Genomic DNA, 57,671 nt, shown 5'->3' with positions numbered 1-57,671 from the left:
ATAATACCGAAAGTTATAAATTGGAGAATTCAATCATATGAGTTTGGCAAAAGAGCTAAAAGAATAATGACACTAGAAATTAGGGAACCAGGTGTTTATTTTATTGAATTTAAGAATCCTAAAGATTTAAAAGTAAGACGCTCAAATTTATTTCTAATGAAATTGTTTGAAAACGAAATACCTAATGATGAATTGAATATTTGGATTGATAGAAAGTAAAAAACATTGTACAACAAGGTGTATAATTAATAAGATTGAATTTCCTCAGTGGAAATTCAATCTTATTAATTATCTTTCCACATCAACGGAAAACCACTCGCGTCCTTTTCCGCAAAAAATCATACACAAATACGTTGCCAACAAGCTGACAAAAACGCTCTGAATTGAAAGCAAAACAACCATACCTGAAAGGAAAATCTGTTTTTATTGTTTCATTACTTGTAATCGGAATCACAATTCTGACTGTTTATATTACAGGAATAAATTATAATAGGAGTTTGACTTCTAATCTCTATTTGTCACTTGGAATTATAGCTACAGCTCTATTCCTGTTTATGACTTACGGTCTTTACACAGGAATTGGACTAATTGACAACTTTCCAAAATTTCGGAATTTTCAAACAGGTGATTTGACTGGAAGCACATCACCTACAATTGATATGCCTTCGATTGATGTTGGGGATGGAATTGGCGGACTGATTTTGTCGATTTTGTTATGGATTGCGATGTCGATATTGTTTGTTGTTTTGCTAATTGTTTTGGAAGCCGTTTTTTGGTTTTCTCTTTTTATAATTTTAGGAATGCTTTACTGGATTTTCTTTAGAGCATTGAAGTTTGTTTTTAATAAATCAAAAGACACAAAAGGAGATATTGGAATTTCAGCAGTTTACTCGCTAACCTATACTCTACTATATATCGGTTGGATATTCGGAATTTTATATTTGACCGAAATAATAAAATAAAGCCAGTTGGCAGCAACGTGTATAATTAATAAGATTGAATTTTCTAAGCGGAAATTCAGTGTTTTTTAATTTCGCGAACCTATTTAATTATGATGGGGGATAGTGTGAATAGAAAAATGTTAGCATAAATAAGTAAAAGTAGTTGTATTTGTAGAAAAAAGTTAACAAAAAACTTTCAGCGCCACCGCTCAAGAGAATAAAGTTAGTTCATTGCGTTGAGCGGCACCGCTGTAGAGCATAAAGTTAGTTCATTACGTTGAACGGCACCGCTGAAGAACCTAGTATAATTAGCTAACCCTTGGTAGCGCAGTTGTGGTCTTGTTTTTAAAACAAGAAAAACTTAAAATAATGTTAATTAGTGGGTTAGGTGTTGTGAACTTGACTTTTAAAAAATATATTTGAAAAGAAAGAAGAGGTGTACTACAAATTTTCTTACGCGTCATTAATAAGGAGAGACAATGATTGAAGTAATCTCTCGATGTAAAAAGATTGCTACAGTAAAAATGTTTACTTCGCAGTGACGGTGTTATTTTAAAAAACGGAAAATCGTCAGGCACCCGAAAAAAGTTTAATTAAAATCAAAAATTGTTATGTTTATTTCAGCATTACTACGAAATTATCGTATTGAAGAGTACATCCAATTTATGCATGATGTACAACAGTTATGTATTAATAACGACGCTACCGCCTTACAATTAGGAGCTCGATTAGAAACCTTTACCACACAGTTTACCTTGTTGGAAGCCGCTTATGCCAAGCCTTTACGCCATGAATTAACCGAGGTTATTAAAGATTTAGATGCACAACGTGATCGTTTATTTTCGCAAATTAACATGTATTTAAGCGGAAATCAGTTAGAGGCCAATACTGAAATTGCCACCGCAGCGGGTGCCGTGCTTCAAAAGATTAATGATTACGGTGGAGTAGGGCAAATAAACAAGCTTAATTATCAGGCACAAACAGCTGCTTTACGTAATTTAATTGATGATGTGTTAGTCATGCCTCAATTAGATACGTTGGCAACTATGGTAAACTATCGTTCTATGCTTCAAACTTTACAAACCATTAATGAGGAGTTCAGAGTTAAGTTTTTAGAGCGTACCCAAAACCAAGGTACCTTAAGCAATGAAGAGGCTTTTTTAGCATTAAGAGAGCCTATGAATGAGGCTTACTATAAGTTGTTATTCAGAATAGAAGCAGGGGCGGAGTTTAACGAAGAGCAAGAAACGCCGTTACCTAATTTTAAACAGGTATCTGATGGTATTAATGATGCCATAAGGAGAGTGAATAAATTGGTAGAAGCACGAAAAAGCAGTTCTGATGACAGCCCAACCAATGAGTCTCCTGCAAATGATGGTGTATAAATTACCTGAGTTTGATTAAATAAGTATATAAACTATATAACAAACCGCAAAAATATTGCGGTTTGTTGTGTTTTTACCTTTATAGTTAACGTGAGTTCGACGTAAGAATTGTAGCAAGCAAAGCAAAGCTTTGCTCTCCTTTTACGCAGAATAATCTGAAAAATCACTGAAAATCAGGAGTAAAACGACGCAGTGTTTTTCAGATGGTTTTAAACGGAGTTTAAAAATTCCTCGTAAAAGTGTCTTTTCTTTTGGTTCGTTTTCTTTGGACAAGCAAAGAAAATGAACAATAAAGATTTATTAAAGCTATAAATAAATCATAATCAGCATATTACACAGGTGTAAAAACAAAAGTTATATCGAACTCACGTTAGTTAAGGTATAAAGAGTTAATACCCTTTAGCATTATTTATTTTAATGCGGAATAATAAAGGTATTTATAAAATTTTTACAATTTTTAGTTTTCCTTTATGGTATAATTCAGACAAAGAGGTGGGTACATTGTTGTAATAAGGAAGCGTATCTTGAAATGAAAGATGTTCATCTGCAATAAAAATATAATTATCTCTGTCTTGTAATACGCTAAGGTTATCTTGGTTTAATTCAACAAATTCAATATAGCTAAGACATTTTAATTCAGAAGCTTCTTCAATTGTAATTGCATCATTATTGTAAATAAACATATGCTTGGTTCCGCCACCTTCCTTTCCAAACCAAGGAATTACTCTTGTTGATTTAATTTCAATATATTCGGGTAGTTTTCTAAGTAAAAAATATTTTTGTTCAAGTGCTAAAAATTCATCGGGTAGCGATTTTTTGTTGAACTCTTCATCACCTGACCAAAAGAAAACTCCTTGATTTTGCCATGCCGGATCTTGTTTGTTTTTTGTTGCTTTAGGGTCGAAATAATGCATTAAAACATTTCCTCCAAGCATAAAAGTTAAAATAGATTCATTGATTAACCAGTCAAATTTGGTTAAATCTTTTGTGTTCGTGTTTTGAGGACTTTGCGGTTGCTTATTGTTTTCGTTTCTTTTTCTATTAAAAAAATTAAATAATTTCATACTTACCGTGCTTTAATTTTATTGCATAAAAATAATATAGTTGATAACTTAAAGCTGTTTCAATAAAAACTAAGGATGCTTGGTGGTTTAGTTTTTAACAAAGCAATTTTTGTAAAGTTACTTTTTATGTATTTTTTGACACAGCCAAAATACAATAAAACTCTTAAATAAAGGTGTATAACAGGCTACTAAGCTAAGTAAGGATAGTAAAGAATTTTTAACCCCTAAAAGCACAGAATACTTCACAACGCATAGTTTCGTTCGTAATATCGGTAAGAAAAGGTTTTATTACCCAAAACTAGTAAGTTAAAAAACATCTAACTTCTACTATTTCACTTCTAACTTTAGTAGATACAGATTACTTCACTACGTGGAGTTTCGTTCGTAATATCGGTAAGAAAAGGTTTTATTACCCAATACTAGTAAGTTAAAAAACATCTAACTTCTACTATTTCACTTCTAACTTTAGTAGATACAGATTACTTCACTACGCAGAGCTTCGTTCGTAATATCGGTAAGAATAGGTTTTATTAAGGAATACTAATAACTCAAAAAATTTCCGACTTTCACTATTTTATTTTTAACTTCCTAATTCCTAATTCCTAATTCCTAATTCCTAATTCCTAGTTCAAAATCTAAAGCCTCAAACTCATGTCCGTTAATAATAATGGCTACTTGGTGAAGCCCGGGATAAAACTTTCGGGTAGTAATCAATTTAAAAGATTGTCTTCGTACTATGAAAGAGTCTGAGTTTTCCGGATACATCTTTTCACTTATTTTAAAAACCTTTCTAGCTAAATTACCATTGGCTTTTAAATAATAGAGTCCGTATTCCAATCTAATTTTAGCCGGAGTTTTCCCTTGGTTTTGTAGGATAAAAGAAAACTCTAAGAAATCTCCTATGGTTACGGTTGGGGTGTGTACTTTAAAAGAAGCTATTTGTATAGATTGTATGTTGCTGTATCCAAAAAGCTTCATCACCTCCTTATTTCCTTGTTTTAATAAGGTTCTGCAGGCGTGTTTTACCACCCAATCTGTTTCTTTTGACTGCCCAAGCCATTGTTGTGCAAGCTGAATCACCATTTCAGGATGGTCTTTTGAAATATCATTTAAGTTATTAGCAACACTTCTGCGTACATACTCAGATGAATCATTTTTTAGAGTGGTAAGTATAGGAATGATTGATGAGGGATCGGTTTTAAACGAGGGTAGTGCCATTGCCCAAGGTAATCTGGGGCGACATCCTTCAGAAGCCAACCGCCTAACGCTAACATGCTTGTGGGCAGACCAACTATGCAACTGCTTTATCATTTCTTTTTCATACTGAATAATAAAAGGGCGCACTGCAAACTCACAACTGGTAAATTGAGTGATGGTTTCAAAAGCATTTACAGAAACGGTAAAATTATCTAAACCATACAACTCTATAAAATCCGGAAAAAACATATACTCAATAGATTTCTCTCGAATTCCTTTGCTGTTGAGTAGTTGAATAATTTCCAGAATATGTGTAACATGCTGGTTAAAATTGCCCGGTAAATGTTGTTTTAAAGACACCGCTACATGGCGCATACGCTGCTTATATTCTTTCAACTCCCAGTCATCATCATAAATAGTTTGAAGAAACGCCTCCGTATTAAAATCAGTAACTATTTCTTTAACTGCGGAAGTAAATGTTGTAAAAAAAACAGGATTGTAAATGTTTTTAAAAAGTTCTGCCATAATAAAATTAGACTAAAAAAATACGCCTTGTAAAGCATCAATTATAAGTTGATGATCTTCTGTGTCTTTCAATCCGGAAACTGTAATAACACCAATCATTCCGGCATTTTTAACAAATAAAGGAATAGCACCGCCTTTAGCAAGATAATGGGTAGTATCTAAAGCAAAAGTAGTTTCTAAAGTCATGCTGCCTTGCGCTAAATCATTTTTAACACTTAACGAACTTTCTTCAAAATGCTTAGCTACATTGGCTTTTCTTCTAAGCCAATTATGTTTATCAGCAGGTAAGGTATCATCAACAAATAAAAAAACAGTATGATTTACTCTGCAAACTTCTACAGCTATTTTTTGATTTCTTTGTGAAGCCAGTTCAACGATTTTCATGCCCATTTCTAAAGCAATTCTATTATTAAACTTTTCAAGCTCTATTTTTCTTAAAGTATCCATATGTGTTTTTTAGTTTTTAAAAATAAAAACTTTATCTTATATAAAAATATAAGAAGTACTTTAAAGTACTTCTTATTCTTTAAAACAAACTAAACATTGAAAAATAAAGGTTAAGGTTATTAATCTGTATAAAAGTAATTTTTCAATTAAGTAATTCATAGAAAGTTAGTTAAAAAGCATGAAATTATAGATGAAAAGCAAAAAAGGGGATAAGGTATGGTGTAAAAATATAAAACCTCCCGGTTGTTCACCGAGAGGCCTGAATCAAACAATTACGCATTTATATTTTTAGAAACCCTTCATTTTATCTTTGATATAGAATGCTATTGCAAATTTAAAGTTGATAAAATCAAATTGTATTAAATAAAACTTAAAAAAAGGCTAAACTTTATGCTAAAAGCAGCTCTAATAGTTAAAACAATCTTAAATAAAATACAAAAGGGGGCAAAAAAAAAGAAGTATCCCCCTACTGAATACTTCTTATAAATGTCTATACTAGGTATGTACTAAAAATGAAAAATCAAATTCTAAATCTATTATAAAGATATTTGAATACTTTTTTATGTAGGTAAAAGATAGGTACAATGCGGTTATATATAGATGAATGGCAGTTTAATGATTATCAATAGAAATAACCGGGTAAAAATTAATACAAAAGAACTTTTTAACTGATTATATAAAAAAACAAGGAGTATTTCTCTGAAAAAATACTCCTTATCAAACTAACTAAACAACTATTTAAATTTATAATGAAAATCAAACTTATTGTAAAGATACTTCAACTATACGGTTGATTTTTATATAGATAGATAAAGTGAATGTATATGTAGTTAAACGGTAAGTATAGTTTAGACGAAAAGATTTACCTGCTGAAATATAGAGACTTATATAATGCCTATAAAAAAACCTCTCTAGTAATAGAGAGGTTATACCAAACAAATTAAGCATTAAATATTTTCTGAGTTCTTTTTCAGATGATATCTAGCATTACTTTATAACAAGTGAAAAGCTAAAAACCCTAAAAAATTATCCTCCAAATTCTTCTCCGCCACCACCGCCTTCGTTAGATTCACGTTGAGGACGCTCACGTTTTTTACTTTGGTTAAATCTATAAGTAAAACTCAATGATATTTGTCGTTCACGCCATTGAAATTCCTGATAAGATAATACTTCAGGAGTATTAGTGTAGCTTTTTCTTTTACGCTGATTAAATAAGTCGTTTACATTAAGTACTAAAGAAGCTTTTTCTTTAAATAAATCTTTACTAAAAGCTAAGTTAGTAACAAATATACCTTCTCGTCTTCCTTGAGAGTCATCTTGAGGACCACGATACATAATACGTGTTTGCCAATCAATTTTTGCAGGTAATGTGATTTTAGAATTGAAACGGGCAAACCAACTATTACTATTAACTTCTGGTAAAGTTCTTGTTTCTGTAATAGTATTATTATTTACAGGATCTAAATAAGAATATGAATAGCTAAAAGCATCTGTTTTAAATTTAAAATAGTTGAAAGTTGCTGATAAACGCGCCCATTTTATGATAGTATAGTTTGTTGTAAGCTCAAAACCATAACGATTTTCGTTATTCAAATTTAAGAATTGACGAACAAAAACATTACCATTTTCTCTTGTTTCAATTTTTGATATTGGGCTAATTATATCTGTAGAATACTGGTAATATAAAGATGAATTAAGCATTACTTTATAGATTTTTGTAGTATAACCTAAATCAAATGAACTAGTATAAGTTGGATTTAAATCAGGGTTACCTTTAAATACAGAAGTGTTAGAGCTACGAGTTTCAAATGGATTTAAAAACCAGTGGCGAGGTCTGCGTAATCTACGAGCATAACCTAAGGTTAAATTATCACTTTCATTAAATTCATATCCTAAATTAATGGTAGGGAACCATTGTGTATAATTTTTATCAGAAAATTCTCCAGTATTTATGACTTTTAGATCTACATCTGTATATTCTGCACGAAGCCCTAGAAGGTAAGAGAATTTATCAATTTTACTACCAAATTGTGCATAATAAGCATAAATATATTGTTTAAAATCGATAGCATTAGAGGGATCGAAATTAAATGGTTGACCATCTGAATTTCGTACTTTAAAATCAGAAGTTAAATCTTGTAAATCGGCTTTATGTCCAAGTTCCAATTGACTTTGCTCTCCTATCGGAAGTATATAATCAATCTGCAAGAGTCTATTTATAGAATTTGTATTTTGACTATTTTTTTCAGCAAGTACATTATTATTGGTTATATTAGAAAAATTATCGTCATTACTCTTACCATATTGTAAATCAATTGTTAACTTTTGTCCTTTATCATCAATTTTATTAGTATAGTTTAATGAAAATTGAGTATCAATACCATTTTCTAATTCATCTTCTATTCTGTTTATATTTTGTCTCGGAGTCGTATCTGGATTAAATATGTTTGTATTGTTTGTGGCAATATCATTACCGTTGTTTTTTCTGTAAAAAAATGTACCTGTAATAGAACTTTTAGCGGTTAAATAATATTCTAAACCTAAAGAACCATTAAAATTTTTATTTTTTCGATCATACTTTCTTTTTTCAATGCTCAAACTATCAATAATTCCATTTGTTAAGTAAGTAAAGTTACTGAAAGCATTTCCAGGACCTTTTCGGTAGGCATATCCTAAATTAGAAAAAAGATTGAATTTTTTGGTGCGGTAATTTAGGTTACTACTTACCTGATATAATTCAGGACTCCCTAAAGATAAGTTCACAGAACCGTTAAACCCGGTAATTTTTCCTTTTCTTAAAATAATATTTAAAATACCGGCAGTACCTTCAGCATCATAACGGGCAGATGGAGAGGTAATAACCTCTACTTTTTCAATAGCTTCAGCCGGTAGGTTTCTTAAAGCATCGGTTCCGTTTAAACCTACTAAAGCAGAGGGCTTTCCGTCAATTAAAATACGAACGTTTTCATTACCACGTAAGCTAACAGATCCTTCAGCATCAACGTTTACAGAAGGTACGTTGTCTAATACATCACTTGCATTTCCTCCTTTAACCGTCATGTCTTTTCCTACGTTGTATATTTTTTTGTCAAGACGAATTTCAACAGTAGATTTTTCGGCAATAATTTCTACTTCATCAAGCGTTTCTGCATCTTCACTTAAAGAAATAGTACCTAAATTGGTGTTTTCAACTAAATCTTTATTAGGTAAGTTTTTAGTTTTAAAGCCTATAAATTCTACTTTTAAAGCATAACCACCTTTAGGAATTTCTATTTCAAAATTCCCATTCATGTCAGTAACACCCCCTGTAACTTTTTTATTTTTCAGATGCGTTAAAACAACCGTAGCATATTCTAAAGGTTGGCTAGTGCTGGTTTCGATAATTTTACCGGTTAATTTAACTTTTGATACATTTTCATTTCCTCCCTGCCTTTGCGCAAAAAGAGTTGCATTTAAAAATAATAAGAGTAGTGTGATTTTTTTCATTGAACTAGTTTATAAAAACTTTTGGACTGTAAAATTCCGTAATGGTTTAATGACGTTCTGTTAAAGCTATGTTAAATAAAATTTATTTTAAGTCATTTAACGTTTTTACCAGTAAACCCTCAAGTTTTTCAGCTTTTGTAGTTAAGAAAATAACTTTTTCTTCATTGGGTAAGAGATCAAAAAAATTATCACTAAAATGCCCCGTTACTTTTGAGGTTAAAAAAACATCTTTGAGCAAGGTGTTTGACTTTAAATGAATAAAAAAACCACCGTTACCCGGTGTAATATTCGTTCTAAGATTGCCTTTTTTTAATGCTAAACTTTTAGGTGAGGTTAGATAAATAATTGAAGTTTCGTTGTTGAATTTAGCAACGAATACAACTGAGTTTTTTTGAACGGAGTTAAGCGGCAGTTTATAGAACGCCTGACTGCTATTTGGCGTAACCGTAATTTCTTTAGTATCTGTCCAACTTATTTTTCCGTCAAAATCAATTAATTGTAAAGCTAATTTACCGGAAACAGGTGACAGGCTATCATTAACAACAAAAATAGTAGCAGAATCGTTTTTAATTTCCGCGGAAATTAAAAGGTTTTTAAAGGCTTTTTTAGCTTTGTATTGCAGTGCTTTCCAATTTCCGAAATAGTCAATTCCCGACCATGAAATTGCCGGCCAACAATCATTTAATTGCCAATACAAAGTACCCATATTATATGGTTTGGCTCTTCGGTGTGCTTCAATTCCCATGATCATTCCTTTAGCTTGTAGTAACTGACTTACATACACATAATCATCATCTTTTACAGGAACCGGATAATCGCGTTTCATGTATTCATGAATTAACTGAAATCCTCTGGAATGTTTTTGGTGAGCTTGGATGGCAGAAGTATGAATGTCAACAGTATCTTTTTGGTTGATATAATTAATAACCTCATAACCAGGAAATGATTGAAAGCCAAATTCACTCATAAACCTTGGTACTTTTTGTTCAAAATGTTCAAAAGGAGTGGCATCATGCCATACCCACCAATCGTGTGCATCACCTTCAAATTCATATTTCGGGTTTCCACGACCGTATTTGGGAGAGCTTTCCCAATAAGAAGTAGAATCGCTATATTGATGTACTGTTTTAGGAAGTATGCTATCAAAAACCGCTAAGTAATCTTTCCAAATTTGTTTTTTTTCCTCGTCACTTCTTCCTGTTTGCCAACCCCAACGATGCCAGCCTTCAGAATTTTCATTATTACCGCACCATAGTGCTATAGAAGCATGATTTCGTAATCTTTTTACTTGTTGCTCCGCTTCAATTTGAACAGTGTTTAAAAACTCGGTATTTCCCGGATACATGGCACAGGCAAACATAAAATCTTGCCAAACTAATATTCCTTTTTCATCACATAACGAGTAAAAAATATCATGCTCATAAATGCCGCCTCCCCAAACTCGTAACATATTCATGTTTGTTAAAACTACATCGGTCAGTAATTTTTGATAATGTTGAGAACTTACTTTATTTTGAAAACTATGTTGAGGTATGTAATTAGCACCTTTAGCATATAATGGTTGACCATTTAGTTCAAAGTAAAAGGTTTCTCCAATCGAATCTTTTTGAGTAATTAATCGAACAGTTCTGAGTCCTTTTTTTATAGATTTTGTATCGTATTGAATTCCGTTTGAAGTCAGGTTAAAGTTGAATTGATATAGATAAGGAGTGCCTAAATTATGAACCCACCATAGTTGAGGATTTTGAATAGTAAAAGGAATTTCATAGGTGTGTTTTCCTTTTTTTAGATGAAGTTCAGTAACTAATTTTTTATGATTCACCTCAGTACTGAGTTGTCCTTCAGTTTCATGGTCACTTTCAATAGTTGCCTGTATGGTTAGGCTTGCTTTTTCTTTAGTAATCGTATTTTGTTGAATAAAAATAGCATCAAACGTTAAGTGGTTCCAAGCCTTAATATGAACGTTTTTCCAAATTCCGGAAGTGTTTAATTTAGGACCCCAATCCCAACCATATTGAAATTGAGCTTTTCGTGTAAAAATTCTATTTCCTTCAGGTAAGGTATAAGCTATTTGCTTTTTTGCTTTTTCTTCTTCTATAGTAGTCGGAGAAAAAACAATTGTTAGTTCATTATTGGCTGTAACTAAATTTTTGACAGCAAACGTATAAGCTCTAAAGGCATTTGTCGTTTTACCGAGTAATGAATCATTTATGTATATAGAAGAATAGGTATCAAGTCCGTCAAAAGTAAGGGTAATGAACTGTTTTTTTAGTAGTTCAGGAGATAGGGTAAAGTTGGTTTTATAAATCCATTCTTTTTCAGAAACCCACTGTGTTTTTTCTTCATTGTTTTTAATAAAAGGATCTTCTATTATGTGGTGCTGTTGTAAATCAGTATAAACATTTCCGGGTACTTTGGCTGTGAGCCATATACTGTCATTCGTTTTTTTAAATAACCAATTCGCATGTAAGTTTTGTTTAATAGGAAAATCAGGCTTAGAGGTACAACTTACCACTATAAGGAGTACTAAAAATACAATATTACGCATGCTGTATAGAGGTTACTAATTGTTGAATAATAGCTGTATCTGAAACGGTTTGATGTGAAGTGCCAAACCCTAAAGGAGAAGAAGTTTGAGTTACTTTTGTTGAAGCCGAAGTATGAATTTCTGAAAATCCGGCTTGTTTAAAAAGTTGAATATTGTGAATGTTTACACCGCTTCCGGGCATGATTACGAAATCATTAATTTGCTGGTTTAGTAAGTCTTTTAATATACTGAAGCCTTCTTCTGCAGTTGCTTTAGTACCAGAGGTTAAAATGCGTTTAACGCCAATGCTAGCCAGGTTATGTAGTTCTTCAATTGGATTCGTAACACAATCAAAAGCCCTGTGAAAAGTAAAATCTAAAGGTTTTGAAATTTCAATTAATTCCTGTGTTCTTTTTAAATCAATACAATTATCTGAGTGTAAAATACCGGAAACAATACCTGCACAGCCTATTTCTTTACAAAATTCGATATCAGATTTCATAATTTCAAACTCATCTTCTGAATAGTAAAAATCACCGCTTCTGGGTCTGATTAAAACAAAAACCGGAATAGTTATAGCACGAATAACTTGTTTAATTAAGCCGTGTGAAGGAGTAATACCACCAACGGCCAATTCACTACACAGTTCTATTCTATGAGCACCGCCTTGTTGTGCATTTAATGCTGATTGATATGAATTGGCACAGATTTCTAAAAGCATAACTTATTCAATTATAATTTCATCAATAAATAGCCAAGCTCTGTAGCCTGCACCGGGTTTGCCGTCAGGAATATTTCCGTACGTAGGCACCGTTATTTTTAATTGTTTAACTATTTGAGTGGGTACAGTGGTTTTGCTTGGCACAATTAAATCTTTGGAAGTATTAAGTGTTGTTTTTGTTTTAAAACCACTATCAAAAGAAATTTCCAATTCTTTAGGAGCATAAATCCAGGCTCCGTAGCCATTGTGAAATCGTGTAGAAATAGTGGAAACCTCGGTAGGAACGTTAAAATCAATCGTAATAGTTATAGAATCTGTATTAAAACCCAACCATTCATTGTCATTATAACGTTTAGAGCTTCCTTGTAATCCGTTAATAAGTGCTTCTTTTCCTCCTTTATCAAAGGATTTATGAGGAGGAGTACTTAACGAAACCTGAGCATTGTTAGCTTTATGTTTAAATACTTCTTTTGTAAAAACAGCACTAATAGGTGTGTCTTCATCAAAGCTAATTGCTTTGACAATGGTATTTTGATTAATTTTTAGTGGTGAAGCATAAAGTAGGGAAGAAGTTGTAGGAGTGCTTCCGTCTGTAGTATAACGAATGACTTTTCCTTTGGTTTGGCTATTCAAACTTAAAAGTAGTGTGTCGTTAGTGGTTGTTATGGTTTCGGAGATCACATATAAATGATTTGCATACTTAATGTGCATGGCATCCAAACGTTTGAAAAATGATAGAACACGATTTTTGAAATCGTCATAATTCTTATTGGAAGGAGCAGACCATAGAACCTCACTTAAAGCTAATATTCTAGGAAAAATCATATACTCTACTTTTTCAGGTGAATCAATATACTCGGTCCAAACATTACCTTGAGCACCTAAAACATACTTGGCTTCTTCTTTGGTTAATTCTTCCGGAATAGGATTAAAACTATAAACTTTTTCTAAAGGTAAATATCCTCCTATAGCCAGAGGTTCATTTTCATTGGTGGCTTGGTAATGATCAAAATAACAATGAGAACCCGGAGTTAAAATAACATTATGATGTTCTTTAGCGGCTTCAACGGCACCCTTAATTCCGCGCCATGACATAACCGTAGCGTTAGGTGCTAAACCTCCTTCGAGTATTTCATCCCAGCCAATAATTTGTTTGCCTTTTGTATTAATGTATTTTTCCATTCGGGTAATAAAGTAGCTTTGCAATTCATATTCATCTTTTAAGCCTTTTTCTTTGATGAGTTTTTGGCAATGCTTACAGTTTTTCCAACGTTCTTTTGGAGCTTCATCACCTCCTATATGAATATATTTACCGGGAAATAACTCAACTACTTCATCAATAACATCTTCTAAAAATTTAAAAGTAGCTTCTTTAGGGCAATAAATATCTTCAAAAACGCCCCATTTAGTGGCAACTTCAATAGTATCACCGGTACATCCTAATTCCGGATAAGCAGCTATTGCTGCTTGAGAGTGCCCCGGCATTTCAATTTCCGGAATAATGGTAATTTGTCTTTCAGAGGCATATTTTACAACCTCTTTTATTTCTTCTTGTGTATAGTAGCCGCCATATTTTTTACCGTCAAATTGATGAGGTTCATCACTATAATGTCCTATGAGTGTTTCTTTTCTAAAAGCGGCAATTTCTTGTAATTTCGGATACTTTTTAATTTCAATTCTCCAACCTTGATCTTCTGTTAAATGCCAATGAAAAGTATTCATTTTTAACATGGCTAACATATCAATGTATTTCTTAATAAAGTCAACAGAAAAGAAATGTCGGGCAACATCTAGGTGCATACCTCTGTATGCAAATTGAGGAGCATCTTTTATGGCTAAGCATTGAATGGCTATCGTTTCTGAATTTGAAGTAGCCGGTAGGAGTTGTAATAAACTTTGTACGCCGTAAAAAGCACCTTTAGCAGAAGAAGCTTCTATTGAAATTAGTGTAGGGGTAATTGTTAAATAATAGGCTTCTTCATTATGAATGGACTTGTTTTTAACCAATTGAATTTTAGTACTGCTTTTTGCCGATTTAAGCGTTACATTATATGCTTTTTGAACATATTTAGTAAAGTAGTCAGCTACTACAATAAACTCTTTTTCACATTCTAAAGCAACAGAGTTATTAAGGTTAAATATACCGTTATTTATAGTTTGAGACAAAGGTGCAGGAATAATTTTCGGAGTAATTGGAGTAGGGATTTTTTTACTACAATTCATGAATATTAGCATAAAAAGTACCCCTGTATAATGACTGATTTTCATTTTCTGTTATATTTGGTACTAATTTAATAATCTAGTGATATGAAATTAAAATTTTTCTTCTTTTTTGCTGTAATACTATTCATAATTGGATGTAATCAATCAGAAAAAATACCTAAAGCAAAAAAAGATAAAGAGCTAATTTCATATGTAAATCCGTTTATAGGTACCGGTGGTCACGGGCATACATACCCTGGCGCAACCTTGCCTTTTGGGATGATGCAATTATCTCCTGACACACGATTAGATGGTTGGGATGGCTGTTCGGGATATCATTATTCAGATAATGAAATTTATGGTTTTTCACATACGCATTTGAGCGGAACAGGGGTTTCAGATTACGGAGATATTTTATTAATGCCTACTAATAAAGTTATTTTTAATAATGGTGCAGACGGAAAGGAAGGGTATAAATCTAAGTTTTCACATCAAAAAGAAATTGCACAACCGGGGTATTACCAAGTACATTTAGAAGATACCAATATAGATGTTGAATTAACGGTTGCTGAAAGAAGCGGGATTCATAAATACACATTTCCAAAAGGCCAAAAACAAATTGTAATACTAGATTTAGAGCATAGAGATGAAGTATTAGATGCTAAGTTAACGGTGATATCTCCTACCGAAATTTCAGGACATCGTCATTCAAAAGCCTGGGCTACTCAACAATATTTATTTTATGCTATTCAGTTTTCAAAGCCTTTTTCAAAAGTTACTTTTTTAGAGGATAAAAAAGAAGGAAAAAAAGTGAAAGCAGCTTTTGAATTTGAAGTAGATAACAACCCTGTTTTAGAGGTGTCTGTAGGAATCTCTCCGGTTGATGAAGAAGGTGCTGAAAAAAATAGAACTGAGGAAATAGGTAATAAAGCCTTTGAACAGGTAAAAAGAGAAGGGCAACAAAAATGGGAAAAGCAGTTAGAGAAAATTGTAGTAGAAGATTCAGATGATAATAATAAAGTAAACTTTTATACATCAATGTATCATACCATGATTGCTCCTAACTTATACCAAGATGTAGATGGAAGGTATAGAGGAATGGATTTAAAAGTTCATGAAACTAATACGTTTAAGTATTACACCGTATTTTCTCTTTGGGATACATATAGAGCTGCACACCCCTTATACACACTTATAGAACAAGAAAGAACCAATGATTTTGTTAATACATTTTTAGCGAAGTACGATGAAGGTGGTATTATGCCTATTTGGGATTTGTCCGGATGTTATACGGGATGTATGATTGGATATCATGCAGTGCCGGTAATAGCTGATGCTTATGAAAAAGGTATTCAGAAATATGATGTAAATAAGGCTTTTGAAGCCATGAAACACTCTTCAATACAAGATAAATTAGGGTTAGAATCGTATAAGAAATTTGGTTTTATTCCTGTTGAAAAAGAATCAGAATCGGTGTCTAAAACCCTAGAATATGCTTATGATGATTGGACGATTGCACAAATGGCAAAATCGTTAGGTAAAACAGATGATTATAAAACGTATATAGAAAGAGCTCAGTACTATAAAAATGTTTTTGACCCGCAAAGTCAATTTATGAGAGGTCGTTTTAGAAATACATGGTTTACTCCGTTTGATCCTTACGAAGTGAATTTTAATTATACAGAGGCTAACTCTTGGCAGTATAGTTTTTATGTGCCTCAAGATGTTTCCGGCTTTATTAAATTAGTGGGAGGTAAAAAGCAATTGGAAACAAATTTAGATAAATTATTCACGGCTGATGATGCTACCTCAGGACGTCATCAGGTAGATATTACAGGGTTAATAGGGCAGTATGCGCACGGAAATGAACCAAGCCATCACATGGCATATTTGTACAATTTTGTAAATAAACCCTATAAAACACAAGAAAGAATTCGTCAAATTTTAACAGAACAGTACACCAATGCACCTGATGGAATTTCAGGGAATGAAGATTGCGGACAAATGAGTGCTTGGTATGTATTTAGCAGTTTAGGGTTTTATCCGGTTACTCCGGCTTCCAATCAGTATATCATAGGAAGTCCGCTGTTTCAAAAAGCAACTATGTATTTTGAAAATGGAAAAGATTTTACGGTGGCAACACATAATTTATCAAAAGAACATAAGTATATCGAAAAGGTATTGTTGAATGGAAATTTACTAGACAGAACGTATTTAACACACCAAGAAATTATAAACGGAGGTACTCTGGAATTTTTTATGACCGATAAACCTTCTGAATGGGGAACAAAAGAAGGACAAGAACCCATTACAAGTATTAACGAGTACGTAATTGTACCCGCACCTTTTATAGCAAAAGGAGATATTGCCTTTAAAGGAAACACAGAGTTAACATTAGAGTGTGTAGATAAAGAAGCAACTATTTATTATTCGTTGAATGAAGGGGACTATGTAACATATACAGCGCCTGTTGTAATTACAGAGAAAGGTACTTTAAAAGTGTATGCAGAAAAAAATGGAACTAAGAGTGCAGTAATAACTACAGACTTGTATAAAATAGACCCTAACATTACCATAGATTTAAAAACGCAATACGCAAATCAATACAATGCCGGAGGAAAAAATGCGCTAATTGATGGTATTTTAGGAGCTAATGATTTTAGAACCGGAACATGGCAAGGGTATTTTAATACCGATTTGGTGGCGATTGTAGATTTAGGTAAGGAAAAATGGATAGACTATATTCAAACTAACTTTTTAGAAGATCAACGCTCATGGATTTTCCTACCTTCTGAAGTTGAATACCTTATTTCTTCTGATGGGGTTACGTATACAACACTTACAAAAACAACATTGAATGCTACAGAAGCTCATGAAAATGTATCCATAGAAAAAGTAGGCTATGCTTTTAAAGGAAAGAATGCCAGATATGTAAAGGTGATAGCTAAAAAACTGGGAAATTTACCGGAATGGCATTTAGGATATAAGCATGATGGAAAATCATGGTTGTTTGTTGATGAAATTCAAATAAAATAACAATATTTTTTACCAAAAAATAGAGAAACCAAACAATTAATACGTGGATTGCCACTACTAATATTTTTATATATGAAACGAAAATATTTTATGCAGAAAGCTACAGCAGTCGGATTAGGTTTGCTAATCGTTTTTTCTGTGATAGCTTGTAAAACTGAACATACAACTGAAGAAAAAAAAGAAGCAATAAAAACAAATGAACCGTCGGTTAAACCTCTGGTAATTGCTACTTGGAATACACCTCTGGCTGTTGAAACAGCTGCTAAAGTCTTAGAAAAAGGAGGCTCTGCACTAGATGCTGTTGAAGCAGGATGTAGAATTGAAGAAGCTAATGAAGAAGGACAATCTGTTGGAAAAGGAGGGTTACCGGACAGAGATGGAAATGTAACATTAGATGCGTGTATAATGGATGATAAAGGAAATTACGGAGCTGTTTTATGTGTTAAAAACATAAAACATGTAATTTCTGTGGCTAGAAAAGTAATGGAAGTAACACCACACGTTATGTTAGTAGGAGAAGGAGCCGAACAATTTGCTGTATCGCAAGGGTTTGAACGTGAAAACTTACTAACAGAAGCTTCTAAAAAAGCTTGGGAAGAATGGAAAAAGAAGTCGGAGTACAAACCTATTATCAATATTGAAAACCATGATACTATTGGTATGTTAGCTATTGACAATGACGGAAATATATCAGGAGCCTGTACTACCAGTGGATTAGCTTATAAAATGGCTGGTAGAGTGGGAGATTCACCTATTATTGGTGGAGGATTGTTTGTAGATAATGAAGTAGGAGGAGCGGCAGCAACCGGTTTAGGCGAAGAAGTATTAAAAACGGTAGGAAGCTTTTTAATTGTTGAGTTAATGCGCCAAGGAAAAAGCCCGCAAGAAGCTTGTGAAGAAGCTATTGCCAGAATTGTTAATAAACCTAATAGTGATTTTAAAAATTTTCAAGTAGGGTATATCGCAGTTAATAAGAAAGGTGAAACCGGAGCATATTCAATTCATGAATGGTTTAGCTATAATCTTTATAAAAACGGAGAAAATAAGAACATAAAATCAGATTTTATATTAAACAGAAAAAAGTAACGCTATACATTTATGACAACATCAACTAACACATCTTATAAAAAAGCATTTTATTTTTTAACCTCTCTATTTTTTCTTTGGGGATTTATCACTGTATTGGTAGATTCTTTAATTCCTAGAATTAGAGAATTATTTACGTTAACTTATTTTCAGGCAGGATTGGTGCAATTTGCCTTTTTCGGAGCTTATTTTTTATTATCAATACCGGCAGGTTATATTTTAGCCAGAATAGGGTATAAAAAAGGAATTATTTTAGGACTGTCTACCATGGCAGTTGGTTGTTTGTTATTTTATCCGGCGGCATCGTACAGAGTTTTTGGAATATTCATGTTGGCCTATTTTGTATTAGCAGGAGGAATGACTATTTTACAGGTAGCAGCGAATCCTTATGTAGCTGTATTAGGACCTGAAGAAGGGGCCAGTAGCCGATTGAATTTATCACAAGCCTTTAACTCTTTAGGCACGGCAATTGCGCCGGCTATTGGAGCAATGTTAATTTTAAGTGATAAAGTAAAAACCTCAGGAGAAATAGCTGCATTGTCTGAAACTGCAAAACAAGAGTATTTAGTGGCTGAAGCAAAAGCAGTACAAATGCCTTTTGTAGGTATTGCCGGATTTATAGTGGTATTAGCTGTGGTATTTGTTTTTGTTAAACTACCAAAGTTGTTAGAAAAAGTACCTGACGGTGGTTATCGTACCTTGTTAAAAAGCAGACCGTTATTAATGGGAGCTTTAGGAATATTTGTATATGTGGGAGCAGAGGTAGCCATAGGAAGTTATTTAGTAAACTATTTTTTAGATATGAATTTGTTTGAAGCAATTAAAAACAATTCATTTATGAAATCTATTTCAGAAACCTTATTAGGTTCAAATCTTTCAGAAGTTGATAACAAAGCTATTGTAGGTGCTTTTGTAACGTTTTATTGGTCCGGAGCTATGATTGGAAGGTTTATAGGATCTTATTTAACCAATGTAATAGCACCTGCAAAAGTACTAACAAGTTTTGCTGTAGGCGCTTTGGTGTTGATTGTAATTTCAATGAGTACAACAGGGTTTGTAGCTATGTGGTCAATTTTAGCTGTGGGACTATTTAACTCTATTATGTTCCCTACTATTTTTACACTAGCTATTGACGGATTAGAGGATTTAAAACCTCAGGCTTCCGGAATTTTATGTACTATGATTGTTGGAGGAGCTATTATACCGCCTTTATACGGTTTATTAACAGATCATATAGGATTTAAATTAGCATTTATATTAATTCTTCTATGCTATGGTTATATTATGTTTTATGGAAGAAGTAAGGAAAAAATGAAACTATAAAATTATTTAACAAATCACAATATAAGAGAGCATCCGACAAGTTGTCGGATGCTTTTTTTGTGAATTTTTAGATAAAAAATGTATTAACCTGAGTTAGATTAATATCTAATTAGAAATCAAATAATTGGTTTTTATTGATGTCACATCGAGTGGTTTTTCTGACTTAAAGAAAGAAAAATTGTATCGAGATGCTGTTCATTAGCTCTTGATATATCTCCCTTTTAGGTTGATACAGTTTGACAGTCAAAGGGATAACAAGATTTCACATCCATAATAATAATCGAATTCAGGTTATTAAGGTTTTATTCTACTAAAAAATGTTAGCTCATAGTCTGGTAACACTTCAGGATTCGTAATTTTTATTAAATCCTTTAAAACTAAATCAGGGCGAATAGGAGATTGCTCAAAGTAGATAAGTCCTCCGGTTTCTCCCTTTTTATGAGCAATTGTATAAATAGTGTTATGGGTGAAAGCATCAAATTCTTTGTAATGTATGTTGGCAGAAGTTAACTGTTCTTTCGTTTCGTATAAACCGCAGTTTAACCAAAAACCTGCATGCTTTCCTTTTTCTAAAACATTTTCAAAATTAAGTTGTAAGCTACCGGTACCTTTGGTGTCTTTCCATAAATATGTAAGATTAGCATCTTTAAAAAAAGAAGCAATAAAACTATCACCGGCAGGAACATTCCATACATCTTTAAACATACTTCCTGATAATATTGAAGGACTATTTGTACTTTTTTGAGCTATGTTTTTAGCATTTAAATACTCAGTTTCTATAGCGGTAAAAATACTGTCTGCTTCTTTTTCTTTCTCAAACAATACGCCAAAAAACTTTATCCATTCGGCTCTTCCAAGCGGAGTTTCTTCTAGCCAATCACCGTTAAATATTACAGGAATGCCTGTTTTTTTTATATTTTCATATAACTTATTATTAGCATGTAAAGCAAAACCAACTATTAATTCAGGTTGTAAGTCTATTAACTTTTCTGTATTCATATCTTGCTCTAAACCTAATTCAACAACTTTGCCTTGTTTAATTCTATTTCTGGTTTTTACAGATGAAATATATTTTGAATGAGGAAAACCTACTAATGTATTTTCAGATTGAAGTAATTCAAGCATTGGAATATGCGTAGTACTGGTAACCACTATTTTTTCAACAGGAACTTTAATTTCATTTGCTGCAAAGTTTGTGGCATTAGTGAGGGTATAGGAAAATTGCTTGTTTGAATTTTGAAACACTTTTTTAATAATGAGTTTTTTTTGTCCGTTTTCAGTAATAATATCAAATCCCTTAGCATATTTTACCGTACTTTTTACGGATTTTTCTGTAGAAGTATCTTTGTGATTTTGTTTACATTGCAGAAAAATAAGGGCTATAAAGAAAATAAATATAAGACGTTTCATGAGTTTGTGTTTATAAATTGAGTTTAATAACGGCACCATAATCAAGCTTTAATTCAAATGAATTTTTTAGCGGAATTTTGTTTGCATAGGCCCAAATACTTCTTATGACTCCAGCATGTGTAATAATGATTGCCTTTTGGGTTACATTCTTTTGTAGGTCAGTTAAAAAAGCTGTCGTTCTTTTATGTAAATCAAGGTAAGATTCACCGTTTTTAGCAGGAATGGTAACAAAATCATCCATCCAAACCGTTAGTTCTTCTTTAGAGATTGTATTCCAGTTTTGTAGTTCCCAATCGCCAAAATCAAGTTCTTTAAGCCGATTGTCAAAATTAATATGTTCAGATAGTTCGTTGGCTAAAACAGCGCAACGCTTTAAAGGGCTACTGTAATAAGAAATGTTAGTATCGTTTAAAGGAACTTCTTTTAAAATAGGTTGTATTTCTTTTTCAAAGGTAGAAGCTACTTCTATATCAGCTTGTCCGTAACATATACCTTTTTTGATGTTGGGAGTGGTGTGTCTTATTAGAATAATTTCCATAGAACTAAAAGGCTTAGGTAAAAAATGATTTCAGAAACTTGTTGTAGCGCTCCGGCACAATCACCGGTTTGACCACCAATCCATTTCTTAAAAAAATGTCCCATATACAGATAAGTAATTAGTAAAGGTATAAGAACTAAAAATACAGTAGCATTTTTAAAAAAGAAAAGAGGTAGTAAACCAAATATACCTGAAATGAGTAATGATTTCACACTCATTTGCTGAGTTGTGGGCTTTATTTTTGAGCTGTCAATATCTCTTACATATTCATGAGTAAATAGCAAAACGGTGGCTATAAATCGGCTAATACTATGCCCGGAAATTAAAATCAAGATTATATCTGCGGAAAGATTATGTAAATGATATAGAGCCAAAAATTTTAAGGCAAGTATAAAAATTAACCCACTGACTCCAAATGTGCCCAATCTGGAATCTTTCATAATCGTTAAAATCTTTTCTTTAGTCCATCCGCCTCCAAAGCCATCACATACATCAGCAAAACCATCTTCATGAAAGGCTCCGGTAATCCAAATTGAACTAATCATACTAACCAGAATAGCAACATCTGCCGGAAAAATAAATGAGAAAGCATAGAAAACAAATGCAGCTATACTGCCTACTAAAATTCCAACTAAAGAAAAGTATCTACTACTTTTATTTAAAATTTCAGGAGAATGATTTACCCATTTTGGACAAGGTATTCGGGTAAAAAATAAGACCGCTGTTAAAAAATAATGAAGTTGTTTTTTTATCATATTTAGGCTTCACTTACGTTGGCGCTTTTAAAAGTAGCCATATTATTTAAAAAGTTAACACTAGCTTGTACTATAGGAAGAGCAATAGCACATCCGGTTCCTTCACCTAAACGTAACCCTAAGTTTAAAAGTGGTGTTGCATTTAAAAAAGCTAACATTTTTTTATGGCCCTGTTCTCCAGAGGTATGACAAAAAATACAATATCCCAGAATAGCAGGCTCTAAGGCATGTGCAGCCAATAAGGCAGAGGTAACAATAAAACCATCAATAAGTAAAGTCATTTTTAAAGAAGCAGCCTCTAACATAGCACCACACATCATTACAATTTCAAAACCACCAAAAGCACAAAGAGCCTCTATAGGGTTTTGAATGGTATGTATATGTAAATTGTAAACTTGGGTAAGGGTATTAATTTTAAGCTGCAACCCGTTGTCATCTACTCCGGTACCTCTTCCAACACAATTTTGAATAGGCGTATTGGTAAAATAACTCATCAATAAAGCAGCAGCAGATGTATTACTAATTCCCATTTCACCAAACCCAATAATATTACAGCCTTCACTATATACTTTTCTAACAAGTTGCCTTCCTTTTTCAAGAGCTTCATGGCATTGTTCTAAAGTCATGGCTTTATCAGTACTATAATCTTGAGTTCCTTTGGCTATTTTAGCGTTAGTAAGTAAAGGATGCTCTTCAAAATTGGTATTGACTCCGGCATCTATAACTTTTAAAAGAATATTATTTTGTTTGCAAAATACATTAATGGCTGCCCCTCCTTGTAAAAAATTAAGCACCATTTGTTGCGTAACTTCTTGTGGGTATGGACTCACTTTATTAGTTGTAGCAATTCCATGATCACCAGCAAAAACCATAATAGTAGGTTTAGAAATTACAGGGGTAACTGTATTTTGAATTAAACCTATTTGTAAAGCTATACTTTCTAAGGTGCCTAAGGCTCCTATAGGTTTAGTTTTAAAATCTATTTCTTGTTGAAGTGTATCTTGTAACTCTTTAGAAAGAGGTTGAATAGTTAAGTCCATTATATTCATTATTTAAGGGTTAAAGGAAGTCCGGAAACCATAAAAATAGCCTTATCTGCATGTTGAGCAATGTATTGATTGGTCCAGCCTTGTAATTGCGTAAATTTTCTTCCTGATTCTGAATTAGCATGCAATCCCATACCAATTTCATTAGAAATAATAATAATATGAGCATCAATACGCGTTAATTTATCTATTTCGCTTTTGGCTAGAGCTAAGGCTTCATCAATATCATATTTAGTATCCACAAAAAAATTAGTTAGCCATAAAGTAACACAATCAATTACAACCGTTTGTTTTTCAGTAATTACATTGCTTAACCATTTTTCTTCCTCAACAGTTGTCCAACGATCATCTCTATCAGAAATATGCCTGTCAACTCTTTTTTTAAAATCATCATCCCAAATACGAGAAGTAGCTAAATATATAGGTTTTGGCGTAAGAGATTCAGCAAGCTTTTGTGCATAACTGCTTTTACCGGATCTTTCACCTCCTGTTATGTAGTGAATCATTTTTCTAAGTTTATGCTTACAAAGATTAGAAAGTTTTTAGAGATAAAAACTCATTCTTAAAATAATTTATAGTTAAAACTGAATAAGACAAACAAAATTCTAAATGTTAATGGTATTTGAAAAACAGCTATAGTATGCTTTTACTTTGTATTTTTAACACCTGATAAAAATTATAAATTATGGTTGTATCTTCTTTTTTACCGGCGGTAACACAAATGTTATACGATATGGAGCTTCAAAATTTTTTAGAAGGAATTACTTTTGAATGTCCTACGGTGGCACTTAATGAAAAAACTCCGGTAGTAAGATGTGTTTTAGAAGGAAAAGAATATACAAGTAAAGAAATAGACGAACTTTTTTCGGCCAGTAAAAGAACAGGGGAAAGTTTATATTATGTAGAAGAAGCGTTATTAGCACAAATAGCTCCGGACATTATTTTTACACAAGATGTTTGTGAGGTTTGCCAAATAGATACAGAATGTACAGCTGCTGCAGTTGCTAAACTGCAAAAAGAACCTCTATTAATACCGTTAACACCGCAAACATTAGAAGATGTTTTTGATTCAGCGTTGGTAATTGCAAAAGCATTAGAAAGCGAAGAAAAAGGAAAATCATACATAAAAACCTTAAAAGATAGAATTGCCAAGGTTATTGATGTGCAACGCATACACCAGTTACAACCTAAAAGTGTTTTATTGTTAGAATGGATTGATCCTTTGTTTAATTGCGGACATTGGATTCCTCATCAAATTGCCTATGCTGGAGGTATCGATATGTTATCACATCCTGCCGGAGACAGTGTTGTAATACCTTGGGAAAAAATTGTAAAATATAACCCGGAGGTGTTGGTTATAGCTCCCTGTGGTTTTGGAATTAACAGAACCATGGAAGATATGAAGTTTCTGGAAGAAAAAGCAGAATGGAATAGTTTAAGAGCAGTGCAAAATAAACAAGTTTATATTGCCGACTTTGATATGTTTACTCAACCCTCTGCCAGTACCTTAGTTAACGGAATTGAATGTTTAGCTAAAATGATTCATTCTGAATACTATACAGTATCAGAAGAGTTGAGTGTTAAATTTTCAAATTATCATCATTTAATAGTTGCTAATTTATAAGAATACTATACATTTGCCGCGATTTTTGGTTTTTCTTTAATAATCTCTATTAAAGAAAATTAAAAGGGAATTCGGTGAAAAACCGAAGCTGTTCCCGCAACTGTAAGCTATTAAGCTTGTAATTAATCTTAACGTCACTGTTTACATCATCATAAATGGGAAGGCAAATTACAAGACGCAAGCCAGGAGACCTGCCATAATTCAAAACAAACTTTCGGGATAAAGGTTTATTATTTATGATAAAAAAAGTATTATTTGTATTTTCTTTTTTTTCTGTTCTGCTAGTGATCGGACAGAATGATTATAAGTTGGATGAAGTTGTTGTTAATGCTTCAAAGAAACTAAAAAGCGTATCTTTAGGACAAAAGATAGCTAGTTTTTCTGATTCAGTAATACACAGAAATACAGAATCCTTCACAGACTTACTTCGTTTTAATACAGCTCTTTATTTAAAAGAATATGGAAAGGGAGGAACTAGTTCAATTAGTTTTCGTGGAACGAGTGCATCAAATACAGCTGTGGTTTGGAACGGAATAAATATAAATTCAGTGAATAATGGCCAAACTGGGTTTAATTCATTGACTGTGAATTTGTTTGATAAGATTGATATAAGAAGTGGAGGAGGAAGCATTGAATTTGGCTCAGGAGCAATTGGAGGAACTATTCATTTAAACGATGTATTGAGTTATTCAGAAGGAATTAATACCGAAAATCAATTAGTGTTAACAGGGGGAAGTTATTCTACATTTAATTCTGTTTTTAAAACTAAAATTTCGAATAATAAGAACACTTTTGTAGCAGGAATTTCTAGAAGTTCTTCTAGTAATGATTACAGACTTTTTGGAACAGATTTTAATAATTCAAACGGAGCCTATGAAAATTATAGTGCAAATTTTGGATTTGGTTTTCGTTTAAGTAAAAAAGCAGAGTTAAAATTTCATAGTTCGAGTTATGTAGGTAATCGCCAATTTTCTGGAACACTACCTAACCCTGTATCTGCTAATGAAAAATTTAAAGATATTAGCAGTAAAAACCTTTTAATTTTTGGGTATAAAGAAGGTAAAAGTGCTCATGAGGTTAAGGTTGCATATTTAACACAAAAGTATCTGTACTACCCAGATAAATTTGCTTCTACTTATAATTTTGGAGAGTCCGGAAGATATATTATAGCTTATAATATAGGACTACCTTTGTTTGATAATAAAGCTGCCTTTAATTCTTATTCAGAGTATGAGTCTACTTTTGGAAGAACAGATAGGATTAATAGAAAAAATAGAAATCAGATATCTCAATCAATTATTTATAATCAAAGAATTGGAAAGTTAATTTCTTATAACTTAAAGGTTAGGAAAGATTTCAATTCAGATTTTAAAGTTCCTTTTGTTTATGCAGGAGGCATTGAGATAAAACCAATTCCTAATTATTACTTTAGAATTAATGGTTCAAAAAATTACAGAGTACCAACATATAATGATTTGTATTGGCCGGGTCAAGGTAATGTAAATCTCATCCCTGAAACAGCAAAACAAGGAGAAATAGGTATAGGTTACCAAAATAAAAAGCTAAGCTTAGATATTGGAGCGTATTATATTAATACTAAAGATAAAATAGTTTGGACACCTTCAGGTGATCCCCAAAAACCGGGAGTATGGGTGCCGATTAATATCGAAAAGACTAATAATAAAGGTTTTGAAACTAATTTTAAATATGATGTTAAGATAAGAAATTACAGCTTTAAAACTAACTTAAACTATAGTTATACTTTGGCTAAAAATACCAATACAGATAAATATCTTGTATTTGTTCCTAAACAAATAGCTAATGGTAACTTAACAATTTCCCGAAAAAACTTAACATTATCATTTCAGGCTTTATATAATGGAAAAGTATACACGACAGAAGATAACGAAGAAGATTATGTTGTACATGATTTTTTTGTTATGAATACTTTGTTAGAGTATAAAATAAAAAAATATGTAAAAGGAGAGTTGGTGTTTGGGGTAAAGGTGAATAATGTTTTAGGGGAGGAATATATGGTGATGCCAAGAAGACCAATGCCTTTGAGAAATTTTAATATAAATATCAATTATAAATTTAAATAAATGAAAATTAATAAATTACTAGTAACCTTGTTTTTAGGAAGTATACTTTTTACTTCCTGTAGTGATGATTCTGAACCTCAAACTGACATTAAAGGAGATTATGAAAATGGAATATTAATTAGTGGAGAAGGTACAACATCAGTATCAGGATCAGTTTCATTTGTATCAAATGATTATTCCAGAGTTGTGAATACTATTTATAAAAAAGTAAACAATTTAGAATTTGGTGAATATGTTCAATCTATAACTTTTGATAAAGATAGAGCTTATATAGTTGCAGATAACCAAAATACAATTACTGTTGTAAATCGTTATACATTTGAAAAAGTAGGTGCTATAAATACAGGGTTATTGAAGCCAAGGTATATGACAATTATTGGCTCTAAAGGTTATATAACTAATTGGGGAGAAACTAGTAATGACAGTGATGATTTTGTTGCTGTAGCTGATTTAAATACTTTTCAAGTAGAAAAAAAGATCAATGTTATTTTAGGTCCGGAAAGAATTATTGCAAAAGAGGGTAAGTTATATGTTTCTCACCAAGGAGCATTTGGAAATAATAACAAAGTTGTTGTTATAAATGCATCAACAAATACTGTAGAAAAAGAAATAGAAGTGAAAGATAGACCAGATGAGATTTATGTTAATGATTCTGGTGCTATTGTTGTTTTATCTCAAGGAAGAACAATTTATGATACGAACTGGAATGTAACTGGGCATACTTTAGCAGCTATATCATTCATTAACACAAATGAAGGAAAGGTAACTTCTGAGCTAGTTTTTAAGGAAGGTGAGCACCCGTCTCAAATGATTATTAACGGTAATAGTATTTACTATAATTTAGGAAATGATATTTACAAGACGGATATGAATTCAACGGTGTTACCAACCTCAAAGCATCTTACAGCTGAAGCATCATATTTGTACGGGTTAGCAGCAAAAGATAATAACCTATTTGTTTTAGATGCTAGTTTTACAGGGAAAAGTAAGTTGAAAGTTTATGATTTAGGTTTAAAAACAAAGACAATAGAAAAAGAAGTGGCTTTAGGAGCATCGAAAATATATTTTAATTAGTCCCCTCCCCCCGGCTTATGAACTTAAGCTAAATTCGTAAATTAATGTAAAAAGGCTCACTTTAAGTGAGTCTTTTTTATATAAACTTATTTTTTAATTCAGGAGAAGGAATCATACAAGCATCTTTTTTTCCAAACCATGCATATCTGTTTTTAGCAATATAATCATACACTACATCTCTTAATCGGGTTGGTATAATAAGTAAGATTTTTGCCAATTTCCAAAAAGAACCAAAGTCTGCCATAATTTTAATAGCTGCGGTTGACTTTATTTCATATGATACTGATGGTTCATATAAAACTATAGAGTCAATTGTTGAGGTATCAATACCTAAATAAGAAGTGATTTCTTTACCTGTATCAGATTGTAAAGAGGTAAAAACAAAGTGGTTATTTTTATCTAGCTTAATAATTTTTAAAACGGTACTATTACAAAAATTGCAAACACCGTCAAATAAAATTACTTTTTTATTTTTGGGTAAATCAATCATTTACAAACTATTTTATATAAAAGATTCAAATTTACTACAAGTTTTTGTAACATAATTCTCAAACAAACGTCTTGTAGGAAAGTAAATTAATCAATTAACATAAAGTTAATAGCAAAAGAGTTAATAGATTGTTACTTTGGTATAAAAATTAACTAACAAATGATAAGAATAGAAAATCTTCATAAATCCTATCCAATAGGAAAAGATTCCCTTCATGTATTAAAAGGATTGAACTTGCACATTAAAGAAGGGGAATTTGTATCAATTATGGGATCGTCTGGTTCTGGAAAATCTACTTTATTAAATATTGTTGGTCTGTTAGATGTTCATGATAAAGGTAAATATTACTTAAACGAACAGTTAATTGAAAACTTAAATGAAAAAAAAGCAGCCATTTTAAGAAATAAGTTTTTAGGTTTTGTATTTCAGTCTTTTAACTTAATATCATATAAAACGGCTTTAGAAAATGTTGCGCTACCTCTGTATTATAAAGGAGTAAGTAGAAAAGAACGTTTAAAAATTGCTTTAGAGTATTTAGATAAAGTAGGATTAAAAGATTGGGCAAATCATTTACCTAATGAGCTTTCCGGAGGTCAAAAACAACGTGTTGCTATAGCCAGAGCTCTAGTAACAAAACCTAAAGTTGTTTTGGCTGATGAACCTACCGGGGCTTTAGACTCAACAACTACTGACTCAGTAATGGATTTGTTAAAAGAAATTAATGATGAGGGAATGACCGTTTTTGTAATTACCCACGAAGAAGATGTTGCAGAACAAACTGATAGAGTAGTACGATTAAAAGATGGCGTAATTATTAGCGACGAGTTAACTGAATCAGGAAAAGCTAAAGCAAAAACTCATAATTATGTTTGATATAGATCGTTGGAGAGAAATTTTTCAAAGTATTAGTAAAAATAAACTTCGTTCTGTATTGTCTGGGTTTACTGTAGCTTTTGCTATTTTACTTTTCACCTTACTTTTTGGTATCGTATCCGGATTGCAAAATCAATTTAAAACAGCTTTTGTTGATGATGCTACCAATGCAATTTTTGTTAGAGTTTGGAAAACTTCGAAGCCTTATAAAGGGCTTCAAACCGGAAGAAGAATTCAATTAAAAAATAAAGATTTTAATTATGTAAAGGAAGAGTACAAAGATCAAATTCAATACTTAACAGCACGTATTTATAAGAGCGTTAACATTAGTTATAAAAACAACCAAAATAATTATCAATTAAGAGCGGTGCATCCGGACCATCAGTACCTTGAAAAAACAATTATTGATGAAGGGAGATATATTAATGAGTTAGACTTAAAAAATAACGCTAAAGTTATTGTTATAGGAAGATTGGTAAAAAAAGATTTGTTTGGAGAGAAACCAGCTTTGGGTAAACGTGTTAATGTAGACGGTATTTCATATAAAGTTGTGGGGATTTTTTCAGATGAAGGAGGAGATAATGAAGAACGATTAACCTACATGCCGGTAACCACAGCGCAAAAGTTGTATGGAAATAATGATTATATCAGTCAAATAAATTTAGGATACGATCCAAAATTGAGCCTAGATGAAGCCATAGCTTTTGGAAACCGAATGGAACGTGATTTAAGAAGTAAGCTAGATATTCACCCTGATGATCAAAGTGCATTATCTATTAGAAATATGGCAGAGGCAAATAAAGGAATTAACCAATTTATGTTTGCTTTATATTTTATTGTGGTGTTTGTTGGCTCAGGAACTTTAATAGCAGGGATTATCGGAATTAGTAATATCATGATATTTGTTATTAAAGAAAGAACAAAAGAGTTTGGTATACGAAAAGCATTAGGAGCAAAACCATCTTCAATTATTGGAATGGTAATTCAAGAATCTATTTTAATAACAACTATAGCCGGTTATTTAGGATTAACAGTTGGAACTTATATTTTAAGTACCATAGGAGATGATTTAGAAGAGTTTTTTATTAAAGACCCTAGTGTGAGTCCGGGAATTGTAATAGGAGCTACTATTATATTAATTATATCGGGATTAATTGCAGGGTACTTGCCCGCTAAAAAAGCTGCACAGATTAAACCAATAGTAGCATTAAGAGCAGATTAATTATGAAATTTTTATTTGATTCAGATTCGTGGCAAGAAATTTACGGAAGTATCCGTAAAAATAAACTGAGAACTATAATTACCATTATAGGTGTTTTATGGGGAATATTTATTCTGGTTGTTTTATTGGGAGCTGCCAGAGGTATGGAAAATAACTTTAAAAGAATTTTTGGAGATTTTGCAACTAATAGTGTTTTTATTTGGACACAATCGACAGATATGCCTTTTAAAGGATTCCAAAAGGGAAGAAGATTTAACTTAACATTTAAAGATATTGAGGCGCTAAAAAGAGAATACAAAGATCAGATTAAATTTTTAGCCCCTCGTAACCAAACGAATGGTCTTTTAGTAAGGAACTTTAAAACAGGAAACTTTCAGGTTAGTGGAGATTATCCTATTCTTGATAAAATTGAAAAGAAGAATTTAATCTATGGTAGATTTATTAACCATAATGATATAGAAAATAACACCAAGGTTTGTGTCATATCCGAAGATATGTATAAGCAGCTTTTTGATAAAGGAGAAATGCCTGTTGGAGAGTATATTAAAATAAGTGAGGTAAATTATAAAGTAGTTGGAGTTTATAAATTATCAAACGGAATAGACTTAGACGGTGATACAGCATATATTCCTTTTACCACCTTTCAAAAGGTATATAATACCGGTAACACTATTGATTGGATGACGGTAACGGCAAATGAAGGCATTGATATTGTACAAATGGAAGAGGATATTGTGTTGACTTTAAAAAACATTCATAAAGTTCATCCGGAAGATAAAAGAGCATTTGGATCTTTTAACTTAGGGACACGAATAGATAAACTAAATGGTTTTTTAAAAGGAATGCAGTTTTTAACGTGGTTTGTAGGAATTGCTACTTTAATAGCAGGGGTATTTGCTATTGGTAATATCTTATTAATTACCGTAAAAGAAAGAACTAAAGAAATAGGAATTCGTAGAGCTATTGGAGCTACACCAAGTAGTGTTAGAAGACAAATAATATTAGAATCGGTATTCTTGACAACAATTGCAGGAATGTTAGGAATTATATTTGGTGGATTTGTGTTGTATTTGCTCGATATGCTAGCAGGGCAAGGAGATGATCCTACTTTAGTAAATCCAACAGTAAATATTCCAATTATAATGATAGCTTTCGGAATATTAGTAATATTAGGCACATTAATAGGGTTAATCCCAGCACATATGGCAACTTTAGTAAAACCAATTGAAGCATTAAGAGAAGAATAAAAAATAATCAACAAATCAATCATGAGTAAAAGAGCAAAAATCATATTAGGAATTATAGCAGTATTGTTTGTGGCTGTTCTAATTTGGTTAGGTAAAAAAAATCAAAAAAGTATTGTTACCTATGAAACAGAAAAACCATTTAAAACTACGATAGAAAAAAAGGCAGTAGCCACAGGAAAAGTAATTCCTTTAGAAGAGGTAGCTTTAAAGCCTCAAATTTCCGGAATTATTGATAAAATTTTTGTAGAAGAAGGAGCTATTGTAAAAACAGGAGATTTAATTGCTACTGTTAGAGTAGTGCCCAATATTCAATCATTAAACTCGGCAAATGGTCAGGTTAAAAATGCGCAATTAACCTTTGAAAATGCACAAGTTCAATTTGAAAGAAACAAAAAATTATTTGACAGAGGAGTAATATCTCGTCAAGATTATGAAAACTCTCAATTGAATTTTAATAATGCTAAGCAAAGTTTGTACAATGCAAAATCTGATTTAGATATTATTAAAAGAGGAACAACAGCCGGATTAGGAAAAACGGCCAATACAAATATCAGAGCTACTACTTCAGGAATGATTGTTGAAATTCCGGTTAAAAAGGGATATCAGGTAATTCAAAGTAATAACTTTAACGAAGGAACAACCATTGCTACTATTGCAGATATGACTAAGATGATTTTTGAGGGAAAGGTTGATGAGTCAGAAGTAGGTAAATTAGTAAGAGGAACGAATATACAAGTATCATTAGGAGCTATAGAAGGAAAAAAATTCCCTGCAAAATTAAATTTCATTGCACCAAAGGGAACAGAAGAAAACGGAGCAGTACAATTTAAAATTAAAGCGGATGTAACTTTGGATAATCAATATTTTGTAAGAGCAGGATACAGTGCTAACGCTGATATTGTTTTAGAAAAGAAAGATAGTGTGTTATCAATCAAAGAATCATTATTACGTTTTGATAAAGAAACTGAAGATCCTTATGTCGAAGTTAAAAAAGGAGAAGGTGATGATGCTGAATTTGAAAAGAAAACAGTTAAGTTAGGAGTGTCTGATGGAGTAAATATTGAAGTGTTAGACGGAGTTACTGCTAACGATGAAATTAAAATATGGAACAAGGCATCTAAAGACGATAAAAAAGAAGATAAATAGAGTTGAATAAAATAATTGAGTCGTCCTAAAATAGGTTGACAGATTTAAAAAATATTATTTAAACCAGAGAGGTTAGCTTTTCTGGTTTTTTGTTGTGTATAAAATTAGGAGTTTTCATATTCAAACTCAAGTGAGGTCTTAAATTATTATAAACATTTATTGATTGTTCAACGAGTTTTTCCAATTCCTTACCTGTATTGCATTTATAAATTAAAAATTCATGTTTCAAAATACCATTGATTCTTTCTGCTAAAGCATTTTGATAACAGTCATACCCATCGGTCATTGATGATTTGATTCCTTGTTGAACTAGTTTGTTTTGATATATTGCTGAACAGTATTGTAATCCTCTGTCAGAATGATGAATCATTGGTCCAGATGTAATTCTATTTTTAATAACCATACTTAAAGCTTTAACCACATTTTCAGCTCAAATAGTTTCTGCAAATGCAAACGGTGTATATGGAGTTGGAGATTATAATGTAAGTAATTTGACCTATGATACTAATGGAAATATTAAATCGTTAAAAAGAAATAAAAATACTGAAAATGGCTCAAATGCCATGGATGATTTATCGTATATTTACAAAACAGATAAACCTAATCAATTACTTAGAGTGCATGATGCTGTAACAATAGATACACAAGCGAATGATATTAAAGATCAAACCACGGCTGCTAATTACCAATACAACAGCATTGGTCAGCTCACAACTAATACTGATGAAAAGGTAAATTATGAGTACAATGCAAGTGGTTTAGTAACCAAAGTGCTTTATAATAATAAACTACGTGTACAGTTTTATTATAATGATAAAGGATACAGAACTAAAAAAGTAAGTTATAAAAATGATGGTAGTACTGTAGAGAAAACTACAGATTATGTATTAGATGTTTCCGGAACGGCTATGGCAATTTATGAAAACCAACAGTTAAAAGAGTTACCAATTTATGGAGCTTCACGTTTAGGAATGTACAATAAAGTAACCGGTACAAGCGTTTATCAGTTAACGGATCATCTGGGTAATGTACGTTCGGTAATTGCTAAAAACGGGAATAATGCAGTAGCAGCTACCAGTACAACCGATTATTATCCCTTTGGGATGCCAATGCCTAATAGGCAAATCGTTAACGGCGAACCGTATAGATATGCCTACCAAGGACAGGAAAAAGATCCTGAAACTGGAAAGGAAGCGTTTCAATTGCGTTTATGGGATGCTAGAATTGGTAGATGGTTGACTACGGATCCTTATGGGCAGTTTAATAGCCCTTATTTAGGTATGGGGAATGACCCTATAAACGGTATTGATCCAGATGGTGGATGGAAAACAAGATTCGGTGCATGGTGGTTTAGGTTTTGGAACGGAACAGGTGGAGAGATTTATGAAAATGAACATGGAGATTTTGGATTAGATTTTGGATCTAACGAGGCTAATTATAATTCAGATGGAGGGATTGATTTTGGAGAAGTTTCTCTTGTTTTTAGTCCAACAGGTTATTATGATTTAGTTGGTGATTATAAAAATGGATGGTCATTTGATAGCTTTGGTAATGGTCAATTTCATGGAGTGATAATTCCAACACCTGAGAGAAAGAATTTGATTGCAAGAACAAAAAGATGGTCTGAAGATATTGATAGTAATACGTCCTATGGTATGCAGGGTGTTAAAAATGGAGTGCAAAAGGGATATTCAGTAGTAGATAAGGTTTACGTATTTGGAAGTGGTTGGGCTTTATTTAATCCATCTGGGAATATTTCTCATTTAGATGGAACTCCTATCGATAGAGGTAGTCTTGAGCATATTAATATGGGGGTTGATGGCTTATATACTATTATGCCATTACCTGTAAGGACTAATGCTACTATGAATATGGGGCAGTTTAATAAAGCTTTTAAAGGTACTTGGATAACCAAAACAAGTATGACAGTTAGAGGGAAAATATTGAAAATACATAATATCTTACATAGGTATATAACACCGAAAAGATTTGTTAATCAGGTTAGAGGTAAAGTAGTTAATTCTGAAAATTAATTGGTAATGTTCGAAATTTTTATACAATATTTTGTAGCTTTAATAGGAGCAGCAGTTAGGTTTTTTTTTATTAACATGATTAAATATGTTTCTGCATCAAAGAAATATATTAAGTTTTCAGAATTATGGATTGGGAATAAGGATTACATGCATGAAGTAGAAAAAGAATATCTTAATGTAATTATTGGTGTGATATTTATATTAGTAATAATATTTTTAATAGCATTAATATAAAACCCGATAGCGCGGACTTGTAGTCCGTGCCCACTACGAGCAAGCAAATAATAAATATAAAAGCTACTTTGCATTAGATTGTAAGGTAGTTTTTTACTTTTAAAGAAAAATGTTATGAGTAGGAATTATAAATTTCATAATCCAGAAGGTTTATATTTTGTTAGTTTTGCTGTGGTATATTGGTTAGATGTTTTTACAAGAAATGAGTATAAGAATATATTGTAGGTTTTGTGTTTAAAGCAGAAGATTATGTATACAGTAGTGCTATAGATTATGCCGGAGAAAAAGGTATGTTAGATAATATTATTGTATTTAGGTTGTATTAATGAACATTTACCACACGATGCAATCGTGCGGCAGCTGGGGGTAGCAGCTACCAGTACAACCGATTATTATCCCTTTGGGATGCCAATGCCTAACAGGCGAACCGTTAACGGTGAACCATATAGATACGCCTACCAAGGACAAGAAAAAGACCCTGAAACTGGGAAGGAAGCCTTTCAACTTCGTTTATGGGATGCTAGGATTGGAAGATGGTTAAGTCCTGATCCTTACGGTCAATATCACTCGCCATATCTTGGAATGGGGAATAACCCTATTGTTAGAGTTGATCCTGATGGGGGAAGAGATTGTTTTGTAGATGGAAAGCGAGTTCCCTGTGGTCAATTAGGAGAATCTTTAGGAGATTATGGTTATCTATTTAGTTTAATGCATGAAGGGGATAACCCAATTGGTGGAGATTATCATCAAATGACTCTGCAAGAAGTTACTGTTAATGGAAGTAATGGAGGGAATCTTAATTGGAAGAATATTCTGTATAATGAAAATCAAAATATTCAAAATTCAATTCGTTCAGCCCAAAGAAGAGGCGGAATGGAGTTTTTGAACTATTTATCTGTTGTCAACCCTTGGATGTTTAGTTTTGGTGCATCAGCTCAATTAGTTAATGTTGGAAAAAATGGTTTCCAGAGATATGCTTGGAAGAATTATTTGAATACAAGTTGGAGACCAGCTGTTAGGGAATTTAGTTATGCAGCATCATATAAAGTGCCAGTTTATGAAAAAACTATTTATAATATGATGGCACCTGAGGGAGGAATACTTGATTTAACAGGAAGTGCTCCTAAAGGATATGATCAATATTGGTTTATGCCCAAAAAGTTTTGGAAGGTCGAATATACAATTGCAAAACAAGAACAGTTGTTTGGTATGAGATATGCTCAGAGTAGTTCAATAAGACCTTGGGCCGCTAATCCCGATGCAATGCCTTTAGGTTTAAGAAGATTGGTTGCTTTTAGTTCAATTCCATTAGTAGTTAATTATAGAATTCATAGTCATATAAAAAAACAAAAGAAATAGCCTATAATTTATGTTTAAGTTTTTTAAAAGAAATAAGAGGATTGGTTTAATTAATAGAGTTAAGTTTATATCTGATAATATAAAAGTTAATTTCCAACTAGATATGTTAAGAGATAATCGAGTGGATTTTCAAATGACTAGACAAAAAACTTTAAAAAAGTTCGGTATAAATGATATCGAGAATCCTAATGGTATTGCTTTTCTGTTAAGTTTTAATAATGATAAAAAAGATAATGACTTGAATGAAAGAAGGTTTTTGAGTTCTGATTTATCTAATGAATCAAAAATAATTGATATTTTAGGAAGAACCTATATAGTTTTGGGAAGAAATGATTTCGACTCAATAATGCAGAAAATTACTCAAATAGGAAAAGAGGTTTATGATTGTGATTATAATGAGTCAGCAATTATTTTTAATAAAATTCCAGATTAATCCCCTGCTAGCGCTCGTTTGTAACGAGTGCCGAGTATGAGTAAGTAATAAGCATTGTATAAATAAAAAGCTACCTTACATTGTTTTGTGAGGTAGTTTAGAAAACCCTCGCTAGCGCTCGTTTGTAACGAGTGCCGTCAACGATAATAACAAGAAACTATACTATAAAAGTGTAGTTTTTTGTATTTTAGATTTATGAGTAGAAAGTATAAATTTCATAACAAAGCAGGTTTATATTTTGTTAGTTTTGCTGTGGTATATTGGTTAGATGTTTTTACAAGAAATGAGTATAAGAATATATTGTAGGTTTTGTGTTTAAAGCAGAAGATTATGTATATAGTAGTGCTATAGATTATGCCGGAGAAAAAGGTATGTTAGATAATATTATTGTATTTAGGTTGTATTAATGAACATTTACCACACGATGCAATCGTGCGGCAGCTGGGGGTAGCAGCTACCAGTACAACCGATTATTATCCCTTTGGGATGCCAATGCCTAACAGGCGAACCGTTAACGGTGAACCATATAGATACGCCTACCAAGGACAAGAAAAAGACCCAGAAACTGGGAAGGAAGCTTTTCAACTTAGACTTTGGGATGCTAGAATTGGAAGGTGGTTGAGTCCTGATCCTTATCACCAATATCCGTCACCATATCTTGGAATGGGGAATAATCCAACAGTAATGACAGATCCAGATGGAGGTTTTACTTGTTATATGGATGGGAAGGTAGTTCCATGTAATGATCTTTCAAAATTTTTGGGACACAGTGCTTTAGAGTCTATATTTTTTAATGCTACTTACGGAAGTGATTTTGCAGATTACCATCAAACAACTCTTCAAGAAGTTACAATTAATGGAAGTAATGGAGGATATCTTAATTTTAAAAATATTTTATATGAGCAAAATCAAGATTTTCAAAACAAAATTACAAACGCACAAGAGAAAGCAGGTTTAGAGTTTTTAAGTTATTTATCTGTAATAAATCCTTGGACTTTTGCAGGAATGATTCCCGCTGCAAGTGTTGCGACTTATGATGCTTCACTTGTAACACTTTATAGAGGAGTAAATTCTTCTGCAGGAAAAGCCTATAAAGATGCATTAAAAGGAGTTGTAAAACCTAGAGGAGGAAGGTTTGGTCATACTGATGTTGTCAAACATAATACTGGTTTAAATGGGACAGTAGAAAGTGCCATGACTTCATGGACTACTAATAAAGATGTTGCTCTTAACTATGCGTATAGAGGTGCTTCAAAAGATGGAGTTTTGTTAAAACTAAAAGTTCCAAGTAGTAAAATAATAAAAAGTGTAAATAGAAAAAGTGTAAACCTTATACATAAACCTGGAACTGTGGTTAGTGAATCTGAAAAACTTTTGAAAGGGAGTATAAAGACTTTTGATTTTAAAAAAGTAAAATTTTAAATTATGGAAATACCTAAATTAGGAAATGGAAAATATCTTATAATGAAAGCTGATAAAAAAACAGGGCATATTCTCAATAATGAGGGGGATATATATATCAATAATGATGTCGGTTATTTTATAGTTAAGAATACGAAAGATGAAGCAATTGAATATGCAAATTTAGGTATTATAGAAAATAAAGAACTGGAGTTTATTATATATGATGAAAAAGCTGAATTTGTTGCAATGATAGATTATACCCAAGATGGTGCTAGTATGTCCAAGTAATGGCTACCGCTAGTTTGTAACTAGTGGCGAGTATGAGTAGGCCAAACAGCAAACAATAAATATAAAACTACTTTACATTAGATTGTGAAGTAGTTTTTTGGGTTTAAGAAGAATAATCTTTTTTAGCGTTAAAGTCCCCTGATAGTTCTAGTATGTCAAAGTAAGGCTACCGCTAGTTTGTAACTAGTAGCGAGTAGGAGTAAGCCAAGTAATAATATAAACTACCTTAATTTTAGTTAATTGAGGTAGGTTTTTGTTAGACAAGTCGTTTGTTTTCCACATAAAAAATACTTCCCAGATTCTGTAATAAGTAAGCTGTTGCAGTAAACAATTAACAGTTTTGAAGTTATTAATAAATCAAATGAGGTATAAAAGAAAACCGCTTGGAATATATTCCAAGCGGTTCTTATAAAAAGTTTTTAACACTAATAAATTAAAATTAATTAGTAGTTTTAGTTAGTTCCACCACTAGATACCATGCTTTTTTCTTTAGCCGGCGCAGCATCTTTGTCAATGAAACCTTTTATTTTTAATATTTTTCTCTCGTTTTTAGCGTTTGATAACACTGTAATAGCTTTTGAGAAACCTCCAGGCCTTTTAGTATCGTAAGAAACTTCAATCTGTCCTTTTTCTCCTGGCATAATAGGTTTTTCAGGTTTTTTAGGAACAGTACATCCACAAGTAGATCTAATGTCGTTAATAACCAAAGGAGCGTCACCTACATTTGTAAATTCAAAAACACGCTTTCCTTCAGATCCTAAAGCTACCTTTCCATAATCAATTACTTCAGTTTCAAACTTAAATTCTTGAGCACTTACAGTTATTGTGATAAATAAGATAGCTACAAATGATAAAATTGTTTTCATAATGTTAATTTTAATTAGGGGTTATACAACCATTGTACAAATTTATAATTATTTTTTAGGTATTAAAAAAATGACAACTATTTTTCTGTAGCTCACAGATAGTTGTATTTTTGCTAATTCAGATTTCAAAAATAATGCCAAAATAATACAGTAGGCTAAATATAGTAAAAACATATGAATATTCCATCTAAATATAATGCTCAAGAGGCAGAAAGTAAGTGGTACGATTACTGGATGAAACATAATTATTTTCATTCTGAAGTTGATGATAGAGAACCATATACAATTGTAATTCCTCCACCAAACGTTACCGGAGTCTTACATATGGGGCATATGTTAAACAACACCATTCAAGATGTTTTAATTAGAAGAGCACGTTTACAAGGCAAAAATGCTTGTTGGGTGCCCGGAACCGATCATGCTTCTATTGCTACAGAAGCAAAGGTGGTAGCTAAATTAAAAGAGCAAGGAATTAATAAAAACGATTTAACTCGTGAAGAATTCTTAAAACATGCTTGGGAATGGAAAAATGAGTACGGAGGTATTATTTTAGATCAGTTAAAAAAGTTAGGAGCTTCGTGTGATTGGGACAGAACTGCCTTTACCATGGATCCGGCCTTATCAGAATCGGTAATAAAAGTTTTTGTCGATTTATATAACAAAGGTTACATCTACAGAGGGTACCGTATGGTTAACTGGGACCCGGAAGCTAAAACAACACTTTCTGATGAAGAGGTAATTTACGAAGAACGTCAGGGGAACTTATATTACTTACAATATGATATTGTAGGTTCAGATGAAAAAGTAACCATAGCTACTACACGTCCGGAAACTATTTTAGGAGATACTGCTATCTGTATTAACCCTAATGATGAGCGTTTTACGCATTTAAAAGGTAAAAAAGCCATTGTACCGTTATGTAACAGAGAAATTCCTATTATAGAAGATGAGTATGTAGATGTTGAGTTTGGTACAGGATGTTTAAAAGTAACTCCTGCACACGATGAAAACGATAAGGTTTTAGGAGAAAAGCATAACTTAGAAGTAATTGATATTTTTAATGAAAATGCTACCTTAAATTCTTTCGGATTACATTATCAAGGAAAAGACAGATTTGTAGTTCGTAAAGAAATAAGCAAAGAATTAGAAGAAAAAGGCTACTTGGTAAAAGTAGAACAACATACCAATAAAGTAGGAACTTCTGAAAGAACAAAAGCCGTAATTGAGCCTAGATTATCAGACCAGTGGTTCTTAAAAATGGAAGACTTGGTAAAGCCTGCTTTAGAAGCTGTTTTAGGTGAAGAAAGAGAGGTAAAGTTATTCCCTAGAAAATTTGAAAACACCTATCGTCACTGGATGGAAAACATTCGTGATTGGAATATTTCTCGTCAGTTATGGTGGGGACAACAAATTCCTGCCTATTACTATGGTGATGGTAAAGAAGATTTTGTAGTTGCTGAAACGCTTGAAGAAGCTTTAGTATTGGCAAAAGCAAAAACTAATAATGAAGGGTTAACAACCAATGATTTAAAACAAGATCCGGATGCGTTAGATACTTGGTTTTCATCTTGGTTATGGCCAATGAGTGTGTTTGACGGTATTAGAAACCCTGAAAACGAAGAAATAAAGTATTATTACCCTACCAACGATTTAGTTACCGGGCCGGATATTTTATTCTTCTGGGTAGCACGTATGATTATTGCCGGGTATGAATATAAAGACCAACGTCCGTTTGAAAATGTGTATTTAACAGGATTGGTACGTGATAAGCAACGCCGTAAGATGTCAAAATCTTTAGGAAACTCACCGGATGCGTTAAAGTTAATTGAAGATTATAGTGCCGATGGTGTACGTGTAGGATTGTTACTAAGTTCTGCTGCCGGGAATGATTTATTGTTTGATGAAGCTTTATGTCAGCAAGGAAAAGGGTTGGGTAATAAAGTATGGAGTGCTTTTTACTTAACAACCTTATGGGAAGTTTCTGAAACTATAGCACAACCATCATCTAGTAAAATAGCTTTAGAGTGGTACAAAGCTAAGTTTCAAAAGACATTAGTAGAAATAGAAGACCATTATAGCAAATACCGTTTAAGTGATGTTATTATGGCTATTTATAAACTAATTTATGATGATTTCTGCGGATGGTTATTAGAAATAGTAAAACCTGCATACCAACAACCTATTGATGCTACAACGTATAAGGAAGTAATTGCTTTGTTTGAAAACAATTTAAAAATATTACACCCTTTTATGCCATTTATTACAGAAGAAATTTGGCAGTTAATAGCAACCAGAACACCGGAAGAGGCTTTAATTATAGCTAAATATCCGGAAGCAACTGAAAGTAAGGAAGCATTAATATCTGAGTTTGATTTTGTTTCGGAAGTAATATCAGGTATTAGAACTATTAGAAAAGATAAAAACATTCCGTTTAAAGATACTATTGATTTAATTATTACCAATAACGAACAAGTATCACAAAACTTTGATGAAGTAATTCAAAAGTTAGGAAATGTAGCAACCGTAACGTATTCTGACGAAAAAGTAGATGGCGCAATGAGTTTCCGTGTAAAATCTAACGAATACTTCGTACCTATAGCGGCAGATACTATTAACGTAGAGGAAGAAATTAAAAAGTTAACAGAGGAGCTGAATTATACAGAAGGATTCTTAAAATCGGTTCAAAAGAAACTGTCTAATGAGCGTTTTGTAAGCGGTGCGCCGGAACAAGTAGTGGCGGTAGAAAAGAAAAAAGAAGCAGATGCTTTAGCTAAAATTGAAACATTAAAAAACAGTTTGGCTGGTTTACAATAAAAAACCGTATTTGTTTAATAAATATAGAAGACTGCCCTAAGGCAGTCTTTTTTGTTTTATATTTAAATTATCTTGGGAGAATATAACAAAGTCTTTATAATTACTTTCTGAATTAATGAAGTTTTTAAAAAAGGAGGAATTGGTATAACAAGAATATATTAGATGATTAAGAAATCTTTTAAATACCTACTAATTATTAGCGTCAATTTTATCGTGTTAGTAATATTACTAGAAACTTGGGTTGATGATTATGAGCTTACTTTTAATCAAGGAATCTATTTTTATGAACTGCTTCAACTCATAGGATTGTCAATAGTACTGTTATTTCTACTAAGAATAATGGTTGCAGTTATGAGGGTGTTAAAATTTAACGCTAAACAAAGTAGAATTATAACCTCAATAGCTGTTACGCTTTTGTTGAGTAGTCGGTTTTATATTCAATATACAAAGCGTATATGCCATAATAACCATGCTTATAAAAAGTTTAGAAAAGAGCTAATGCAAAAAGTAAAACCTATAAAAAGTGGTTGGGAGGGAAGTCAAGCAAACAACTTATGTTTAGAGGAATATCAATATATCTTACAAACTAAAAGTTTCCCTAAAATACCTAATAATGCCAGGAATATTAGCTATGAATACGAGTATGAAGGTTTTTTACCGGATTATTCGTTTAGCTTAATATATGATGTACCTATTGCATCAAACGTAGAAATTATTGACTATAAAAAGAATACCTTTTCAAAAACTCAAACCTTCGAAATTATAGAGAATGTAAAGAGAGTTACTTATACAGAATTCTTATGGTAAATAAATAAGGTAGATACTAGAGGTGTGCGACATAAAAAAAAACGTCACTGCGAAGCAAATACTTTTGCTGTGGCAGTCTCTTTGAACTGAGAGATTACTTCAGTCGTTCCCACTCCTTCGTAATAACGAGCTTTTGCCTTGCTATTCTCCTTATTATCCAATGACTATAAATATAGAAATTTGTAAAAATTTATTCTAATACAAACATAGGATGAGTTGAAAGGAAATTCGTTGTACACCCCTAAGCACTCCCTTAATTGTTAAAAGATTCATAAAGTCAGTAAGTTATGTTTTATAATTGCTATTTTAGAGCCAGCTATAAAAATTGTATGTAAAAGTAAACAGAGTAAATCTGTGAGGTAAATAAACAAAACCATTTTAAAACCTCATTTTGTAAGTAAAATTGCTAGTATACTTTCAATAAATAATTTACATAGTAATTCCCTTTAAAAATTAGCTGCTATTTGCTTTTTGGTAAGCAAATACTATAGAAAAAGTATATAATTTAAAAATTGATATTATGAAGTATTACTTAATTGAAAACAAGTTAACAGAAGAAACCAACTACTTGGCACGAGTGCTAACAGAGCGCACGATTAACCAAGAAGAATTGATTGAAAAAATGCTGCAAAAGCGAAATTTAGTAAGTAAAACCGATATTGTTGCCGTACTAAACTCGTTTTATGAAGAAATTATAGAAGCCGTAGAAGAGGGAGATAACATAAACCTACCCATTGTAAATATAGGCTATTCTATTTCAGGAGTATTTGAAACTGAGGAAGACAGTTTTAACCCCGATACTCATAAACTACATGTAAACTTAAACGGAGGCAAGTTAATAAACGAAGCAAAATCAACCATTCCATTACAAAGAATAGCCCCGCCAATAACCACTACTGTTATTAATAATTGTAAAGATCTGGTATCTAACACTAGCAATACTACCTTAACTCCTAACGGATTGTTTGAGCTTAACGGAATTCGATTAAAAGTAGATGGAGACAAAGATGAAGTAGGCGTATATTTTGTTGCAGAAGACGCAACCGAAACCAAAGTAGTGTATATAGCCCAAAACGGATACAAAAAAATAATAGGTCAAATACCCACCTTAGCAGCCGGTACTTATAAGGTTAGAATAAAAACACAAGCAACTGCTAATTCAGGACAGTTTTTAAAAGATGTACGTATATCAGATAGTGCATTTACAGTAACGGTTGGGTAATTTTTATATTACGAACTAGCCGTTATAACAAAAACGGATTTATAGGCAAAAGCCAAATCAATAGAAGTTCATTTTTTAATCAATAACCCTCATAGGTTTTTAAAACTTATGAGGGTTTTAAATTTTTGATTATATCATTTCAGAGGAGTAATAACAACTGAGAAATCTTAAAAACACAATAGGGTAGATGAGATTTCTCCTTTCAGTAGAAAATGACTCGAAAAGAAATTTGTTATACTTACCATTAGGCAGTGAGTGACACTCCCATTAGGCAGTGAGTGACATTCTTATTAGGCAGTGAGTAACATTCCCATTAAGCAGTGAGTGACACTCCCATTAGGCAGTGAGTAATACTCCTATTAGGCAGTGAGTAACACTCCTATTAGGCAGTGAATGACACTCCTATTAGGCAGTGAGTAACACTCCCATTAGGCAGTGAGTAACACTCCTATTATAAAAAGAACCTATTTTTATCTAACAACTCTCCTAAACTTCTAATTCCTAATCCCTAACTCCTAAAACCTATTTCCTAACCCCTAACTCCTAAATCCTACCCCCTAAAACCTATTTCCTAAAAAACTATACAGCCTGTTTTTAAAAAAATCCTATTTTTACGTTATGGATATAAAATTGACAGAACAAGAAAGAATAAAAGTTTTAAACTCAGATGATATTTACGGTATTATGCAACGCATTTTAATGCGTGAGCAAGTAATAGACCAAAACCGTGAGCATTTTTGGGTAATAGGCTTAGAAAATAATAACCGTATTTTATTTATAGAGCTCATTAGTTTAGGCACCGTAAATAAAACCTTGGTAGAGCCTATGGAGGTATTTAGTTTTGCCTTGCAAAAACGTGCCGTAAAAATAATACTATGCCATAACCACCCTAGTGGCGAGCTACAACCTTCTGAAGCCGATAAAGATATTTCTGACCGTTTAATACAAGTAGGTATTATTGTAGATACTGAGGTAATAGACCATTTAATAATATCTGCCAAAAGCTACCTAAGTTTTAAAGATGTTGGCTTGTTAGATGAACTTAAAAAAAGCACCAAATACGTACCTAAATACGTGTTAGAGCAACGTATAAAAGAAGAAGCTTCTAAAATAGCAGAAAAAAAGAAAGTTATTGAAATAGCTAAAAACTTAAAAAGAAAAGGTGTTGATACTGCTACCATTGCTAGTGCTACCGGGCTTACCATAGAAGAGGTGGAGAAGTTACGTGTTAGGAAAGGGTAAGAGGCTATAAAAAGAAAAATACTATAAGGGTTTTCCTTATTTTTAAAATAAATTAATAATATAAAAGCTATGAAAAAAGAAATATGTATAACTATACTACTCTTACCTTTATTGTTCAGTTGTATAAGAGAAAAAAATAAATTATATACAAGTAATCTCTCTAAAAAGATCGATACCATTAGCTATTCTTATAAAGGATTTAATAATGGATTACGGCTTGATTTATTAAGTGATGGACGTTTTATTAATGAAGATTATTTGTTTAGTTGTATGGGAGGAGGTAAAAGAAAAAAAGTTTTTGGGGTATATAGAAAAGATAGTCTAAAACTTATACTAGTTCCCAAAACCATTGAACTGAAAGAATATAAAGATAATCTTTTGATGAATGCCATAACAACCAATTTGAATTACGGAGTAGACTCCTTAAAAATTAAAACTGAATTTCAAATGGTTAAGTGGGGCGGTAATGAATATCTCTTATCCGCTGTTTTTGATTACGGTTGGAGTTCTGAGGAAGAAAATGATTATATCAGATTTGCAGATTATTTTAATTCGGCTTTAGAGCCTGAAACAAGTGGTAGGTATTTAGTTAAAAGAACCAAAGATTCTATTAAATCAGATTTTGATTTACAACAAATACCCGTAAAATGGCAAGGTTTATTTTTGAAAGAACCTATGGTTGTTAAGGTTAAAGGAATTAAAAAAATAATAGATCCAGATGATCAGGAAGTTATTTTTTGGAGAATAGAATTAGATAAAGGCAAAACAGACGGAGTAAATACTGATTTGAGGTTTTATACAAAAGACAAAGAGTTTTTCATAATAATTGATTCTGTTTTGGAAAATAGGAGTTTAGGCAGGAGTCTTCCTTATAGTTCATTACCTAAAAAATTTCGAATTAATAGTGAATTAAGAACCAAATGGAATTAAAAACAGTTACTTTCTAATGAAAAAAACATTGATTATTATTAGTGCAGTAGCTAGCGCTTTTTTCTTTTTTATAGTGTTACCTATTATTACTTCCCTTTTTTCTATTAAAGGACAAATCAATAGTATAGTTGATGCTAATAAAGAAAACCAAAAAGAACAACAACGCATTAGTGAATTACCAAAAATCAAAGGAGTAATAATTACAAATAATTTAGTAACTAACCCTGTATCACATCATATTTCGGCATTGTATGCTTTAAGGGTTGGTGCAAAGCAAAAAACTAGTGGAGGTCGTGTTAGAGGAGGTGATGGTTACCAAGACTACTCGTTTTCGGATTGTGTTATTGATTATCCTAAAAACACTCAATTGCTAGTTAACGGAAAATTATATCCTATATATTTTGATAAAGCAATTATAGTTGAGGTAGGGCGTACTGAAAAACAAAAGAAAGGAGTGTTTGTTGAAGAACTAAAAATTCAAAACATAACCCATGATTATATAACTATACCCGAATACATTAACTACAAGTCTTTTGATTCTATAAGAAGACTTATGAGAGTAAGGGTAGAAAAATTAAGAGGTAAGCATAAAATTATAGACTCTTATTTAAATAGTAATGAAAAGTATGGTGTTGACATTTTATTACTGAAAGAATATACATTTAATACAGGAGATACCATAGTTTTTAGAGGTGAAATAAAAGAAAATACAATAATACCGTTGTTTTAAAGTACTAGTTGAAAATTGTTGTGTTAGAAACATAACAATTAATTATGTAGGTAGTTTAGATATTTAATTTTTCTTATAGTTTCTAACTATATTTTATTCTTCTGCAATCCTTTTAAGCGTTTCTAAAGCTTTAGGCCAAGTGGTGTTAAAATAATCAAGATACTCTTCTGCCATATCAATTTCTATGGTTACGGTGGTTATGCCGTTATGCTCATGAAACGTATAGTTTTCTAAAGCACCTGCCCACTTTTCAATTTCAGCACCTTCAGTAATTTCCGTATCACCATCTAACATTCCGTAATGACGAATAGATACCAAGGTATAAGGAAGGTTCTCAGCAATTTCAGAAACCATGCCGCCTTTTTTGCCGTGCTCATCTGTACCTATAAAATACATTTTAGAACCCTTTTTCCAGTTACCTTCGTAAGTAGAGGTAGGGTTAAACTCAGCCGTCCACTGTTGGTAGGTTTCAATATGGTGTATACCCAGCATGGTATTGTACACTTTTTCAGCAGAAGCGTTAATGTCTATGGTATATTGTAGTTTTTTCATGGTTAGTGTGGTGTTTAAGTTTTATATAATATTAGTTTTTATTTGTCAATTAAAACAAAGTGATTTTTCCCTTCAATTCTTTCAAATTCACTTCCAATTGGTGCATCCAAAAATGGAATAATTGCTCCATCATAATTGACAATGGTGTTAATGTCGTAAATAGAAACATTATTCAAATCATTAACATATTCATCAGTTTCATCGCCTGCAAAAAACCTCCAACCACTATCAATATTCCTAGTAGGTGTTTCCCTATACATATAACCGATTTTTTGACCGTCAACAGTTATTCTATCGGTAGCAAAACAGGCACCTCGATTAGGCTCAATTTCTAAAATTTCTTCTGCTTTTAATTTGTAGGATTTCTTAGTCATACTGTTTAATTAATATGGGAGTGTTTTTTTAATAATTTTAACCAAGATAAAACAAAATATGCAATTGAAGACAATGTAGTAACGTTTTAGAAAATAAAAACAAAGAAACCCGCATTATGGCTTATTTGGTACTTCGTTTCGTTGTCACTTCGAGTGAAATTATTTGAAAAGGAATGTAAAATAATTTTGTATCGAGAAGCACCTAGTTATTGATAGCTCTATTGGGTGTGGTTGTAGGGCTTCGTAAAAGTAAAAGAAAAATAGCCTACAAAATGCGTATTCTATATAAAAGTTAAGTTGTTAACAAAAGATGTTAATGGTAATTATGAGTTAAGACAAAACAATACATAAAGCGGTCATTCCGAACGATAGAGAGGAATTTCATACTGGTATGTGGTTATCTCATAAGGATAGGCGCTAACCTTAAACAGATTACTTCACTTCGCAAGCTACGTTAGCAATGGCGATGATAAACTAGGAGAAGAGAGTTAAGAGATAAAACAAGATAAAAATAGATGTGAAGAGAATATCGTATTCTAACGCTACATATTCAATAAAAAAGACTGCCTTTTGAGCAGTCTTTATATATAGAGTAACTATATTAATTATTTTGTCTGTAATACGCCAATAAGGTATTTTTTAATAACATGGCAATAGTCATAGGACCCACACCGCCCGGTACCGGAGTAATATGTGAGGCTTTGTCTTTTACCTCATTAAAGGCAACATCACCTACCAATCTAAATCCGTTTTTCTTAGAAGCATCTGCCACACGAGTAATGCCTACATCAATAATAACCACATCTTCTTTAACCATATCTCCTTTTAAAAACTCAGGAATCCCTAAAGCAGCTACAATAATATCAGCCTCACGGGTATATGAAGCTAAATCTTTAGTTCTACTATGGGTTAAAGTAACCGTAGCGTTACCTACTTTTCTTTTTTGCGATAGTAAAATACTCATAGGGCTTCCTACTATATGACTACGACCAATAACCACTACATTTTTACCGGAAGTTTCCACGTTGTAACGCTCTAACAATTCTAAAATACCAAAAGGAGTAGCAGAAATAAAGGTAGGTAAGTTTAAGGCTAATTTACCTACATTCATAGGGTGAAAGCCGTCTACATCTTTTTCAGGTGCTACCGCCATGATTACTTTTTGCTCATCAATATGATCGGGTAAAGGTAACTGTACTATAAATCCGTTAATATCTTTATCTACATTTAAAACGGCAATTTCATTTAAAAGTTCTTCTTCTGTAGTATCTTCAGGAAGTCTAATAAGGGTAGATTCAAAGCCAACGCGTTCGCAAGCTTTAACTTTGGCATTTACGTAAGTTAAACTAGCGCCGTCATTTCCTACTATAATAGCTGCTAAGTGCGGTGCTTTTTTATCTTGAGCTCTTAAATCTGCAACCTCTAAGGCAATTTCTTCTTTAATATCTGCCGATGTTTTTTTACCGTCAAGTAATATCATGTGTTGTTAAGTTTTCAGTATACAGTTGTTGGTTTTCAGTATACAGTGTTGTGTGTGTTTTGTTGATTGATTGTTATGTAAAGTAAAAAAGAGACAGGGGGTAATCCTATCTCTCTCTTAATGTTATCTCATACCGCGCATCATTTGCATCATTTTTCTGCCGCCACCGCCTTGCATCATTTTCATCATCTTACTCATTTGGTCAAACTGCTTCATGAGTTGGTTTACTTCCTGAACAGAGGTTCCGGATCCTTTAGCAATTCTCTTTTTTCTGCTGGCGTTAATAACGGTAGGGGTACTTCTTTCTTCAGGTGTCATAGAATGAATAATGGCTTCAATACCTTTAAAAGCATTATCGTCAATATCAATATCTTTTAATGCTTTTCCGGCACCAGGAATCATTCCTACTAAATCTTTCATGCTACCCATTTTTTTGATTTGCTGAATTTGTGTTAAAAAGTCATCAAAACCAAATTGGTTTTTAGCAATCTTCTTTTGAAGTTTTCTGGCTTCTTCTTCATCATATTGTTCTTGGGCACGTTCTACTAACGAAATAACGTCTCCCATCCCTAAAATACGATCGGCCATACGATCCGGGTGGAACACGTCAATGGCATCCATTTTTTCACCGGTACCAATAAACTTAATTGGCTTATCTACTACCGATTTAATAGATAACGCAGCACCACCTCTGGTATCACCATCTAATTTGGTAAGCACAACTCCGTCAAAGTTCAATACATCATTAAAGGCTTTTGCTGTATTTACAGCATCTTGCCCTGTCATAGAGTCTACCACAAAAAGTGTTTCTTGTGGGTTTACAGCTTTGTGAATGTTAGAAATCTCGGTCATCATTTCCTCATCAACTGCTAAACGCCCTGCCGTATCTATAATAACAACATTTTTGCTGTTAGCTTTTGCATGTTTAATAGCGTTTAAAGAGATTTCAACCGGGTTTTGGTTACCTTCTTCAGCATACACTTCAACCCCAATTTGTTCTCCTACCACACGAAGCTGATTAATAGCTGCCGGACGGTACACATCACATCCAACTAATAAAACCTGCTTTGCTTTTTTGGTTTTTAGGTAATTGGCTAATTTACCGGAAAAGGTAGTTTTACCCGAACCTTGTAAACCAGACATTAAGATAACTGTTGGTGAGCCACCAAGGTTAATACCTACGGTATCACCTCCCATTAAAGCCGTTAATTCGTCTTTAACAATTTTAACCATTAATTGCCCCGGATTTAACGTAGTTAATACGTCTTGTCCTAACGCTTTTTGTTGAACGTTTTTGGTAAAATCTTTAGCTATCTTAAAGTTAACATCGGCATCTAATAAGGCTCTACGTACTTCTTTTAACGTTTCAGCAACGTTAACTTCAGTAATTTTTCCGTGACCTTTTAGCGTGTGTAACGCCTTATCTAATTTTTCGCTTAAATTATTAAACATGTATCGGCTTCATTTTTAGAGGCACAAATATAGGAATTTTAGTTGTAGTAAGGTAGTGTTACATTACAGAATTTAATGACTTATACTGTAGTTTTTTATATTTTTTTACAGCTAAAACACTTCCAATGATTCCTGCAGCCATTATTGTAAAAAACAGTAGTATGGCAGCTAGGGGTGAGGCTACCAGTTTTAAAGCTATGCTTAATCCAAAAAGTAGCCACCCCAAATACATCCAGATATTTACGTGTTCTAAAAGGGGAGCTTGTTCCTTGGTAATTTCCTGATGAATTAAAACTTTTAACGTATTCCAGTCCCAAGCTATCAATAGTATATTGGCTAAGAGCATAGAAGCCGTAATGAAAGGAGTACCTTTAAAATCATAAGAAATGGTAATTACAAAAATATTAAGCATGATAGGTAAGAACAAAATAGCACCCAGTTTAGCATATTTTTGAGTAAGGAGTAATAATCCTGTAATAAGTTGTCCCCATCCCATGAATTTCCAATACAATCCGGATTGGTACATGGTTTCAAAGAAATGCCAAGAAGTATTAATAGGAAAATCAGCACCGCTTGAAGATGTGAAGCGAAGCCCGAGTATTTTAACAATGCTTGCAAATACAAAGGCAAATCCTAAAGCATAGCGTAAATAAATAATAAAAAGTTGAGGTAGTAGTTTAGTTTTCATTCAAAGTCTTATATGTTAGGGTGTACGACAAATTTCCGTTTTTGTTAAAATAAGACCGTCACTGCGAAGCAAACACTTTTGCTGTGGCAGTCTCTTTGAATAGAGAGATTACTTTAGTCGTTGCAAACTCCTTCGTAATGATTCGAAAGGAAATTTGTCATACACCCACTGTTATCTTACCGGACGATTGAATTTTGCTTTTGTTACTTTTAAAAGAAGAAAGGAACTACTACGGTACAATTTTATCAAATTTCTATTTAAGAGTTTCCTATAAGCATAAGAAAATCTAGTTAGAGTTTATTTCTTCATAACTAGATGTTTTCTAACTAGAAGCGGATAAAAAATCATCTTTAGAAATAGCATACAAAGAGCACTTCAGTATTTCTGGGAATTTTTGAAGAAGAGGATGTTCAAAGTCTTTAATTTTTAACATTCCTAATTTTTCCATTACAGCAATAGATGGCTTATTAATTACGGGAGCTATAGCTACTATTTGTTTTAACGATAAGGTGTTAAAAGCGTAGGTTAAACATTGTTTGGCACCTTCAACAGCATATCCTTTTTTCCAGTGTTCAGGAAGAATTCTCCAGCCAATATCTGTAGAAGGATTAAAATCTACTGCATAGGTTTGTTCTGAAAGCCCAATAAAACCAATAAACTCTTCAGTTTCTTTTAATTCAACAGCAAAGTAACAATAGCGGTTCTTTTTGTATTGTAATTGCATACGCTGTATAAAAGCTTCGCAATCTTCTTTAGTTTGTGTAGAAGGAAAGTAACGCATAACTTTTTTGTTAGCGTTTAACAGATACAGGTTTTCTAAGTCTGAAGATTGCCAATTTCTAAAACCTAAACGGTCTGAGGTAAAAAGATACTTTTGCATGCCGTAAAAGTAATGGTTTCTACTTATAAATCTTCTGTAAAGTGCTTACGTGTTTTAGGCGTGGTAAATTTTTCATTATTATATTTTTCAGAAGCATTTTTAGGTATTGATAGTGATTGCCAGTCTGTATTTTTAATTATTTTACCTAAAAATACAATTTGCCCAATGTGGTAAGGGTAGTGGCAGAGTTGTCGGTTAATAGCTTCAGTAACAGTATGCCCTTGGTTTCTAATATATATGATTCGCTCTAAATCTTCTGTTGTTAAAGAGTTTATGGTAGTTATAAAACAATCCCACCCCTTTTCCCAGTAGGTAATCATTTCGTCTTTTGACGTAAATGTGTTTACAAATTCGGTATCACGATTACGCCATTCTTTTTCACCATCTTCTGTAAAAAAGTGCGTCCATCTGGAAAGCATATTTCCGGCAATATGTTTAGCTATTACAGCAATAGAATTACTTTCTTCATTATACTGATAAAAAAGTTGTTCTTGTGTTAAAAGGTTAAATGTTTTATCTCCTAAGCTTTTGTAATAGGCAATTTGTCTTTTTACACTTTCTAAGTACGAGTTTTCCATAATGCAGAAGTTTATATATAAAAAAAGAGCCGGTTAATACCAGCTCTAATGTACAATTTTATTTCTTAGGAATAAAGGCTAAAGCAGCCCCGTTAATGCAATGGCGCATTCCGGTTGTTTCTTTAGGGCCATCATTAAAAGCATGTCCTAAATGTCCGCCGCAGGTATTGCATTTAAGTTCTGTACGTGCATACCCTATTTTATAGTCAACATCCATTTCAACATTTCCTTTAATGGCTCTGTCAAAAGAAGGCCATCCGGTTCCTGAATCAAATTTGTGTTCTGATTTGTATAGTGGAGTTTTACAAGCTGCGCAAACATAAACACCTTTAGCGTAATTTTTATTTAACGGACTTGTAAAAGGTCTTTCCGTACCGGCTTCCCTTAAAATAGAATACTGTAGAGGTGTTAACAGCTTTTTCCATTCACTATTTGTTTTAGAAACTTTGTATTTTTTGCTTTGTGCGTTGGTTATTGAAGTCATTACAATGCTTACAACTACCAGTAAAATGTATTTTTTCATGATCCGTTTTGAATAAAGTCAATAATGCTATTGGTAACTTTTGGATTGCGTAGTATTTTAGTATGTCCTAAACCTTGCGTAATGTAAAGCTTACCGTTCTTTAGGTTTTGACGTATGTTAATGGCACAACTTACATCTACATCTCCGTCAAAACTATCATGAACAATTAAAACAGGAATTTCAGTTTTTTGGGCTACACTACTTGATGAATGGCTATCAATGTCTTTTTGCCATTGTTGATCGTAAAGTTGTTTTATTTTTTTAGCTATGATAGGTTTTACTTGTAGGCTTTTAGTAAAGTTTAGGATCACGTCAGAAATTTTATCGGCAGCACCTACGGTAATTAGTTTGTTTACAGAAAATCCTTCGGCAACAGCATTGTATAAGCACATACCACCAAAAGAGTGTCCTATAGCTATTTCAAACGGACCGAATTGTTTATCAATTTCTTTGATGGTTTCTAAAAATTCCGGCATAGAGGTGGTTTTACCACTAGAGTTTCTATGTGCAGGGCCATCAAAAGAAACATACATATAACCTTTTTCTAAGAGCTTGTCGGCTGTCATAAATAATTGAGTACTTCTACCGGCCCAACCATGTACAAATAAAATTTTCTTTTTTGAATATCCGTACAAAAGTACTTCTACTTCTTTACCAATACTATTAATCGTAATTACTTTTTTCTGAGCACTTTCATATAGCATTTTTTCTCTTTTAGGAGAAGGAAAATTAATAGGCGTAACAAACAACTTTGCGCCAAATTTAGCGGCTAAAGTAGATGAAAAGGTTTGCAAAGTATTGGCTAAAAAAATAATACTTTTAGGAATTTGTATACTTTTGGCATTCTTGTGTACGTTTATAAAATTCATCTATCTGATTTTTATGCTAAAGATAGAATTTGTAATTTTAAAGACCATAATTTAGACGAGGTTTTGTGACATTACGTCTTTATTTTGTGTCATATCAATATGTAATAACCAGAACAAAATAAATAGGGAATGAAAAAAATAATAGCTTTAGCCTTTGTAGCGGCAACATTTGTTCAGTGTAGTACTGTGCCCATTACAGGTAGACAACGTTTTAATATGGTAAGTGATGCAGAGGTATTACCTGCTAGTTTTGCCCAATACCAAGGTTTTTTGAAAGAAAATAAAATATCAAAAGATGTTACAAAAACCAATCAGGTAAAACGTGTTGGTAAAAAAATAGCGGCTGCTGTTGATAGATTTATGAGAGCTAACGGAATGGAAGCAGAAGCGGATGCTTATAAATGGGAATTTAATTTAGTAGAAGATAAAACAGTAAATGCTTGGTGTTTACCGGGAGGAAAAGTTGTTTTTTATACCGGAATTATGCCTATTTGTGCTAATGAAGATGGAGTTGCGGCAGTTATGGGGCATGAAATTGCCCATGCTTTTGCTAAACACGGACAAGAAAGAATGTCTACCGGACAATTGCAACAGTTAGGAGGTTTGGCTGTAGCTTTAGGAACCAGGAACAGTAAAAATGCTCAGTTATGGAATACGGCTTACGGAATTGGAAGTCAGGTAGGTGTTATGTTACCTTTTAGTAGAACACATGAAACAGAGGCAGATAAGTTAGGATTGGTATTTATGTTAATGGCCGGATATAGAGGAGAAGAAGCTGCTGAAATATGGGTACGTATGAGCCAGCAATCTGGATCTCAAAGTGCACCGCCGGAATTTTTAAGTACGCACCCTTCTAATGAGAGTAGAATTGAAACGTTACGAGCTTATTTACCACAGGCACGAGCTGAAGCAGCTAAGTATGGTATAGCTTCAAAAAATTAAAGAAAAAACTTATATTTTATAGTATATTGCAAACCATTCGATTTTTCGAATGGTTTTTTTATTGAATGTATATGTATAAAATAGGTAGTAAGAAAGTTATTAATGGATGGGCTTTTTACGATTGGGCAAACTCAGTATATTCACTGGTAATCAGTACAGCAGTTTTTCCTTTATATTATAGTGCCATTACCGAAGGGAAGTCTGTTAAGTTTTTAGGAATGGAGTGGGAGCACCCGGAGACATTGTATAACTATGCATTGTCTTTTTCATTTTTAGTAGTAGCATTTATATCACCTATTTTATCAGGTATTGCTGATTATACCGGTAGTAAGAAAAAGTTTATGCAGTTTTTCTGCTGGATGGGGTCATTATCAGTAATGAGTTTGTATTTTTTTGAAGGTATAGATACTGTTTGGATTGGAATTACTTTTACTATTTTAGCCAGTATTGGTTTTTGGGCGAGTTTGGTGTTTTATAATGCCTATTTACCTGAAGTAGCGTTGCCGGAACAGCAGGATAGAGCCAGTGCTAAGGGGTTTATTTATGGCTATATAGGATCAGTAATACTATTGGTAATAAATCTTGTTCTTATTCAAATGCCGGATGTATTCGGAATTACATCGGGTATGGCATCACGTATATCATTTGTAATGGTAGGGTTATGGTGGTTAGGGTTTGCTCAAATTACGTTTAAGCGTTTACCCGGAAATATTTATAACAAACAACCTGAGAATGATTATATATGGAAAGGTTATAGAGAGTTACAATTAGTTTTAAAAGAAGTAAGAAACTATCCTACCTTAATGCGATTTTTAATTTCGTTCTTTTTATTAAGTGTAGGGGTACAAACAATTATTTTAATGGCTGCTATTTTTGGTTCTTCTGAATTGGGATTACCGGCAATGAATTTAATTATTACTATTTTACTGGTACAAATTGTAGCTATTATTGGTGCTGCAATTTTTTCAAGAGTATCTGAGAAATATGGAAATATAACAGCTTTAAAAATAACTTTAGGTATATGGACGTTGGTTTGTTTTTGTGCTTTTTTATTAGATAAAAGCCAAGAGAATGTAGGCGTTTACTTTTATGGGTTAGGCGGATTGTTAGGGCTGGTTCAAGGTGCTATTCAATCGTTAACACGCTCTACATATTCTAAACTATTACCTGAAACTCAAGATCATGCTACGTATTTTAGTTTTTATGATGTAACAGAAAAGATTGCTATAGTATTAGGTACTTTTGTTTATGGGTTACTGTACGCTATTACAAACTCTATGCAATGGAGTGTATTGTGTTTGGCTATTTTCTTCCTGGTATCTTTTGTAATCTTAAGTACTTTAAAGAAAACAAAATATGTGCAATAAAAAATAAAGAAATGTGAAATTAAAAGGGCTTACTATTTTAGTAAGCCCTTTTTTAGTAAGTTGTCCCGTCCTGAAATAAGTTGACACAAATTAGACTTATTTTATGAATACGAGTCCACACAAGAAAAAGCGCACAC

The 57,671-nt window shown here is 32.5% G+C and carries 49 protein-coding genes, 1 pseudogene and 1 riboswitch (1 of these 51 running past the window's edge); of the genes and pseudogenes, 26 read left to right on the top strand and 24 right to left on the bottom strand.

All coding sequences use genetic code 11. The features are described from left to right. The 3 genes from ACQY1Q_RS10730 to ACQY1Q_RS10720 all read left to right on the top strand — a co-directional run. On the top strand, positions 1-219 hold the end of the coding sequence (locus ACQY1Q_RS10730; RefSeq protein WP_431005316.1) for a hypothetical protein. 387 nt of this gene lie to the left of the window's left edge; the window shows 219 of its 606 coding nt (coding positions 388-606); its start codon lies off the left edge, out of view; the stop codon is at positions 217-219. Positions 220-383: 164 nt separating this feature from the next. Further along, positions 384-962 (top strand): hypothetical protein, encoded by a 579-nt coding sequence (locus ACQY1Q_RS10725; RefSeq protein WP_431005315.1) that lies wholly within the window; start codon positions 384-386, stop codon positions 960-962. A gap of 590 nt (positions 963-1,552) precedes the next feature. Continuing rightward, positions 1,553-2,326 carry a DUF6261 family protein gene (locus ACQY1Q_RS10720; RefSeq protein WP_431005314.1) on the top strand — a complete coding sequence of 258 codons (774 nt, stop codon included), beginning with the start codon at positions 1,553-1,555 and terminating at the stop codon, positions 2,324-2,326. A 437-nt stretch (positions 2,327-2,763) separates the two neighbouring features. On the opposite strand, the gene ACQY1Q_RS10715 is transcribed toward ACQY1Q_RS10720, so the two are convergent. From ACQY1Q_RS10715 to ACQY1Q_RS10685, 7 genes are all read right to left on the bottom strand, one after another. Next, positions 2,764-3,390 (bottom strand): hypothetical protein, encoded by a 627-nt coding sequence (locus ACQY1Q_RS10715; RefSeq protein WP_431005313.1) that lies wholly within the window; start codon positions 3,388-3,390, stop codon positions 2,764-2,766. A 609-nt stretch (positions 3,391-3,999) separates the two neighbouring features. After that, positions 4,000-5,112 carry a DNA alkylation repair protein gene (locus tag ACQY1Q_RS10710; RefSeq protein ID WP_431005312.1) on the bottom strand — a complete coding sequence of 371 codons (1,113 nt, stop codon included), beginning with the start codon at positions 5,110-5,112 and terminating at the stop codon, positions 4,000-4,002. A 12-nt stretch (positions 5,113-5,124) separates the two neighbouring features. Next, positions 5,125-5,559: a heme-degrading domain-containing protein gene (locus tag ACQY1Q_RS10705; RefSeq protein ID WP_431005311.1), complete on the bottom strand. Its 435-nt coding sequence runs from the start codon at positions 5,557-5,559 to the stop codon at positions 5,125-5,127. Between the two features lie 1,026 nt (positions 5,560-6,585). Further along, positions 6,586-9,045, bottom strand: a complete 2,460-nt coding sequence (locus ACQY1Q_RS10700; protein WP_431005310.1) for a TonB-dependent receptor domain-containing protein — start codon at positions 9,043-9,045, stop codon at positions 6,586-6,588. Positions 9,046-9,127: 82 nt separating this feature from the next. Next, a complete protein-coding gene (locus tag ACQY1Q_RS10695; protein ID WP_431005309.1) occupies positions 9,128-11,593 on the bottom strand; it encodes a beta-mannosidase in 2,466 nt (821 codons plus the stop codon). Continuing rightward, complete coding sequence (locus tag ACQY1Q_RS10690) at positions 11,586-12,293, bottom strand: copper homeostasis protein CutC (protein WP_431005308.1); 708 nt, start codon at positions 12,291-12,293, stop codon at positions 11,586-11,588. The genes ACQY1Q_RS10695 and ACQY1Q_RS10690 overlap by 8 nt, the downstream gene beginning before the upstream one ends. Before the next feature lie 3 nt (positions 12,294-12,296). Next, the gene (locus ACQY1Q_RS10685) at positions 12,297-14,561 is read right to left on the bottom strand and encodes a beta-N-acetylhexosaminidase (RefSeq protein ID WP_431005307.1); all 2,265 of its coding nucleotides are present in this window, start codon (positions 14,559-14,561) and stop codon (positions 12,297-12,299) included. Positions 14,562-14,600: 39 nt separating this feature from the next. Here ACQY1Q_RS10685 and ACQY1Q_RS10680 point away from each other — a divergent pair, with 39 nt between their 5' ends. The 3 genes from ACQY1Q_RS10680 (at position 14,601) to ACQY1Q_RS10670 (ending at position 19,940) form a co-directional block, all read left to right on the top strand. Beyond that, on the top strand, positions 14,601-17,531 hold the full coding sequence (locus ACQY1Q_RS10680) for a GH92 family glycosyl hydrolase (protein ID WP_431005306.1): 2,931 nt from the start codon (positions 14,601-14,603) through the stop codon (positions 17,529-17,531). Positions 17,532-17,603: 72 nt separating this feature from the next. Beyond that, the gene (locus ACQY1Q_RS10675; protein WP_431005305.1) at positions 17,604-18,617 is read left to right on the top strand and encodes a N(4)-(beta-N-acetylglucosaminyl)-L-asparaginase; all 1,014 of its coding nucleotides are present in this window, start codon (positions 17,604-17,606) and stop codon (positions 18,615-18,617) included. 12 nt (positions 18,618-18,629) lie between these two features. Beyond that, entirely contained in the window at positions 18,630-19,940 is a 1,311-nt protein-coding gene (locus ACQY1Q_RS10670) for a sugar MFS transporter (RefSeq protein WP_431005304.1), read from the top strand. Between the two features lie 294 nt (positions 19,941-20,234). Here ACQY1Q_RS10670 and ACQY1Q_RS10665 read toward each other — a convergent pair whose 3' ends face one another. The 5 genes from ACQY1Q_RS10665 to ACQY1Q_RS10645 are packed head-to-tail and all read right to left on the bottom strand — an operon-like array spanning position 20,235 to position 24,195. After that, a complete protein-coding gene (locus ACQY1Q_RS10665) occupies positions 20,235-21,350 on the bottom strand; it encodes an ABC transporter substrate-binding protein (RefSeq protein WP_431005303.1) in 1,116 nt (371 codons plus the stop codon). A 10-nt stretch (positions 21,351-21,360) separates the two neighbouring features. Next, positions 21,361-21,888: an alpha-ribazole phosphatase family protein gene (cobC, locus tag ACQY1Q_RS10660; protein ID WP_431005302.1), complete on the bottom strand. Its 528-nt coding sequence runs from the start codon at positions 21,886-21,888 to the stop codon at positions 21,361-21,363. Then, positions 21,873-22,643: an adenosylcobinamide-GDP ribazoletransferase gene (locus tag ACQY1Q_RS10655; protein WP_431005301.1), complete on the bottom strand. Its 771-nt coding sequence runs from the start codon at positions 22,641-22,643 to the stop codon at positions 21,873-21,875. Before ACQY1Q_RS10655 ends, cobC begins: the two co-directional genes overlap by 16 nt. A gap of 2 nt (positions 22,644-22,645) precedes the next feature. Then, positions 22,646-23,692: a nicotinate-nucleotide--dimethylbenzimidazole phosphoribosyltransferase gene (gene cobT, locus ACQY1Q_RS10650; RefSeq protein ID WP_431005300.1), complete on the bottom strand. Its 1,047-nt coding sequence runs from the start codon at positions 23,690-23,692 to the stop codon at positions 22,646-22,648. Continuing rightward, complete coding sequence (locus ACQY1Q_RS10645) at positions 23,692-24,195, bottom strand: bifunctional adenosylcobinamide kinase/adenosylcobinamide-phosphate guanylyltransferase (protein ID WP_431005299.1); 504 nt, start codon at positions 24,193-24,195, stop codon at positions 23,692-23,694. Before ACQY1Q_RS10645 ends, cobT begins: the two co-directional genes overlap by 1 nt. Before the next feature lie 179 nt (positions 24,196-24,374). On the opposite strand from ACQY1Q_RS10645, the gene ACQY1Q_RS10640 reads away from it, so the two are divergent. From ACQY1Q_RS10640 to ACQY1Q_RS10630, 3 genes are all read left to right on the top strand, one after another. Then, positions 24,375-25,313 (top strand): ABC transporter substrate-binding protein, encoded by a 939-nt coding sequence (locus ACQY1Q_RS10640; RefSeq protein ID WP_431005298.1) that lies wholly within the window; start codon positions 24,375-24,377, stop codon positions 25,311-25,313. 9 nt (positions 25,314-25,322) lie between these two features. Further along, positions 25,323-25,526: riboswitch (cobalamin riboswitch) on the top strand. Positions 25,527-25,549: 23 nt separating this feature from the next. Further along, positions 25,550-27,415, top strand: a complete 1,866-nt coding sequence (locus tag ACQY1Q_RS10635) for a TonB-dependent receptor plug domain-containing protein (protein ID WP_431005297.1) — start codon at positions 25,550-25,552, stop codon at positions 27,413-27,415. Further along, on the top strand, positions 27,416-28,489 hold the full coding sequence (locus tag ACQY1Q_RS10630; RefSeq protein WP_431005296.1) for a YncE family protein: 1,074 nt from the start codon (positions 27,416-27,418) through the stop codon (positions 28,487-28,489). It begins immediately after the preceding gene. 76 nt (positions 28,490-28,565) lie between these two features. Here the strand turns inward: ACQY1Q_RS10630 and ACQY1Q_RS10625 are convergent, their stop codons facing one another. Continuing rightward, the gene (locus ACQY1Q_RS10625; RefSeq protein ID WP_431005295.1) at positions 28,566-28,979 is read right to left on the bottom strand and encodes a thiol-disulfide oxidoreductase DCC family protein; all 414 of its coding nucleotides are present in this window, start codon (positions 28,977-28,979) and stop codon (positions 28,566-28,568) included. A 159-nt stretch (positions 28,980-29,138) separates the two neighbouring features. Between ACQY1Q_RS10625 and ACQY1Q_RS10620 the strand changes: the two genes are divergently transcribed. Genes ACQY1Q_RS10620 through ACQY1Q_RS10605 form a run of 4 tightly spaced genes read left to right on the top strand, consistent with a single transcriptional unit; the run spans position 29,139 to position 33,467 of the window. Next, a complete protein-coding gene (locus tag ACQY1Q_RS10620) occupies positions 29,139-29,852 on the top strand; it encodes an ABC transporter ATP-binding protein (RefSeq protein ID WP_431005294.1) in 714 nt (237 codons plus the stop codon). After that, complete coding sequence (locus tag ACQY1Q_RS10615) at positions 29,845-31,074, top strand: ABC transporter permease (protein WP_431005293.1); 1,230 nt, start codon at positions 29,845-29,847, stop codon at positions 31,072-31,074. Before ACQY1Q_RS10620 ends, ACQY1Q_RS10615 begins: the two co-directional genes overlap by 8 nt. Positions 31,075-31,076: 2 nt before the next feature. After that, positions 31,077-32,321, top strand: a complete 1,245-nt coding sequence (locus ACQY1Q_RS10610) for an ABC transporter permease (RefSeq protein ID WP_431005292.1) — start codon at positions 31,077-31,079, stop codon at positions 32,319-32,321. Positions 32,322-32,342: 21 nt separating this feature from the next. Further along, positions 32,343-33,467, top strand: coding sequence for an efflux RND transporter periplasmic adaptor subunit (locus ACQY1Q_RS10605; protein ID WP_431005291.1), 1,125 nt, complete (start codon positions 32,343-32,345; stop codon positions 33,465-33,467). Positions 33,468-33,525: 58 nt separating this feature from the next. On the opposite strand, the pseudogene ACQY1Q_RS10600 reads toward ACQY1Q_RS10605, so the two are convergent. Further along, positions 33,526-33,897 (bottom strand): annotated as a pseudogene (locus tag ACQY1Q_RS10600) (transposase); the annotation flags it as partial. 61 nt (positions 33,898-33,958) lie between these two features. Between ACQY1Q_RS10600 and ACQY1Q_RS10595 the strand changes: the two are divergent. The 5 genes from ACQY1Q_RS10595 (at position 33,959) to ACQY1Q_RS10575 (ending at position 39,218) form a co-directional block, all read left to right on the top strand. Next, positions 33,959-35,500, top strand: coding sequence for an RHS repeat domain-containing protein (locus tag ACQY1Q_RS10595; protein ID WP_431005290.1), 1,542 nt, complete (start codon positions 33,959-33,961; stop codon positions 35,498-35,500). 585 nt (positions 35,501-36,085) lie between these two features. Then, entirely contained in the window at positions 36,086-37,093 is a 1,008-nt protein-coding gene (locus tag ACQY1Q_RS10590; RefSeq protein ID WP_431005289.1) for an RHS repeat domain-containing protein, read from the top strand. Positions 37,094-37,226: 133 nt separating this feature from the next. Continuing rightward, positions 37,227-37,526, top strand: a complete 300-nt coding sequence (locus ACQY1Q_RS10585; RefSeq protein WP_431005288.1) for a hypothetical protein — start codon at positions 37,227-37,229, stop codon at positions 37,524-37,526. A 432-nt stretch (positions 37,527-37,958) separates the two neighbouring features. Next, positions 37,959-38,948: an RHS repeat-associated core domain-containing protein gene (locus ACQY1Q_RS10580; protein WP_431005287.1), complete on the top strand. Its 990-nt coding sequence runs from the start codon at positions 37,959-37,961 to the stop codon at positions 38,946-38,948. A gap of 3 nt (positions 38,949-38,951) precedes the next feature. Continuing rightward, positions 38,952-39,218: a hypothetical protein gene (locus ACQY1Q_RS10575; RefSeq protein WP_431005286.1), complete on the top strand. Its 267-nt coding sequence runs from the start codon at positions 38,952-38,954 to the stop codon at positions 39,216-39,218. Between the two features lie 452 nt (positions 39,219-39,670). On the opposite strand, the gene ACQY1Q_RS10570 is transcribed toward ACQY1Q_RS10575, so the two are convergent. Continuing rightward, a complete protein-coding gene (locus ACQY1Q_RS10570) occupies positions 39,671-40,084 on the bottom strand; it encodes a DUF1573 domain-containing protein (protein WP_431005285.1) in 414 nt (137 codons plus the stop codon). Between the two features lie 174 nt (positions 40,085-40,258). On the opposite strand from ACQY1Q_RS10570, the gene ACQY1Q_RS10565 reads away from it, so the two are divergent. The 6 genes from ACQY1Q_RS10565 to ACQY1Q_RS10540 all read left to right on the top strand — a co-directional run bounded on the left by ACQY1Q_RS10565 (position 40,259) and on the right by ACQY1Q_RS10540 (position 47,829). Next, positions 40,259-42,898 carry a valine--tRNA ligase gene (locus ACQY1Q_RS10565; protein ID WP_431005284.1) on the top strand — a complete coding sequence of 880 codons (2,640 nt, stop codon included), beginning with the start codon at positions 40,259-40,261 and terminating at the stop codon, positions 42,896-42,898. 162 nt (positions 42,899-43,060) lie between these two features. Next, complete coding sequence (locus ACQY1Q_RS10560; RefSeq protein ID WP_431005283.1) at positions 43,061-43,705, top strand: hypothetical protein; 645 nt, start codon at positions 43,061-43,063, stop codon at positions 43,703-43,705. 520 nt (positions 43,706-44,225) lie between these two features. Further along, positions 44,226-44,927 (top strand): DNA-binding domain-containing protein, encoded by a 702-nt coding sequence (locus ACQY1Q_RS10555; RefSeq protein WP_431005282.1) that lies wholly within the window; start codon positions 44,226-44,228, stop codon positions 44,925-44,927. A gap of 618 nt (positions 44,928-45,545) precedes the next feature. Continuing rightward, a complete protein-coding gene (locus tag ACQY1Q_RS10550) occupies positions 45,546-46,169 on the top strand; it encodes a JAB domain-containing protein (protein WP_431005281.1) in 624 nt (207 codons plus the stop codon). Positions 46,170-46,238: 69 nt separating this feature from the next. Then, positions 46,239-47,099: a hypothetical protein gene (locus ACQY1Q_RS10545; RefSeq protein ID WP_431005280.1), complete on the top strand. Its 861-nt coding sequence runs from the start codon at positions 46,239-46,241 to the stop codon at positions 47,097-47,099. 16 nt (positions 47,100-47,115) lie between these two features. Beyond that, the gene (locus ACQY1Q_RS10540) at positions 47,116-47,829 is read left to right on the top strand and encodes a hypothetical protein (RefSeq protein WP_431005279.1); all 714 of its coding nucleotides are present in this window, start codon (positions 47,116-47,118) and stop codon (positions 47,827-47,829) included. A gap of 93 nt (positions 47,830-47,922) precedes the next feature. Here the strand turns inward: ACQY1Q_RS10540 and ACQY1Q_RS10535 are convergent, their stop codons facing one another. The 9 genes from ACQY1Q_RS10535 to ACQY1Q_RS10495 form a co-directional block, all read right to left on the bottom strand. Further along, a complete protein-coding gene (locus ACQY1Q_RS10535) occupies positions 47,923-48,381 on the bottom strand; it encodes an SRPBCC domain-containing protein (RefSeq protein WP_431005278.1) in 459 nt (152 codons plus the stop codon). Positions 48,382-48,419: 38 nt separating this feature from the next. After that, complete coding sequence (locus tag ACQY1Q_RS10530; RefSeq protein WP_431005277.1) at positions 48,420-48,755, bottom strand: DUF2185 domain-containing protein; 336 nt, start codon at positions 48,753-48,755, stop codon at positions 48,420-48,422. 601 nt (positions 48,756-49,356) lie between these two features. Beyond that, positions 49,357-50,235 carry a bifunctional methylenetetrahydrofolate dehydrogenase/methenyltetrahydrofolate cyclohydrolase FolD gene (gene folD / locus ACQY1Q_RS10525; protein ID WP_431005276.1) on the bottom strand — a complete coding sequence of 293 codons (879 nt, stop codon included), beginning with the start codon at positions 50,233-50,235 and terminating at the stop codon, positions 49,357-49,359. A gap of 123 nt (positions 50,236-50,358) precedes the next feature. Next, positions 50,359-51,687 carry a signal recognition particle protein gene (gene ffh / locus ACQY1Q_RS10520; protein WP_431005275.1) on the bottom strand — a complete coding sequence of 443 codons (1,329 nt, stop codon included), beginning with the start codon at positions 51,685-51,687 and terminating at the stop codon, positions 50,359-50,361. A gap of 58 nt (positions 51,688-51,745) precedes the next feature. Next, positions 51,746-52,375 carry a hypothetical protein gene (locus ACQY1Q_RS10515; protein ID WP_431005274.1) on the bottom strand — a complete coding sequence of 210 codons (630 nt, stop codon included), beginning with the start codon at positions 52,373-52,375 and terminating at the stop codon, positions 51,746-51,748. A gap of 322 nt (positions 52,376-52,697) precedes the next feature. Next, the gene (locus ACQY1Q_RS10510; protein WP_431005273.1) at positions 52,698-53,255 is read right to left on the bottom strand and encodes a GNAT family N-acetyltransferase; all 558 of its coding nucleotides are present in this window, start codon (positions 53,253-53,255) and stop codon (positions 52,698-52,700) included. 23 nt (positions 53,256-53,278) lie between these two features. Beyond that, positions 53,279-53,833 (bottom strand): DUF1572 family protein, encoded by a 555-nt coding sequence (locus ACQY1Q_RS10505; protein ID WP_431005272.1) that lies wholly within the window; start codon positions 53,831-53,833, stop codon positions 53,279-53,281. A 58-nt stretch (positions 53,834-53,891) separates the two neighbouring features. Further along, the gene (msrB, locus tag ACQY1Q_RS10500; RefSeq protein ID WP_431005271.1) at positions 53,892-54,356 is read right to left on the bottom strand and encodes a peptide-methionine (R)-S-oxide reductase MsrB; all 465 of its coding nucleotides are present in this window, start codon (positions 54,354-54,356) and stop codon (positions 53,892-53,894) included. After that, positions 54,353-55,225: an alpha/beta fold hydrolase gene (locus ACQY1Q_RS10495; protein ID WP_431005270.1), complete on the bottom strand. Its 873-nt coding sequence runs from the start codon at positions 55,223-55,225 to the stop codon at positions 54,353-54,355. The genes msrB and ACQY1Q_RS10495 overlap by 4 nt, the downstream gene beginning before the upstream one ends. Before the next feature lie 129 nt (positions 55,226-55,354). Here ACQY1Q_RS10495 and ACQY1Q_RS10490 point away from each other — a divergent pair, with 129 nt between their 5' ends. Then, positions 55,355-56,167 carry a M48 family metallopeptidase gene (locus tag ACQY1Q_RS10490; protein ID WP_431005269.1) on the top strand — a complete coding sequence of 271 codons (813 nt, stop codon included), beginning with the start codon at positions 55,355-55,357 and terminating at the stop codon, positions 56,165-56,167. A 71-nt stretch (positions 56,168-56,238) separates the two neighbouring features. Beyond that, entirely contained in the window at positions 56,239-57,534 is a 1,296-nt protein-coding gene (locus ACQY1Q_RS10485) for an MFS transporter (RefSeq protein ID WP_431005268.1), read from the top strand. Positions 57,535-57,671: the final 137 nt, after the last annotated feature.

The organism is Tenacibaculum sp. TC6, assembly GCF_050606265.1.
GTDB lineage: Bacteria > Bacteroidota > Bacteroidia > Flavobacteriales > Flavobacteriaceae > Polaribacter.
The sequence above is the reverse complement of the archived record's forward strand: the minus strand, read 5'-3'. Positions and strand labels throughout refer to the sequence as shown.

Coding starts and splice junctions, on each gene's coding strand:
- ACQY1Q_RS10630 (WP_431005296.1), top strand. CDS start 27,416: ATGAAAATTAATAAATTACTAGTAACCTTGTTTTTAGGAAGTATACTT.
- ACQY1Q_RS10605 (WP_431005291.1), top strand. CDS start 32,343: ATGAGTAAAAGAGCAAAAATCATATTAGGAATTATAGCAGTATTGTTT.
- ACQY1Q_RS10665 (WP_431005303.1), bottom strand. CDS start 21,350: ATGAAACGTCTTATATTTATTTTCTTTATAGCCCTTATTTTTCTGCAA.
- ACQY1Q_RS10700 (WP_431005310.1), bottom strand. CDS start 9,045: ATGAAAAAAATCACACTACTCTTATTATTTTTAAATGCAACTCTTTTT.
- ACQY1Q_RS10670 (WP_431005304.1), top strand. CDS start 18,630: ATGACAACATCAACTAACACATCTTATAAAAAAGCATTTTATTTTTTA.
- ACQY1Q_RS10680 (WP_431005306.1), top strand. CDS start 14,601: ATGAAATTAAAATTTTTCTTCTTTTTTGCTGTAATACTATTCATAATT.
- ACQY1Q_RS10615 (WP_431005293.1), top strand. CDS start 29,845: ATGTTTGATATAGATCGTTGGAGAGAAATTTTTCAAAGTATTAGTAAA.
- ACQY1Q_RS10645 (WP_431005299.1), bottom strand. CDS start 24,195: ATGATTCACTACATAACAGGAGGTGAAAGATCCGGTAAAAGCAGTTAT.
- ACQY1Q_RS10695 (WP_431005309.1), bottom strand. CDS start 11,593: ATGCGTAATATTGTATTTTTAGTACTCCTTATAGTGGTAAGTTGTACC.
- ACQY1Q_RS10710 (WP_431005312.1), bottom strand. CDS start 5,112: ATGGCAGAACTTTTTAAAAACATTTACAATCCTGTTTTTTTTACAACA.
- ACQY1Q_RS10715 (WP_431005313.1), bottom strand. CDS start 3,390: ATGAAATTATTTAATTTTTTTAATAGAAAAAGAAACGAAAACAATAAG.
- ACQY1Q_RS10625 (WP_431005295.1), bottom strand. CDS start 28,979: ATGATTGATTTACCCAAAAATAAAAAAGTAATTTTATTTGACGGTGTT.
- ACQY1Q_RS10720 (WP_431005314.1), top strand. CDS start 1,553: ATGTTTATTTCAGCATTACTACGAAATTATCGTATTGAAGAGTACATC.
- ACQY1Q_RS10530 (WP_431005277.1), bottom strand. CDS start 48,755: ATGACTAAGAAATCCTACAAATTAAAAGCAGAAGAAATTTTAGAAATT.
- ACQY1Q_RS10495 (WP_431005270.1), bottom strand. CDS start 55,225: ATGAATTTTATAAACGTACACAAGAATGCCAAAAGTATACAAATTCCT.
- ACQY1Q_RS10555 (WP_431005282.1), top strand. CDS start 44,226: ATGAAGTATTACTTAATTGAAAACAAGTTAACAGAAGAAACCAACTAC.
- ACQY1Q_RS10620 (WP_431005294.1), top strand. CDS start 29,139: ATGATAAGAATAGAAAATCTTCATAAATCCTATCCAATAGGAAAAGAT.
- msrB (WP_431005271.1), bottom strand. CDS start 54,356: ATGAAAAAATACATTTTACTGGTAGTTGTAAGCATTGTAATGACTTCA.
- ffh (WP_431005275.1), bottom strand. CDS start 51,687: ATGTTTAATAATTTAAGCGAAAAATTAGATAAGGCGTTACACACGCTA.
- ACQY1Q_RS10535 (WP_431005278.1), bottom strand. CDS start 48,381: ATGAAAAAACTACAATATACCATAGACATTAACGCTTCTGCTGAAAAA.
- ACQY1Q_RS10585 (WP_431005288.1), top strand. CDS start 37,227: ATGACTAGACAAAAAACTTTAAAAAAGTTCGGTATAAATGATATCGAG.
- ACQY1Q_RS10655 (WP_431005301.1), bottom strand. CDS start 22,643: ATGATAAAAAAACAACTTCATTATTTTTTAACAGCGGTCTTATTTTTT.
- ACQY1Q_RS10510 (WP_431005273.1), bottom strand. CDS start 53,255: ATGCAAAAGTATCTTTTTACCTCAGACCGTTTAGGTTTTAGAAATTGG.
- ACQY1Q_RS10550 (WP_431005281.1), top strand. CDS start 45,546: ATGGATATAAAATTGACAGAACAAGAAAGAATAAAAGTTTTAAACTCA.
- ACQY1Q_RS10610 (WP_431005292.1), top strand. CDS start 31,077: ATGAAATTTTTATTTGATTCAGATTCGTGGCAAGAAATTTACGGAAGT.
- ACQY1Q_RS10490 (WP_431005269.1), top strand. CDS start 55,355: ATGAAAAAAATAATAGCTTTAGCCTTTGTAGCGGCAACATTTGTTCAG.
- cobT (WP_431005300.1), bottom strand. CDS start 23,692: ATGAATATAATGGACTTAACTATTCAACCTCTTTCTAAAGAGTTACAA.
- ACQY1Q_RS10675 (WP_431005305.1), top strand. CDS start 17,604: ATGAAACGAAAATATTTTATGCAGAAAGCTACAGCAGTCGGATTAGGT.
- ACQY1Q_RS10540 (WP_431005279.1), top strand. CDS start 47,116: ATGAAAAAAACATTGATTATTATTAGTGCAGTAGCTAGCGCTTTTTTC.
- ACQY1Q_RS10690 (WP_431005308.1), bottom strand. CDS start 12,293: ATGCTTTTAGAAATCTGTGCCAATTCATATCAATCAGCATTAAATGCA.
- ACQY1Q_RS10685 (WP_431005307.1), bottom strand. CDS start 14,561: ATGAAAATCAGTCATTATACAGGGGTACTTTTTATGCTAATATTCATG.
- ACQY1Q_RS10575 (WP_431005286.1), top strand. CDS start 38,952: ATGGAAATACCTAAATTAGGAAATGGAAAATATCTTATAATGAAAGCT.
- ACQY1Q_RS10565 (WP_431005284.1), top strand. CDS start 40,259: ATGAATATTCCATCTAAATATAATGCTCAAGAGGCAGAAAGTAAGTGG.
- ACQY1Q_RS10505 (WP_431005272.1), bottom strand. CDS start 53,833: ATGGAAAACTCGTACTTAGAAAGTGTAAAAAGACAAATTGCCTATTAC.
- ACQY1Q_RS10570 (WP_431005285.1), bottom strand. CDS start 40,084: ATGAAAACAATTTTATCATTTGTAGCTATCTTATTTATCACAATAACT.
- ACQY1Q_RS10515 (WP_431005274.1), bottom strand. CDS start 52,375: ATGAAAACTAAACTACTACCTCAACTTTTTATTATTTATTTACGCTAT.
- ACQY1Q_RS10640 (WP_431005298.1), top strand. CDS start 24,375: ATGGTTGTATCTTCTTTTTTACCGGCGGTAACACAAATGTTATACGAT.
- ACQY1Q_RS10485 (WP_431005268.1), top strand. CDS start 56,239: ATGTATAAAATAGGTAGTAAGAAAGTTATTAATGGATGGGCTTTTTAC.
- cobC (WP_431005302.1), bottom strand. CDS start 21,888: ATGGAAATTATTCTAATAAGACACACCACTCCCAACATCAAAAAAGGT.
- ACQY1Q_RS10560 (WP_431005283.1), top strand. CDS start 43,061: ATGATTAAGAAATCTTTTAAATACCTACTAATTATTAGCGTCAATTTT.
- folD (WP_431005276.1), bottom strand. CDS start 50,235: ATGATATTACTTGACGGTAAAAAAACATCGGCAGATATTAAAGAAGAA.
- ACQY1Q_RS10545 (WP_431005280.1), top strand. CDS start 46,239: ATGAAAAAAGAAATATGTATAACTATACTACTCTTACCTTTATTGTTC.
- ACQY1Q_RS10635 (WP_431005297.1), top strand. CDS start 25,550: ATGATAAAAAAAGTATTATTTGTATTTTCTTTTTTTTCTGTTCTGCTA.
- ACQY1Q_RS10705 (WP_431005311.1), bottom strand. CDS start 5,559: ATGGATACTTTAAGAAAAATAGAGCTTGAAAAGTTTAATAATAGAATT.